This window comes from Nocardioides sp. zg-1308 (assembly GCF_013155375.1).
GTDB classification, from domain to species: domain Bacteria; phylum Actinomycetota; class Actinomycetes; order Propionibacteriales; family Nocardioidaceae; genus Nocardioides; species Nocardioides renjunii.
In genome coordinates this window covers 1580083-1635088 of sequence record NZ_JABJQY010000002.1, presented here as the reverse complement: position 1 = coordinate 1635088, position 55006 = coordinate 1580083, and the positions used below count along the sequence as shown (strand labels likewise).

Here is a 55006-nt window from a genome sequence, read left to right as displayed (position 1 = left end):
GGTCCTCGCCCTCGGGCGAGGCGGCGTGCTGGAGGAGCTCGAGGACCGTCGCGGTGGACACCCGGTTGCGCCGCGAGAGCCCGCTGCCGTCGTACACCTCGTCGCCGCGGCTCTCGATGCCCCGCCAGGCGAGCGCCTCGAGCACGCCGGTGGCGCCGGCCTCGAAGGAGCCCGTCTCCAGCATCGCGATCCCGACGTGGTGGGCCACGACCTCGGCGCCCTCGTTGTCGCTGACGTCGATGATCCGCTCGCCGATCTGCGACAGCGGTGCGCTCTCGACCGCGGCGAGCTCCTCCGCGCCCGGGGGTACGACGACCCGCCGCGGCTGGCCGGTCACCCGGAGCCCGGCGGCGCGCAGGCCCTCGGCGAAGGCCCGGGCGGCGGCCAGGGAGGGGTCGTCGGAGCGGGACTGGCCGTCGGGCTCGACGCCGCTGTCGACCATGAGCGCGGTGATGGGGCTGACGATGTCGTCGGGGACGTAGTCGCGCCGCCAGGCCGGGTTGTCGGTGGGGCCGGCGAAGAGGCTGTCGTCGAAGCGGACCCGAACCGGCGCCTTCCCGCCGAGCGCCTCGGCCGCCTCGAGGGCGAGCGTGGTGACGTCGGCGCGGGCGGGATAGGTGGTGGCCGCCTCGGTGAGCGAGAGCGGCTGGCTGGCCAGCAGCGGGTCTCCCCCGCCGACCAGCACCACGTCGCGCGGGCGGTCGCCGCGCACCACGCGGGTCGTGAAGCGGCGGTCCGCGCCGATCACCGCCAGGGCGGCGCCGACGGTCAGCAGCTTGGTGGTGGAGGCGGGCAGGTAGCGCTGCTCCTCCGTGCTCCACCCCGCGGGGCCCGGCGTCAGCGACGTGACGGCTGCGACGACGTGCCGGCCCAGGTCGGGGTCGGCGAGGTCGGGCGCGAGGGCGGCCGCGACCGCTTCGGGATCGATGGCCGCCGAGGTGTCGACGGGGTCCGCGCCGGCGGACGCCGGTGCCCAGTCCGGCAGCTCGAGCCCGGCCGGCGGGAGCACCTGCTCGGGCTCGGTGGCCGGGTCGGCGGCGAGGCCGGGCAGGTAGCGCTGGCCCCACTCGAAGCGGTACGCCCCCACGGCCGCCGCCAGCAGCGCGAGCACCAGCAGCGTCGGCACCCACGTCGACACCCACGCCCACACCGGGTGGCGTACGTCACGTCGGCTCCGGGACCCTCTCGCTTCGCGCATCGGGGCCATTGTGCGCGAGACTGCGTGCACAAGCGTCCGCCGGGCTTCCGGCCGGCGCAGCTGAGTGCGAGTGGACCGGCCCGACGACGTGCCGGAGAGGGCGAGGAAGACGTGCTGACGTTCGACGTGCTGGTGGAGATCCCCAAGGGGGAGCGCAACAAGTACGAGGTCGACCACGAGACCGGGCGCATCCGCCTGGACCGCATGCTCTTCACCTCGACGGCCTACCCGGCCGACTACGGCTTCATCGAGAACACCCTCGGCCAGGACGGCGACCCGCTCGACGCGCTCGTGATCCTGCAGCAGCCCACGTTCCCCGGCTGCCTGATCGAGTGCCGTGCCATCGGCATGTTCCGGATGACCGACGAGGCCGGCGGCGACGACAAGGTGCTGTGCGTGCCCGCGCACGACCCGCGCCTCGAGCACCTGCGCGACATCAACCACGTCTCCAAGTACGACCGCCTCGAGATCCAGCACTTCTTCGAGGTCTACAAGGACCTCGAGCCCGGCAAGTCCGTCGAGGGGGCCGACTGGGTCGGCCGCGTCGAGGCCGAGGAGGAGGTCCACGCCTCCTTCGAGCGCTTCAAGACCGAGGGCCACGGCAACGACCTCGACAACATCGCCGACGACAGCCTCGGCGAGGACGCCTGACCCAGGACCGAGCGGTCCCGGGTCGGGCGACCCGGCGTCAGACGACCCGGCGTCAGGCTGCGGTGCTCGCGCCGTACGCCGTCCCGGCCGCGTCGCGGGCCGGCTCGAGCGCCTCGGCGAGGATCTCCGTGACCCGCCCGACCGGGCGCACGTCGAGCGCGCTGAGCAGCTCGGCCGGCACGTCGTCGAGGTCGGCGCGGTTGCGCTCGGGCACGTAGACCGTCGTCAGGCCGGCCCGCTGGGCGGCGAGCAGCTTCTGCTTCACGCCGCCGATCGGCAGCACACGTCCCGAGAGCGTCACCTCACCGGTCATGCCCACCTCGGACCGCACGGGGCGGCCGGTCAGCAGCGACACCAGCGCGGTCACCATCGTGACGCCCGCGGACGGGCCGTCCTTGGGGATCGCGCCCGCCGGGAAGTGGACGTGGATGTCCCGCTCGAGGGCGGCCGGCTCGATGCCGAGCTCCACCGCGTGGGCGCGCACCCACGACAGCGCGATCGACGCCGACTCCTTCATCACGTCACCGAGCTGGCCGGTCACGGTCAGGCCCGCCTTGCCCTCGGCGACCGACGTCTCGACGTAGAGCACGTCACCGCCCAGGCCGGTCACGGCCAGCCCGGTCGCGACGCCGGGCACGTCCGTGCGCTCGTGGCTGTCCGGCATGAAGCGCGGCCGGCCGACCAGGCCGGCGAGGGCGTCGCGGTCGACGTCGACCCGGTCCACCTCCCCCGTCGCCAGTCGCGTCGCCGCCTTGCGGAACGCCTTGGCCAGCAGCCGCTCGAGCTGGCGGACACCGGCCTCGCGGGTGTAGTTGGCGGCGAGCTCGCCGAGGGCGTCGTCCGACACGGTGACCTCGTCGGCCGTGAGCGCGGCCCGCTCCAGCTGCCGGGGCACGAGGAAGTCGCGCGCGATGGCGATCTTGTCGTCCTCGGTGTAGCCGTCGAGGGTGACCAGCTCCATCCGGTCCAGCAGCGCCGACGGGATCTGCTCCACGACGTTGGCGGTGGCCACGAAGAGCACGTCGGACAGGTCGAGGTCGAGCTCGAGGTAGTGGTCGCGGAACGTGTGGTTCTGCGCCGGGTCGAGCACCTCGAGCAGGGCGGCGGCCGGGTCGCCGCGGTGGTCAGCGCCGACCTTGTCGACCTCGTCGAGGAGGACGACCGGGTTCATCGAGCCGGCCTCCTTCATGGCGCGCACGATGCGGCCCGGGAGCGCGCCGACGTACGTGCGCCGGTGCCCGCGGACCTCCGCCTCGTCGCGGACGCCGCCGAGCGCGACGCGGACGAACTTCCGGCCCAGGGCGCGGGCGACCGACTCTCCCAGCGAGGTCTTGCCGACCCCGGGAGGGCCGGCGAGGAGGATCACCGCGCCGGAGCCGCGGCCGCCGACGACCTCCAGGCCGCGCTCGGCCCGGCGGGCGCGCACGGCGAGGTACTCGGTGATGCGCTCCTTGACCTCGTCGAGGCCGTGGTGGTCGGCGTCGAGCACCGCGCGGGCGGCGACGACGTCGTGGGAGTCCTCGGTGCGCACGGCCCAGGGCAGCTCCAGGACGGTGTCGAGCCAGGTGCGGATCCACCCGGCCTCGGGGTTCTGCTCGCTCGCGCGCTCCAGCTTGTCGACCTCGCGCAGCGCCGCCTCGCGGACGTGCTCGGGCAGGTCGGCGGCCTCGACGCGGGCGCGGTAGTCGTCGGAGCCGTCCGGCTCCCCCTCGCCGAGCTCCTTGCGGATGGCCGCGAGCTGCTGGCGCAGCAGGAACTCGCGCTGGTTCTGCTCGAGCCCCTCGCGGACGTCCTGGCTGATCTTGTCGTTGACCTCGTCCTCCGCGTCGTACGCGCGGGTCCACTCGACCAGCGTGCGCAGCCGCTCCCCCACGTCGGGGGTCTCGAGCACCTGGCGCTTCTGGTCCTCGGAGAGGTACGGCGCGTAGCCGGAGGTGTCGGCGAGCGCGTCGGGGTCGCTGATGCGGCGGACGTTGTCGATGACCTGCCACGCCTCGCGGCGCTCGAGGATCGACACGACGAGCGTGCGGTAGTCCTCGGCGAGCTCGCGGAGCTCGTCGGTGACGGGGGTCGCCGGGACCGCCTCGGCCTCGACCCACAGCGCCGCGCCCGGACCGGTGACTCCGGCACCGATGGCGACGCGGCGCTCCGCACGCAGCACCGCGGCGGGCCGGCCGCCGGCGAACCGGCCGACCCGGTCGACGACGGCGACGACGCCGTGCGTGGCGTAGCGGTCCTCGAGGCGGGGGGCGACCAGCACCCGGGTCGGCTCGGAGTCCGTGTCGGAGTCCGTGTCGGATCCGGTCTGGGAGTGGGCCAGGCGGGCGGCGTCGATCGCGGCGCGCGCGGAGTCGTCGAGCTCGATGGGCACGACCATGCCGGGCAGCACGACCGTGTCGTGGAGGAACACCACAGGGAGGGACAGGTTCTGCGTCATGTGGGTGGAACGTCCGCCACGGCGACGCCGATTCCGGTCGGGGTTCCGCTCAGCGCGAACGCCCGGGCGAGGTCACTGCCGGGCGAGGTCGACCTCCTCGAGCACCGACCCGAGCTTGTCGGGGTTGCGCACCAGGAACAGCCGCGTCACCACGCCGTCCTCGACGAGCATCGTCCCCACGCCGTCGCGGTGCCCGGCGATGACGAACTGGATGGCCGGCGAGCCGTTGAGCCACACCGGCACCAGCTCGAGCGTCTCCGGCGTCACGGCGGTCAGGAAGCGCAGCACCTTGTCGCGCCCGAAGATCGGGTTGAGCGCGGCCTGCACCTTGCCGCCGCCGTCGGTCATCAGCACCACGTCGGGCGCCAGCACGTCCATGAGCGACTGGAGGTCGCCGGTCTCGGTGGCGGCCCGGAACCGCTCGATCACCGCGTCGCGCTCGGCCGCGGTGACCGACGCCCGCGGCCGGCGCTCGGCCACGTGCGCGCGGGCGCGGCTGGCGATCTGGCGCACCGCCGGCTCCGACTTCTCGACGGCCTCGGCGATCTCGGCGTACGGCACGTCGAAGACCTCACGCAGCACGAACACCGCGCGCTCGGTCGGCGGGAGGGTCTCCAGCACCAGCAGCATCGCGGTCGAGACGCTGTCGGCGAGCTCGACGTCCTGGGCGACGTCGGGGGTGGTGAGCACCGGCTCGGGCAGCCACGTCCCGACGTAGTCCTCGCGGCGCCGCGACAGCGTGCGCAGCCGGTTGAGGGAGAGCCGGGTGGTCATCCGCACGAGGTAGGCGCGCGGCTCGCGCACCTCCTCGACGGCCACGTCGGCCCACCGCAGCCAGACCTCCTGGAGCACGTCCTCGGCGTCGGCGGCGGAGCCGAGCATCTCGTAGGAGACGGTGAAGAGGAGGTTGCGGTGCCGGGCCCAGTGCCCGAGGGGATCGCTCGTGCTCACGTGGCGATCGTGCCAGCCTGGGCGAGCGGCAGCTCGCAGACGTCGCTGAAGCCCTGCGACGCGAGCCCCATCGCCGAGTTGAACCGCGACCGCTCGTTCTCGACGGCGACCATCATGGTCAGCTCGACGACCGCGGCGTGGCCCAGCCGGTCGTCGAGGGCGGCCACCATCTCGTCGGTGACCTCCGGCGGCGTCACGGTCATCGCCTCGGCGTAGGCCATCACGTCGCGCTCGAGGTCGGTGAAGACCTCCGACTCCCGCCAGCGCGGCACCTCGCGGACCTTGGCCTCGTCGAGGCCCTTGGTGTGCGAGATGAAGTAGCCGAAGTCGAGGCACCACGAGCAGCCGATCACGGCAGCGCTGGCCATCTCCGCGTACGCCTTGAGGTGCGGGTCGAGCGCCGTCCACTTCCCGATCTTCTGCTCGAAGCCGAAGACCGCCTTCATCACCGGCTTGTTGTGCCACAGGACGTAGGCGTTGTCGGGGACCTGGCCCCACATCCGCTTCGCGACGCGGGTCATCAGGGCGCCGTAGGCCCCGTCGATCGTGGCCCGGGGGATCCGGAACTGGCTGGGCATGTCATCACTCCATCTGCGACGTGGTGGGTCGGACGACATGGAGACACCGGCCGGCTCCGGGTTGTGACAGGTCGGAGGCGGCAGACTGGGGAGGTGGACGTACGGGTCGGGTTGTGCGGCTGGACGGTGTCGCAGGCGTCGTACGCACGCCGCTTCCCCGTGGTGGAGGTCCAGCACACGTTCTACGAGCCACCGGCGGACGCCGTGCTGCACCGGTGGCGCGCGCAGGTGCCTCCCGGGTTCGAGTTCACCCTCAAGGCGTGGCAGGTCGTCACGCACGAGTCCGGCAGCCCGACCTACCGGCGCCTGAAGCGACCGCTCCCGGAGAGCGCCCGCGGGCAGGTCGGTGCGTTCCGGACCACTCCTCCGGTCCTCGCCGGCTGGCAGCGGACGCTCGAGTGCGCCCGGCTGCTGCGCGCGACCGCGGTGCTGCTGCAGTGCCCGCGGAGCTTCCGCCCGACGGTCGACAACGTCCGCCGGCTGCGTGCGTTCGTGTCGCAGGTGGACCGCCCGGCCGGTCGGCTGCTGTGGGAGCCGCGCGGCGAGTGGCCCACCGAGCTGCTCGTCGAGCTGTGCACCGAGCTGGACCTGGTCCACGTCGTCGATCCGATGCAGGCCGAGACGGTGACGCCGGAGCAGACCTACTACCGGCTGCACGGCACCACGGGCGCGCGGCACGTCCACACCGACGACGAGCTGCGCCGCGTGAGGGACCTGGTCGACGGGCGGCCGATGCCCTACGTCATGTTCAACAACATGCCGCGTGTCGGCGACGCCGAGCGCTTCCTCACCCTCCTCGGTCACTGACCCCGCTGGTCGAGGCGGCCCCTCAGGTCGCGCGCAGGAAGGCGTCCACCGCGCGGGCCACCTCGAGGTGGACCTCGGCGGTGCGGACCGCGTCGGGGGTGCCCATGCCGTGGTCGGCGTCGATCACCTCGAGCACGTGACAGCCGGCGTCGGCGAGCTCGCGAGCCACCGCGGCGTCCCAGAGCTCGTCGGCCGGTCCCCCGACGAGGAGCTGGCGTCCGGCGTTCGCAGCGATGCCCTCGGCCACCACGGGCTCGACGAGGAGCGGCGTGAACCAGATCGCGTCGAGCCCGCGCTCGGCGGCGTACGACGCGGCGCGGGTGCCGAGCGACTTGCCGACCACCAGCACCTGGTCGGCGTCCTCCGCGGCGTGCGCGGCCTCGACGTGCCGGCGCACCCACGCGTCGGGGTCCTCGTCGCCGCGGCTCGTGGAGTCCCACCAGATCTGCTGGACGGTGAACCCGTGCTGCAGCAGGGCGATGCGGGCGAAGTCGAGGAGCGGCGCGCTGGGCGGGTAGGCCCGGCCGGGCGCGACCAGCGCGACCCCGCGGCTCCGCTCCGGCGGCTCCCACCGGGTCGGGAGGCCCCGAAGGTCATGCCGGGCCGGCCTTCACGGCCCGGAAGTAGCCGAGCGCGCCGTGGAGCGCGAGCTCGACCTGGGCGCACCCGGCCTCGCGCAGCCACGTGCGGGCCTCGTCGGAGGTGCACATGGGGCCGAGGATCCCGGCGCGGCCGGCCACGCGGCGCAGCGGCTCGTAGCGCGCGCCGGTGTCGGTGAAGATCGAGCTGCCGGTGATCACCCCGCCGGGTGCCAGGACCCGCACCATCTCGACGACCGCGCGGTGCGGGTCGGGGAAGCAGTGCAGGCCGGTGAAGGTCGCGACCAGGTCGAAGGTGGCGTCGGCGAACGGGAGGTCTCCCACGTCCGCCAGGGTCGTCCGCACCTGGTCGGCGACGCCGAGGCGGTCGGCGGTGTCGCTCGCCCGCCGGAGCATGGTGGCGGAGATGTCGGCCGCCACGACGTCGAGGCCCTGGCCGGGCCGGACGCCGCGCAGCGCCACCCCGGAGCCGGTGGGGACGTCGAGCACCCGCGAGCCCGCGGGCAGGTTGCCGAGCTCGGCCGCCGCGTCGTGCAGCAGCGCGAGGTCGCTGCCGGTGCCGGCCCGCCAGGCGGCGCCGCCGACGCGCTCGTGCTCGACGAGCCAGGGGTAGACGTAGGACCACAGCGGGTCCTCGCTCCAGCCGCCCAGCCCGGGGAGCCTCACGCCAGCAGCTCCTCGGACCGGAGGACCTGCTCGGGCACCCCGAACGCGTCGACCAGGTCGACGGCGAGCGGCCGGAGCTTGCGGCAGAGGGCGTTGACCTCGCGGCTGATCGCCTTGGACCGGGTGCTGGACAGGCGGCCGTGCTCCATGAACCAGGCGCGGTCGGCCTCGATGGTGCTCAGCGCGTGGAGGTCGCAGAGCAGGTTGAGGGCCACCTTGAGGTCGCCGTCGGGGAGGGCCGCGGTCCTCGCCACGAAGGCCTCGAGCACCAGCCGCTCGGTGTGGGCGCGGGCGGCGGCGATGACGTGGTCCTGCACGCGGGAGAACACCGCGCCCGGGTCGGCGCCCTGGTCGACGCCGCGCTTGAGCCGCCGGGCGACGCCGCCGATCATGTGCTCCTCGCGGAAGCGCAGCATGGCGAGCTGGTAGTTGGGGTCGAGGAGCCCCGCCTCCTGGTCCCACGTGTCGCCGCCGGGCAGCAGGTCGCGGACCGACTGGACGAGCTTGTGCACCGCGGTCCGCTCGACGACGGTGTCCACCGCGAGGCCGGCCACGAACCGGGCCATCCCGAGCTGGTCCATGTCCTCGAACTCACCGGCGTAGTCGGTGAGCAGGCCCTTGGCGACGAGCTGCAGCAGCACGTGGTTGTCGCCCTCGAAGGTGGTGAAGACGTCGGTGTCGGCCTTGAGGGCCGCGAAGCGGTTCTTGCTGATGTAGCCGGCCCCACCGCAGGCCTCGCGACACTCCTGGATGGTGCGGGTCGCGTGCCACGTCCCGAGCGCCTTGGTGCCCGCGGCGCGGGACTCCAGCATCCGGCGGGCGTGCTCGTCACTGCCCGGCTCGATCGGACCGGGGCCGGAGAACACGTCGTGCAGCTGCCCGGCGACGACCTCCTGCGCGAAGTGGAGGGCGTACGTCCGGGCGAGGAGCGGCAGGAGGCGCCGCTGGTGCATGCCGTAGTCGAGGAGGACCTGCTCCTCACCGGAGGCGGTGGTCTCGAACTGGCGACGGCGCACGGCGTAGCGGGTGGCGATGGTCAGCGCGACCTTGGCCGCGTTGATGCCGGCGCCGCCGACGCAGACGCGGCCCTGCACGAGGGTGCCGAGCATGGTGAAGAACCGCTTGTTGGCGTTGTCGATCGGTGAGAGGTAGCGACCCTCCGGCGTGACCTCGGCGAACTGGTTGAGCAGGGCGGTGCGCGGCACGCGCACGTGGTCGAACCAGAGGCGGCCGTTGTCGACGCCGTTGAGCCCCATCTTGGGTCCGCAGTCCTCGACGCGCACGCCGTCGAGGACCCGACCGTCCTCGCGGATCGGGACCACGAAGGCGTGCACGCCGTGCCGCTCGCCGCCGACCTCGAGCTGGGCGAAGACGACGGCGAGCTCGGCGTGGGCGCCGGCGTTGCCGATGTAGTCCTTGCGGCTCTCGTCGTCGGGGGTGGTGATGACGAACTCCTCGGCCTCGACGTCGTACGTCGCGACGGTGCCGAGGGCCTGGACGTTGGAGCCGTGCCCGGTCTCGGTCATCGCGAAGCAGCCCATCGTGCGGCCGCTGACGAGGTCGGCGAGGTGGGCGTCGTGGTGCGCCCTGGTGCCGAGCTGGAGGATCGCGCCGCCGAAGAGGCCGAACTGCACGCCGACCTTCACCAGCACCGACAGGTCGCCGTAGGCGAGGGTCTCGAAGGCCGCGACCGACGCGCCGATGTCGCCGCCGCCGCCGTACTCCTCGGGGAAGCCCATGCCGGTCTGGCCGGTGCCGGCCATGGTCACCACCACGTCCCTGACGCGCTCGCGGAAGTCGGCGGTGCACAGCTGCTCCTCGTCGAGCAGGATCTGCGCGTGCTCGACCAGGTTGGCCCGCACCAGGTCGCGGACCTCGCGGTAGCGGCCGTCGAGCACCGCCCGCAGCGCGTCGACGTCGACCTCCGGCTGGCGGTAGCCCCTGTCGGTGGCGTGGACGGCGTCGTCCTCCACCCGCTCGATCGCGGGCGCCTCCGGCTCGACGGCGGGCATCTCGTCGGGGACCTGGTCGGTGGCCGTCTCGGCAGGCATGGCTCCCAAGGTAGCCATGCCGGTAGGTTCACCGCGATGAACGTGTCGGATGCCACCCCTCCGGGCGACGACCCGGGGACGATGGCCTACAACTTCGCGGTCGTCGGCGTGCAGAAGGGCGGCACGTCGACACTCGCGGTCACCCTCAACCAGCACCGGCTGGTGTGCCAGGCGCCTGACAAGGAGCGGCACTACTTCGACGACGAGACCGTCGACTGGTCGGCGCCGGACTACGCCCGCGACTACACCGCGCCGCGGCGCGCGCCGGTCCATCGCCTGCTCGGTGACGCCAGCCCCACCTACCTCTACTGGCCGCGCGCGCTCGAACGGATGCGCGCCTACAAGCCGGACATGCCGCTGGTCGCGGTGTTCCGCGACCCGCTCGAGCGGCTGTTCTCGCACTGGGTGATGCTGCGCTCGCGCAACCTCGCCTGGCCCGACTGGCCCGACTTCCTCACCGAGTGGCCGCACACCTCGCTGCCCGACGCGGTGCCCGACGACGTCCGCACCATGCGGTGGCGGCACATGACCGGCCTCGCGCGGGGGTTCTACGGCGAGCAGCTGCAGCGCGGCTTCGAGCTCTTCGACCGCCAGCAGTGGCTGCTGCTCGAGCTGCGCGAGATGCTCGGCGACTTCGAGGCGACCATCCACCGCACCACCGACTTCCTCGACCTGCCGCGCTTCGAGCGCGTGCCGCCGCTGAAGAACTGGCACGCCGGGGCCGAGCAGGTCCCCGGCACGGCCCCGACCGCCGACGACCTCGCCCGGGTCGCGGAGGTCTACGCCAAGGACCTCGCCCTCTTCGAGGAGCTCTCCGGGATCGACACCTCGGCCTGGCCGACCCGGCTGGTGCTGGACGGGGAGCTGGACCCCGCCGAGCTGGCGGTGCGGTTCGGGCGGAAGGTGCGCTGAGCCGGAGGTGGGTCTGGGGGGCTTGCCTGCTTGCCTGCTCCCTCGGCGGTCCCCGGATATCCGGTGACCACCGTGCTCACAGGTAGAGATCTCGACCTATAAGCACGGAACTCGGGTGCACAGTGCCCGCTACGGGCGGGCGAAGAAGTTGGGCGCGCGCCAGTAGTACATCGACTCCTGGCTGACGTTGCGACCGGTGCGCGGCGCGTGGATGATCTGGCCGTCGCCGATGTAGATCGCCACGTGGTAGATCGAGCTCGGGTTGCTCGACGAGCCCCAGAACACGAGGTCGCCCGGCGCGAGCTGGCTGGCGGCGATGCGGGTCGACTGGGTGTACTGCGCGACCGAGTAGTGCGGCAGCGTCTTGCCCGCGCGGGCCCACGCCGCGGAGGTGAGGCCCGAGCAGTCCCAGGAGTCGGGACCCGCGGCGCCGTAGCGGTACGGCTTGCCGATCTGCGACCGCGCGAAGGCGATCGCCGCGGACGCGTCACCCGCGGCCGGGACCGGGGTGGCCGTCGGCGTCGGCGTGGGGACCGGCGCCGGTGTCGCGGTGGGCGTCGGCGTCGCGGTGGGCGTCGGGGTCGGCGTCGCGGTCGGCGTGGGCGTCGGGGTCGGCGTCGCGGTCGGCGTGGGCGTCGCGCTCGGTGTCGGAGTGGGGGTCGGGGTCGGCGCTTGCGTCGGGGTCGGAGTGACCGTCGGGACGGGCGTCGGAATGGGGGTCGGCGTCGCGCTAGGCGTCGGCGTCGGCGTCGGCGTCGGGTTCACCGCCGGAGTAGGCGTCGGCGTGACCGTGGGCGTCGGCTGCTCCTCCTGCTCCTGCTGCGCGGCCAGCGCTTCGGCCTCGGCCTGCGCCGCCTCGGCGGCGGCCTCGGCGGCGGCCTCCTCGAGCGCGGACTGCCGGCGCTCGGCCAGGCGTACGCTGACGCCCTGCAGCTCGGCCAGCTCGGCGATGAGCGCGGTCTTGGTGGCGGCGATCGACTCGGCCTGCGCACCGGCATCGGCTTCGGCCGCGGCGGCGGCTGCGTTGGCCTGCTCGGCCTCGAGCTCTGCGGCCGCGGCGCGCTCGGCGGCCCGTGTCGCCGTCGCGGAGGTGACCTCGGCGACGGCCGAGGCGGCGATGAAGGCGTCGTACTGGTCGTCGAGAGCGTCGGAGGTGTTGCCCATCGTGACCGTCGTGTCGATGAGCGACTCAATGCCGTCGGCCTCGACCATCGCAGCGAGGCCTTGGACCTGCGAGGCCTCCTCGTAGGAGCGCACGACCGTGTCGGCGTACAGCTCGCGCTGGGCGTCCACGTCCTCGCGGGCCGACGTCGCCGCCGCGTCCGCAGCGCGGGCGTCCTGCCGTGCCTGCTCGGCCCGCCAGCGGGCGCCGTTGTAGGCCTCGGCGGCCTGGGCGGCGGCGTCGCCGGCCGACTCGAGCGAGAGGTTGGCGCGGATCAGGTCGGCCTGCACGTCCGCCACGTCGCGGCCCTTGTCGGCGGCGTCCTGCTCGGCGGCGTCGACGTCGGAGCGGCTGGGCGCGGCGTCCTCGGACGTGTTCTCGGCGAAGGCGACGCCGTGGCCGCCGAGCGCGAGTCCGACGACCAGCACGCCCGCGGTCGCCCAGCGTGACGTCGTACGACGCGGCGCAGGCGTCGGGTCGAGCGGTGCGAACGGCACGGGTTCCCCTCAAGGGTCTCGGGACCGTGCGGCTTCCCCACCGCACGGGCAACTTCCGGCACGCTAGTCAACTTTCGTCACACTGGGAACTCTTTCCCCAACTATTTCACCTTCGTGCGGCGTGTCCGCTTGACGAATGACATCACTGCGATTTTGAACCACACCGATGTCATTCCGGTGGGCGGTCACCGGATATCCGGTGACCGCCGGGGTTACAGGTGGAGATCTCGACCTCGAAGCACGGAACTCGGGCGCAAAGCTCGGGCCGACCGAGGCCGAGCCCGCGTTGTCCACAGATCTCTCCGAGGCTGCGTAGCCGGCTCCGGCGACGGGCAGTCACCCCTGGTGATGAGACCACCGACCCCGCCTCCGACCGCCCGTGACCTGACCGGGCTCGTCCACCTCCGCCGCGACCTCCTCGCGAGCGGGATGAGCGACACCCACATCGACTGCCTCGTCCGCACGAAGGTCCTCCGCCGCATCCGGTACGGCGCCTACGTGACCGCCGACGTCTGGGAGTCCTGCTCTTCCGAGGACCGGCACCGCCTCCTGGCAAGGGCCGTCCTGGCGCGTGCGCACGAGGCGACTGTCCTGACGCACGCCACGTCGGTCGTCGAGCGCGGCGTGCCCGTGTGGGGGTTCCCGCTCGACGTCGTGCACACCACTCGTGAGCACCCGGAGCGGGCCGGCAGGCGCCAGCAGGACTGGGTGCCGCACCGCGGCGTCCTGACGCCGGACGACGTCGAGGTGGTCAACGGCGTGCTGGTGAGCAGCGCTGCGCGGTCGGCGTTCGAGGTCACCACGGTCGCCGGCGTGGAGGCCGCGCTGGTCGTCGTGAACCGGCTGCTGCACGCCGGAGCGATGAGCCTCGAGGACTTCGCAGCGCAGGTCGAGGAGCACCGGTCGTGGCCGGGGAGCCTCACCGCCCACGTGGTCCTGCGCCTGGCCGACGGGCGGCTGGAGTCGGTGGGCGAGGACCGGTTCAGCCATGTCGCCTACCTCTACGGCCTGCCGCGGCCCGAGCCGCAGGTCGTGGTGCGCGACGAATGGGGCAACGTCGTGGCGCGCCTCGACTTCGCCTGGCCGGAGCTCGAGGTGTTCCTCGAGTTCGACGGCCGCGCCAAGTACGAGCGGCACCGGCTCCCGGGTGAGTCGCTCGACGAGTTCCTCATGCGCGAGAAGAAGCGCCAGGAGCTGGTCTGCCTGCTGACCGGGTGGGTGTGCCTGCGGGTCACGTGGGCCGACCTCGACCGGCCGGAGCTCCTGGCGACGCGCATCCGCAGGGTGCTGGCGGGCCGGGGCCTCAAGAGGGGCTGACCCGGGAGCTTCGCACCCGAGTTGCGTACTTCGAGGTGGAGATCTCTACCTGTAGGCGCGGTGGTCCCCGGATATCCGGGGACTCCAGACCCAAGAAGACCAACAGACCCCCGACCACCTACTCCACGTCGACCGGCACCTGGCTCGTCGTCGAGGTGGGATGGGAGGCCAAGCCCCGTCTGTCGAACTTCTGCCCGCTGGCGAGCCCCCCGAGCCAGAAGGCGAAGAGGGCGATGACGACCCCGGCGAGGTCGTCGGCGATGTAGTGCCAGCCGAAGTAGAGGGTCGCGACGACCGTGATCGCGAAGTTGGCCCAGAAGATGATGTGGAGGACCCGGTTGCGCAACGTGTACTGCACCATCAGCGCCACCAGCAGGGTGATCGCGACGTGCAGGGACGCGAAGCCGGCGACCGACTGCACGGCACCCTCCGCGCCGTCGCGGATCACGCCCTTGCGCCCGTAGAACAACGACTCCATCAGCGCGCTCGAGCCGGTGGCCGGCAGGTCGACGTAGAGGTAGGAGTACTGGAAGCCGGGGCCGAGGGTCGGCAGCGCGTAGTAGGACGCGGTGCCGAGCGACCACGCCAGGCACTGCGAGGTGGCGAACCAGTAGCCGAAGGTGATGTTGCGCGACCACACCAGCCAGGCGGCGAGCGCCAGCGGGACGAGCGGCAGGAACCACAGGTAGATCGTGGAGAGGAAGTGCGCCGAGATGCCGGTGCCGAAGATCGTGTGGAGGATCGTCGCGGGCTCGTGGCCGAACATCAGCGCCCGGTCCACCAGGTGCAGCTCACGGTCGTACTTGTCCTCGCCCATGATGAAGGGCAGGAAGGACTTGAGGTTCCGGTAGCAGACGTAGGTGATGTAGAAGCAGACCAGGCCGAGGACGACCAGCACGATCCGCTCGCGGTCCCAGTGGGTGCGGATCCGCTCGCGCACGATGTCGGGCATCAGCGCGGGCTTCATCTTCGAGGCGTAGAGCGTCCGCGGGAGCAGGTCGAGCAGGAAGGCGCCGAAGACCAGCAGCGGCAGCCGCAGCCACGACGGACCGAGGAACCCCTCCGGGTCGACGAGGGGCCGGTCGAGCACCAGCGCAGCGGTCACCGCCAGCACACCCATGGTGGCGGCGACTCCCACGAGCAGGGCATAGGCCGGTCTGTACACGGGCGTCAGTCTAGGGACGGGTCAACCCCCGTCCCGGTCGGCAGGACGGCGAGCCGTGTCACGTCCACGCCCAGCCGGACCCGGTCCCCCGGCGCGGCGCGGCTGCCCAGGGGCGCCACGGCGTCCACGGTGCCCACGCCGTCGGCGACCACGACGAGGCGCACCTGCTCCGGGGTCACCCGCGCCGACTCGACGGTCGCCTCCACGGGACCGGACGGGTCGAGCACGAGGGAGGAGCGGCGTACGGCGACCGCGGGCGCCGCCGGGAGCCCGCCCGCTGCCAGCACGCGGGCGGCCGCGTCGCCGCGCAGGACGCGGGCGTAGCCGAGGAAGAGGGCCGTCTCCTCGTCGACCGGCGCACGCCAGACCTCGTCGATCGCCCCGCCCTGCACGACCCGGCCGTCGCGCATCACCGCGAGCCGGTCGGCCAGCGCGAAGGCCTCCTCGTGGTCGTGGGTGACGAGGAGCGCGGTGGTGCCGGCGCTGCGGAGGATCTCGCGCAGGTCGCCCGCCAGCCGCTCGCGCAGCGTCTTGTCGAGCGCGGACAGCGGCTCGTCGAGCAGGATCAGGCGCGGCTCCACCGCCAGCGCGCGGGCGAGGGCGACCCGCTGGCGCTCCCCGCCGGAGAGGGTGCCGGGCAGCCGGTCGTCGTAGCCCGCGAGCCCGACCAGCGCCAGCAGCTCGCGCACCCGGGCCGCGACGCGCGCTGAGGGCGTACGTCGCAGCCGGAGGGCGTAGGCGACGTTGCGGGCGACGGTGAGGTGCGCGAAGAGCTGGCCGTCCTGGAACATCAGGGCGAAGCCGCGCTTGTGGGTCGGCGTGCCGCCGAGGTCCTCCCCCGCCCACGACATCGAGCCCGACGAGAGCGGCTCGAGCCCCGCGACCGCGCGCAGGAGCGTGGACTTGCCGCACCCCGACGGGCCGAGGACCGCCAGCACCTGGCCGGCGGCCAGGTCGAGCGAGACCCCGTCGACGGCGACGGTGTCGCCGTAGCGGACCGACACGTCGCGCAGCGAGAGCGCCATCAGAACGCCCCCACTCCGGGCACGCGCAGCCGCTCGACGGCGACCATCACCGCGGCGGTGGCGGCGGCCAGCACGACGGACGCCGCGAGCGCCATGCCGTAGTTCATCTCGCCGGGGTGCCCGATCAGCCGGAAGATCACGACCGGCAGGGTCGGTTCGTCGTCGCGGGCCAGGAACGACGTCGCGCCGAACTCGCCCAGCGACGCGGCGAAGGCGAAGCCGCTGGCCGCGAGCATCGGCTTCCAGACCACCGGCAGGTCCACGGTCAGCAGGGTGCGCCACGCGGACGCCCCCAGCGACGCGGCCGCCTGCCGCTGGCGGTCGTCGATGCCGCCGAGCACCGGCGTCAGGGTCCGGACGACGAGCGGCAGCGCGACCAGCGCCTGCGCCATCGGCACCAGCAGCGCGGAGTCGCGCAGGTCGAGCGGCGGCTGGTCGAGGGTGATGAGGAAGCCGAACCCCAGCGTCACGGCGCTGACCCCGAGCGGCAGCATGAAGAAGCCGTCGAGGGTGGAGCGGACGCGGCGCTCGGCGACCGAGTGCGAGCGGCGGGTGACGACGAGCGAGACGACGACGCCGACCAGCAGCGCCATCCACGTCGCGTCGACCGCGGTGCGGAGGCTGGTCACCAGCGCCGAGGTCACCGGCACCAGCAGCGCCTGGTTGTCGCCCGCGGTCGTCAGGGCGCGGTAGTTGTCGAGCCCCCAGCCGTCGCCGACGGTGAGCGACCCGGCCACCAGGGTGAGGATCGGCAGCAGCATCGCGCCGAGCACCAGCAGCGTCGCGACCACGACCGGGGCGTCACCGCGGCGTACGGCGCGTGCGGGGGTGGCCGTGCGGTGGGCCGTCGGGTCGGGCGTGGCGCGCAGCCGCGCGGCGAGGGCCAGGAGCCCGACCACGACGACGATCTGCAGCACCGACAGCGCCGCGGCGGCCTGGAGGTCGAAGATCGTCGTGGTCAGCAGGTAGATCTCGGTCTCGACCGTGGCGTAGCGGACGCCGCCGAGGGTCAGCACGATGCCGAACGCCGTCGCGCAGAAGAGGAAGACGATGCTCGCGGCGCCGACGATGGCCGGCCGCAGCGCCGGCAGCGTCACGGTGCGCAGCACCTGCCACGGCGAGGCGCCGAGGGCGGCCGCCGCCTGCCCCGGCCGGGGGTCGAGCGACTCCCACGCGACGCCGATCGTGCGCACGACCACCGCGACGTTGAAGAACACCAGCCCGCACACGATGGCAACCGGCGTCCCGTCGAGGTCGAGGAACCCCAGCGGTCCCCCCTCCCCCAGCAGCTGGCGGAACGCAACGCCCACCACGACCGTGGGCAGCACGAACGGGACGAGGAAGGCGGCCCGGACCGCGGCCCGTCCCGGCAGCGCGAGGCGGTGCAGGGCGTACGCCGCCGGGAGCCCGAGCACGACGGAGAAGAGGGTCGCGGCGCCCGACGTCCACACGGTGAACCACGCGACGCGGTGCACGCGCGGTCGCGCCAGGACCTCGAGCACGGCGCCCGGGGCGAAGCGTCCGTCGACGAAGAAGCCCTCGGCGACCATGCCGGTGACCGGGAGGACGAAGAGCACGCCGAGCACGAGCACCGGCCCGGCGGCGAGCAGCAGGAGACCGGCGATGCGTCTCATGGGGTGCGGTTCATCGGGAGACGACGTCGGTCCACTCGGTCAGCCACTGCTCGCGGTTGGCCGCGATCTCCTCCGGGGAGACCTCGTAGGGCTCGGTGGGCTGGGGCGCGAACCGGGCCCAGTCGTCGGGGACCGTCGCCCCCGGCATGACCGGGAAGACGTACATCGACTCCGGCAGCGCGCTCTGCACCTCGTCGGAGAGCATCCAGTCGACCAGCGCCGCGGCGCCGTCGGGGTTGTCCGCACCGGCCAGCACGCCGGCGTACTCCACCTGCCGGAAGCAGGTGTCGAGCAGCGCCTCGGTGGTGGTCCGGCCACCCTCGACGGTGAAGGCCGGCGAGGAGTCGTAGGACACCACGACGGGGCGGGTGCCGGTCTCGGACGCGGCGGTGAAGTCGCCGTAGTAGGCGTCCTCCCAGCCGTCGACCACCTTGGCGCCGTTGGCGAGCAGGTCGGTCCAGTAGTCGCGCCAGCCGTCGCCGTGCTCGGCGACCGTGGCCAGGAAGAAAGCCATGCCGGGGCTGCTCGTGGAGGCGCCCGGCGTCACGAACAGGTCGGCGTAGGCCGGGTCGGTGAGGTCGGCCAGCGTGCGCGGCGGCTCGATGCCCTCCCGCTCGAACCAGGCGGTGTCGACGTTGACGCACACGCTCGCCGAGTCGACCGGCACCAGGCGGTCGCCGCCCTCGGCGAGGGCGTACTCCTCGGGCGGGGTGGTCGTCGTGGTGACCTCGGCGAACGCACCCTCGCCGAGCGGACGAGACGCGAAGGTGTTGTCGATGCCGAACGCCGCGTCGGCGATCGGGTTGTCGGCCGTGAGGCTCAGCTTGGTGGCGAGCGTGCCCGCGTCGCCGGCTGCCCGCACCTCCAGCGAGTAGCCCGTCTCCTCCTCGAAGGCCCGCACCAGCTTCTGGGGGAGGGCGAACGACTCGTGCGTGGCGAGGACGACGGTGCCGCCCGCCTGCGTGGCGCCGGAGGACGCCGACTCGGTGGCGCTCGGGGCCTCGTCCCCCCCACCGCCGGCGAGGCTGCAGGCCGTGAGGGCGGACGCGGTCAGGGCCGTCACGAGGGCAGCGCGGACTCGTACGTGCAACATGGTGGACTCCCTATCGCCGGTGCTAACCGGATCAGGTTCGTAGGGTCTGCGGCTGTCCCGCACTCTCAGCACGCCCGCGCGTGCTCCCCTGTCTTGTGGCACCACCCTAGCCGCGGCCACCCACACCCCCGCCCGCCCCTCCGCCCGCACCGCGGCCCGCCACCTACGCTGCCTCCATGCCGAGCACCCGACACGACCTGCTGGCCCGCGCCATCCCGCGCCTGCGCCGCGCCGGCGACCTCGACACCGAGCCCGCCGAGCGGGCCCGCGTCGAGGCGCGGCACCGCACCCAGGACCGGTCGCTGCCGGTCCGGGCCACCCCGGGCTTCGCGAAGCGGTGGGAGGTGTCCGTGGAGGACCTCGGGTTCCCCTCCTACGTCCTCACGCCGCGCGACCGGCCCGTGCGCCGCACGCTGCACTACCTCCACGGCGGCGCCTTCATGGCACCGATCGACGCCTTCCACGTCCGCTACGCCACCCGGCTCGCCGACGCGATCGGGGCCAGGGTCGTGCTCCCCGACTATCCGCTCGCTCCCGAGCACACGTGGGCCGACTCCCACGACGCCCTGGTCGCGGACGCCGCGCGCTGGAGCGGCCAGGAGGGCGGTGCGGTGCTGGCCGGGGACTCCGCGGGCGGCGGGCTCGCCCTCGCCGTCGCGATGTCGGTGCGCGACCGGGGCCTGCCGGCCGCGAGCCACCTGGTCCTGCACGCACCCTGGGTCGACCTCACCACCTCCACGCCGGAGACGCGCGAGGCGGACCTCGTCGACCCGTGGCTCTTCTACACCAAGCTCGAGGCGTACGCCGGCTGGTGGGCGGGCTCGGCCGAGGACCTCGGCCGCCCGGAGGTCTCGCCGGCGCTCGGGGACCTGTCGGGGCTGCCGAGGGCCCTGATGCTCTACGGCACCCGCGACCTCCTGCACCCCGGCTGCCGGCTGCTCGCCAAGCGGGCCGCCGACGCCGGCTGGGACCTGACCTCGATCGAGGAGCCGGACCTCATCCACGTCTACGGGCTGCTGCCGCTCATCCCCGAGTCGCGGCGCGCGTTCGACCAGGTCGTGGAGTTCCTGCGATGAGCACCCGGGTGCTCACCACGACCGTCGACGAGCTCCCCGCGCGGACGGCGTACGACGTGTGGCGGCTGCGGCAGCAGGTGTTCGTGGTCGAGCAGGACTGCCCCTACCCCGACCTCGACGGGCGCGACCTCGAGCCGACGACCCGCCACGTCGTCCTGCTGGAGGACGACGAGGTGGTCGGCACGCTGCGCGTGCTCGACGACGGCGACGCGATGCGGATCGGTCGCGTGGTGGTGGCACCGGCGGCGCGCGGGCGCGGGCTGGCGGCACTGCTGATGGACGAGGCGATGCGCCTGTGCGGCGACCGCGCGGTGCGGCTGGACGCCCAGACCGGGCTGACCGCCTTCTACGCGGGCTACGGCTTCGAGGTGACCGGGCCCGAGTTCGACGAGGACGGCATCATGCACGTGCCGATGAGTCGGGCACGACCATGAGCACCGGGCCGAGCACCTCCTCGCGCACCAGCCGCGAGCCCGGCTCCACCCCGCCGATGACGGTCGGCGCGACCCACCAGCCGCCGTCGCGGTCGAGGACGTGGCCGCCGAGCGCCACGTCGGCGCCCTCGGACCTGGCCAGCGCGACGTAGCGCAGCACCCGGTCGCGGGCCACCGGCGAGCGGAGCGGCCCGCAGCGGGTGGCCGGGTCGGTCGGGTCACCGACCGCGACCTCCTCCATGGCCCCGAGCGCCGCGCGGAGCGCGTCGGTGTAGCGGTGGGTGGGCACGACGACGCTCGCCGGGAGCCGGCAGCCCTGCCCGGCGTTGGCCACCAGCTCGACGGCGGCGGCCCGCACCACGGCGTCGAGGTCGTCGTCGTCCGCGACCCGGACCGACCGTGCCCCACCGACGTCGAGTCGTACGCGCTTGCCGGCGCCACCGGCCGTCGCCCCGACCCGCTCGCCGACGACCGCCGACCCGGTGAAGGACACCTCGTCGACCCGGCGGTCGCGGGTGAGGGCGATCGCCACGTCGACGTCGCGGGTGGTGACCACGTTGAGGACGCCGCGCGGCACGACGTCCAGCGCGATGCGGCCGAGCTCGAGAGCCGCGGAGGCCGCCTCGGGCGCGGGCTTGAGCACGACGGTGCCGCCGGCGAGCAGCACGCGGCCGACCTCCTCGATCGCCACTGCCAGCGGCGACGTGGCCGGGGTGAGCACGAGCGTCACGCCTGCGTCCTGCTCGGGGTCCGGCACCACCTCGTGGCCCATCGCGGCGATCGGCGCGTCGACGTGCGCCTCCCGCAGGGCGACCGGGACGCCGGTCTCGGCGGCGAGCAGCAGGGCGAGGTCGTCGGCCCGTGCGGCCAGCGCCTCGCGCAGCTCGGTGACGGCGTCCACGCGCAGCGCGGTGTCGGTGCTCCACGTCGTCGCGTGCCGGGCCCGCCACGCCGCCTCGGCCGCGGCGTGCGCGTCGGTGACGCCGGCGTCGGGGACGTCCCAGAGCCGCTCGCCGGTCGCGGGGTCGCGGGCAGGGAAGCTCCACCCGTCGGCGGTGGCCCGCTCCGCGCCGTCGACCGGCAGCCCCGACGACCGGGCGTGCTTGCTCATGGGACAACTCCATCACGCCGGGCTCGGCGCGCCGAGCACCCCTCCGGTGTCCTAGGTTCGACCCGTGCGCGACGACCTGGGAGCTGATGTCCCGCTCGGCGCGCCCGCGAGCCGCGTCGTCTCGCTCGTCCCGTCGCTGACCGAGGCGCTGGCCGCCTCGGCGCCCGACCGGCTGGTCGGCGCCACCGAGTGGTGCACCCACCCGGCGGACCTCGAGGTGGCGCGGGTGCGCGGCACCAAGAACCCCGACCTCGCCGCCGTCCGCGCCCTCTCCCCCGACCTCGTCGTGGCCAACATGGAGGAGAACCGCGAGCTCGACGTACGCCGCCTGCGCGACGCCGGCGTCGCCGTGCGGGTCACCCGGATCGAGACCGTCGAGGACGCGCTGGGCTCGATGTCGCGCCTGTTCGCCGAGGCCCTCGACCTCGCGGATCCCGGCTGGCTCGTCGAGGCGCGCGACCTCTGGTCCTCCCCGGCGCCGGCGCGGCTGCGGGTCGCGGTGCCGATCTGGCGTGACCCGTGGATGGTCGTGGGGTCGCCGACCTACACCGACGACCTGCTCACCCGGGCCGGGCTGGTCAACGTGCTGGCCGGCCGCGACGGGCGCTATCCGCCGGTCACGCCGGCGGACATCGACGGCGCCGGCGCGGACGTCGTGCTGCTGCCGGACGAGCCGTACGTCTTCACCGCCGACGACGGTCCGGAGGCGCTGGCCACCCCGACCCGGCTCGTCTCGGGGCGGCTGCTGACCTGGTACGGCCCGGCGATGGTCGAGGCGCACGCGGTGCTCACCGCGCTGCACCGGTGACGCCGGCCCATCGCTAACCTCCAGCCATGACCCGCGACCCGATCGGCGAGGCCCACCGCCAGTGGGTCGCCCACGGCTGGCGCGACGCCGCCGACGGGATGGCGATGGTGACCTCGGTCGTGCGGGCCCAGCAGCTGCTGATGGAGCGGATCGACGCGGTGCTCCGCCCGCGCGGGCTGACCTTCGCCCGCTACGAGGTGCTGCGGCTGCTGTCCTTCGCCCGTGGCACGGCCATGCCGATGTCGCGCCTGGGGTCGCTGCTGCAGGTCCACCCGACCAGCGTCACCAGCGCCGTGGACCGGCTGGTGGCGCAGGGCTACGTCGAGCGCGTGCGCAGCGACGAGGACAAGCGCGTCGTACGCGCCGTGCTCACCGAGGCCGGCCGGCAGGCCGTCGAGGACGCGACCGCCGCCCTCAACGGCGAGGTCTTCGAGCGGCCCGGGCTGCCCGGGGGCGACGTGCGGGAGCTGACCGACCGGCTGACCTCGCTCCGGACGGGGCTCGGCGACCTCTGAGGGGGTCGGGGTGGGCTGCGGCGGCCAGCTCGGCGGTCCCCGGATATCCGGGGACCACCGGCCTTACAGGTAGAGATCTCCACCTCGAAGCACGCAACTCGGGTGCAAAGCACCCCCGCCCTTGTGACTTCCGAGTAATAGTTGGATGTCCTAGCATCGGACCATGGCCGACCTGCACACCCCGCGCAACCCGATCCGCCTCGTCACCGCGTCCGCGCTCTTCGACGGCCACGACGCCTCGATCAACATCATGCGGCGCATCCTCATGAGCCAGGGCTGCGAGGTCATCCACCTCGGCCACAACCGCTCGGTGCAGGAGGTCGTGGACGCGGCGCTGGAGGAGGACGTCCAGGGGGTCGCGGTGTCGTCCTACCAGGGCGGACACGTGGAGTACTTCGAGTACCTCGTCGAGTCGCTGCGCGCCGCGGGGGCCGGCCACGTCCGGGTCGTCGGCGGCGGCGGGGGCGTGATCGTGCCCTCCGAGATCACCCGGCTGCGCGAGTCCGGCGTCACCATCTTCTCCCCCGAGGACGGCCAGAGGATGGGCCTCGTCGGGATGATCAACTCGGTCGTCGCCGACTGCGACGTCGACCTCTGGCAGGACGCGCAGGTCACCGTCGAGCAGGTGCTCACCGGCGACCGGTTCGCCGTCGCGCGGGCCATCACCGGCGCCGAGGGCGGACGCCTCGACGAGGCGACCCTCGCCGAGATCCGCGCCGCGGCCACGCGCCGCGTCGTACCCGTGCTCGGCATCACCGGCACCGGCGGGTCGGGCAAGTCCTCGCTCACCGACGAGGTGGTCCGCCGGTTCCGCACCGACCAGCAGGACAAGCTGCGGATCGCCGTCGTCGCGGTCGACCCGACCCGGCGCAAGGGCGGTGGCGCGCTGCTCGGCGACCGGATCCGCGCCAACTCCCTCGACGGCGACCGGGTGTTCTTCCGCTCGCTCGCCACCCGCGGCGCCCACGAGGTGCCCGACCACCTCGCCGACGTCATCGCCGTGCTCCAGGCCGCCGGCAACGACCTGGTGATCGTGGAGACGCCCGGCATCGGCCAGGGCGACGCCGGCATCGTGCCGCTCGTCGACCACTCCCTCTACGTCATGACGCCCGAGTTCGGCGCCGCCTCCCAGCTCGAGAAGATCGACATGCTCGACTTCGCCGACACCGTGGCCATCAACAAGTTCGAGCGCCGTGGCGCCAAGGACGCGCTGCGCGACGTCGGGCGCCAGCTGGTCCGCAACCGCGAGGCCTTCGGCAAGCAGCCGCACGACATGCCGGTCTTCGGCACGAGCGCGGCGACGTTCAACGACGACGGCGTCACCGCGCTCTACCAGCACCTGCGCGCCGAGCTCGCCGAGGCCGGCCTGGCGATCAGCGAGGGCACGCTCCCGCGCGTCGACGTACGCCACTCCTCCGGCATCCGGCAGGTCGTGCCGGCCGACCGGGTGCGCTACCTCTCCGAGATCACCGAGACCGTCCGTGGCTACCACGCGCGTACGTCCGAGCTGGCCGAGGCGGCGCGCACCCTCCAGCGCGTCCAGTACGTCGCCGACCAGCTCGGCGACGGCGACGCGGGCGGCGTCCCCGCGCTGCTCGAGGCGGCGCGCAAGGCCGTCCCCCACGAGGTCGTCGACCAGATCGAGCGCTGGCAGGCGGTCGTGGAGTCCTACTCCGGCGACGAGCAGGTCGTGAAGGTCCGCGACCGGGAGATCACCACCCGGCTCACGAAGGAGTCACTCAGCGGCAACAAGATCCCCCGGGTCGCGCTGCCGCGCTTCGCCGACCACGGCGAGCTCGTGCGGTTCTGGCGCAACGAGAACCTGCCGGGCTACTTCCCCTTCACCGCAGGCGTCTTCCCGTTCAAGCGCGACAACGAGGACCCGGCGCGGATGTTCGCCGGCGAGGGCGACCCGGCCCGCACCAACCGCCGGTTCAAGATCCTCTCCGAGGGCAATCCCGCCACCCGGCTCTCGACCGCCTTCGACTCCGTGACGCTCTACGGCCGCGACCCTGACCCGCGCCCCGACGTCTACGGCAAGGTCGGCACGTCCGGCGTCTCGGTGGCCACCCTCGACGACATGAAGGAGCTCTTCGACGGCTTCGACCTCGTCGCGCCGACGACGTCGGTGTCCCTGACGATCAACGGCCCCGCGCCGACCGTGCTGGCGTTCTTCCTCAACACCGCGATCGACCAGCAGGTCGAGGCCTTCCGCGAGCGTGAGTCGCGCGAGCCGAGCGACGAGGAGCACGCCCAGCTCGCGGCGTACGCCCTCGCCAACGTCCGCGGCACGGTGCAGGCCGACATCCTCAAGGAGGACCAGGGCCAGAACACGGCGCTGTTCTCGACGGAGTTCTGCCTGCGGATGATGGCCGACATCCAGGAGTGGTTCATCGAGCAGCAGGTGCGCAACTTCTACTCCGTGTCGATCTCCGGCTACCACATCGCCGAGGCCGGGGCGAACCCCATCAGCCAGCTCGCGTTCACCCTCGCCAACGGCTTCACCTACGTCGAGGCCTACCTCGCGCGCGGGATGGACATCGACGACTTCGCCCCCAACCTGTCGTTCTTCTTCTCCAACGGCATGGACCCCGAGTACACCGTCCTCGGCCGCGTCGCGCGCCGCATCTGGGCGGTGACGATGAAGGAGAAGTACGGCGCCTCCGAGCGGTCGCAGAAGCTGAAGTACCACGTCCAGACGAGCGGCCGGTCGCTCCACGCGCAGGAGATGGACTTCAACGACATCCGCACGACGCTGCAGGCGCTCATCGCGATCTACGACAACGCCAACAGCCTGCACACCAACGCCTACGACGAGGCGGTCACGACGCCGACGGAGGAGTCCGTACGCCGCGCGCTGGCGATCCAGCTGATCATCAACCGCGAGTGGGGCCTGGCGATGAACGAGAACCCGCTCCAGGGCTCGTTCGTCATCGACGACCTCACCGACCTCGTCGAGGCGGCGGTGCTCGAGGAGTTCGACCGCATCAACGAGCGCGGCGGCGTGCTCGGCGCGATGGAGACGGGCTACCAGCGGGGTCGGATCCAGGACGAGTCGATGCTCTACGAGCACCGCAAGCACGACGGCTCGCTGCCGATCATCGGGGTCAACACCTTCCTCAAGGAGTCGGCCGCCGACGCGCAGCCGCAGGAGATCGAGCTGGCCCGCGCCACCGAGACCGAGAAGGAGTCCCAGCTGTCCCGGGTGCGCGCCTTCCAGGCCGCGCACGGCGCCGAGGCGCAGCAGGCGCTCGCCCGGCTCAAGGACGCCGCGATCTCCGGCGAGAACGTCTTCGCGGTCCTCATGGACGCCGCGCGGGTGTGCTCGCTCCAGCAGGTGACCGAGGCGTTCTTCGAGGTGGGTGGGCAGTACCGCCGCAACGTGTGAGCACTGGCGGGGGTCCTGGCTGCGGATCTCCGGCTGCGGCTGGAGTCACCGGATATCCGGTGACCGCCGTGCTTGCAGGTAGAGATCTCCACCTCGAAGCACGGAACTCGGGTGCAAAGGTCGACAGAGCGGACCGGACTCCTACTCCGGCGACGACACCCGCGACGACTCCGGCACCCGCCGGGCCTCGGCCTGCGAGCCGCGAAGCTCCTCGCGCTCCGGATCCGCCGCCCGGGGAGCCACCCCCGACGACGAGGACCCCGACGACGAGGCCCCCGACGCCGAGGCTCCCGAGGAAGCCGACCCCGACGCCGCGGGCAGGTCGAAGCGGAACACCGACCCCGTCCCGGGGGCCGTGGGCAGGCACTCGATGGTCCCGCCGTGGCGGTGGACGATCGTCTGGCAGATCGACAGGCCCATCCCGGTCCCGCGGAAGTTCGCCCGCACCGCGCCGCTGCGGTGGAACCGCTGGAAGATCAGCGAGCGGTCGTGGTCCACCACGCCCACCCCGGCGTCCTCGACCTCGACGACGACGCGCGAGCCCTGCTGCTGGGCGCGGACCCGGACGTACGCCGGCTCGCCGGGCTTGGCGTACTTCACGGCGTTGCCGACGAGGTTGCCGAACAGCTGCCGCACGGCCACCGGGTCGGCGTGGACGGGCGGGAGGTCGTCGGCCACCTCGAGCACGTCGTCGGGACCGAGGAGCCCGACCAGGGGGGCCAGCACGCCGTGCTCCCCCGCGAGCTCGACGTCCTGGGCGACGAGCTCGCCGGACTCCGCCATCGCGTGCTCGAGCAGGTCGTCGATGAGCTGGCCCATGTGGCTCGTGGCGCGCTCGGCACGGCGCAGCGGCGCGAGCACCTCGGCCCCCGGCTCGAGGTCCTCGATGGCCAGCGAGAGCCAGGACCGGATGGCGGTGAGCGGCCCGCGGAGGTCGTGGGCCGCGGTCGCGGCGAAGCCGGCCAGCGGCTTGAGGCCGGAGCGGTGCTCGGTGACGTCCCGCAGCACGAGCAGCACCCCGGCGCCGCCGTCGTCCGCGAGCCGGCGGGTGAGGACGGTGCGGGAGACGGCGAGGACGGCCTCCTCGCCGTTGGCGAGCGGGACGACGACGTCGCCGACCCCCAGCTCGGCGCGCGCCGCGTCGGTGTTGTCGGCGGCCGGGTGCAGCACGAGCGCGACCAGCGCGGCCAGCGCGTCGGCGTCGCGCGCCCCGGGCCGGACCCGGTGGGCGAGCCGCCGGCTGGCGCCGTTGCTGCGCTCGACGCGCCCGTCGCGGTCGAGCACGACCAGGCCCTCGCCCATGCTCTCGGTCATCTCCGCCAGGAGCTCGGCCTGCTCGGCCGCCTCGCGCTGGGCCTGGGTCACCGTCGCGAAGAGCTCGTCGATACGGTCGCTCAGCGCACCGACGAACAGGCCGGCGAGCAGCACCGCGACCAGGAACACCTGCGAGACCAGCGCCTCGGCGAGCGGGTCCGACAGGCGGGCGAAGGAGCCGTGGTCGAGCAGGCTGAGCCACAGCCCGATCGACCCCAGCGTCAGGGCGTGGAGGGCGGCGGGGAACGTGCGGAAGCGCGCGGCCGACCACACGGTCAGTGCGATGACGAGGAACGCGAGCGGGTAGGGCTGCAGGAACAGCACGACGGTGATGACGACGGAGCCGACCCACAGCAGCACGAGCTCCGTGGTCGAGCCGCCGTGCGCCCGCGCGGGGACCTGCTGCGTACGCCACTCCCAGGCGAGGTGGCCGACCCCACCCACGGCGAGGATGCCCGTCAGGTGGCGCGCGAACCACGCCACGGCCGTCGACGCGTCCGTCGGTTCACCGTCGACCCACAGGCCCGTCGTGCCGATCGCCGCCCCGACGGTGCACGCGAGGACGGCCGCCACGCCCGCGAGCACCAGGGTGCGCGGCATGCGCAGGCTCGCGGTCCCGCCGGCGCCCAGCAGGCTCGGGCACCAGCGCCGCAGCAGGTGGCAGAGGAGCCACGTCTGCACCGCGACGGACACCGAGCCGAAGAGCGTGACCGTCAGGGACGCGCCGGTGCCCCACACGACCCCTCCGTGCACGAGCGCGAGGGGCACGAGCACGCGCCACTGGTGGCGCGGCGACTCGGCCAGCATCCACAGCGCCGCCACGCCCGCCGCGGGCCACACGAGGCTGACGGTCGCACCGTCCACCACCGTCGTCCTCCCCAGCAGCGCGAGGACGGCGTAGGCGCCGGCGAACGCGAGCACCGTCGGCACCGGCAGGGGGCGCTGCGCCCGGCTCACGTGCGGGCCTCCAGGCGCTCGAGGGCGTCGACCAGGTCGGAGGCGCGCGCGAGCGCCTCGGCCTCGGGCGAGCCGGAGGCCGCCGCGGGCGCCAGCAGCGCCACCTCGTCGCGGAGCGCGACGGCGCGGTGCAGCACGGTCGTACGGTCGCGTGCCGCCCGCTGGTCGCCCACGGCCACCCAGCGGTAGCCCATCCCGGACTCGCCACGGATGACCTGCGGGTCCTGGCCCCCGTCGCGCAGCTTGCGGCGCAACGAGGCGATGTGGACCCGGAGCGTCGGGTAGACCTCCTTGCGGGCCCGGGGTCCCCACACGGTCGCCGCCAGCCTCTGGTGGGTCACCACGGCGCCGGCGCGGGCGGTGAGCGCGTCGAGGAGGCGCCACTCGGTCTCGGTCAGCCGGATCTCGCGACCGCTGCGCGACAGGGTGCGCGCCTCGACGTCCACCTCGATGTCGCCGTACGTCCGGCGCGGGTCGTCGGCGAGGCCGCGCGAGCGGCGCCGGGTCACGGCGTGCAGACGCGCGCGGAGCTCGCTGACGTCGAACGGCTTCTCGATGAAGTCGTCGGCGCCCGCGTCGAGCGCGTCGGCCTTGCGGCGGCGGCGGTGGGTGCCCGAGACGACGAGGACCGGCAGGTCGGACACCTCGCGCATCTCCTTGATCACCTCGATCCCGTCGAGGTCCGGCAGTCCGAGGTCGAGCACCATCAGGTCGGGGCCGGACGTCGTCACCAGCTCGAGGGCCTCGCGCCCCGACGCAGCCTCGACGGCGTCGTAGCCCACGACCCGCAGCACGTCGACCAGCGCCTCCCGAGTGGGGGCGTGGTCCTCTACGACGAGGACCCTCAGCATGGGAGAACAGTAGGGCCACCGGGCCCCGCTGAGGAGGAGCGAGGGCCCGCGGTCTTCACAACCTCTTTAGATGTCGTGACCGGGCGCGAGCCCCGGAGTGACTTCCCGCGGGCACACTCGTTGCATGTCCATGACAAGTCTCGTCGCCGACGACGACCCGGACATCCGCGACTTCATCTGCTTCGTGCTGCAACGCGCCGGGCACGACGTGGCGGTCGCAGCCGACGGGTTCGAGGCCTGGACCAGCGCCTGCGAGAGCGAGTTCGACCTCATCGTCCTCGACCACCACATGCCCCGGATGACCGGGCTCGAGGTGGCCGAGCGCCTGCGGATCACCCGCCCCGACGCGCGGGTGCTGCTCATGTCGGGCGACCAGGACGTCGCCTACCGGCACCCGCACTTCCTGTCCAAGCCGTTCAACCGCCTCGAGCTGACCGACGCGGTGGCCGCGCTGATGGGCCACCCGGCGCAGGGCTGAGGCGTCGGGGTCAGAGGTTGACCGTGATGTCGGCGTCCTCGCGGAGGCCGTCGACGAGCTCCTGCGCGATCCGGCCGGTCTCCTCGGCCTTCGCCTGCTCGGCGATCTGGTCGCGCACCTCGGCGAAGGGCGGGATCTCCTGCCCGGTCTGCGCCTGCTTGGCCTGCGCGTAGATCTCCCGGAGCTCCTTGCCGGTCGGCTCCGCGGGACCACCCTCGTCGGCGACGAGCTGCTCGATCATCACCTGGGTGCCGACCTGGGTGCGGGCCTGCTCCTGGCTCATGCCCTGCTCCTCGATCGCCTTCAGCAGCTCCTCGCCGGAGGCCATCTGGTTCTGCTGCGCGAGCTGCTCGAGCTCGGCGTCCACGTCCTCGTCGGTGATGGACAGGCCGCGCTCGTCCGCCTCCTGGGCGAGCAGCTCGGTGTCGACCAGGTCGTCGACGGTCTGCTTCCTGAGCGCCTCCTCGTCGGGCGCCTCGCCGCTCATCTGCGCCTCCATGGTCGCCCGCTGGAAGGCCGCCTCGTAGAGCGGTGCGAACTCCTCCTTGGTGACCTCCTCGCCGTTGACCTCGGCCACCACGTCGGGGATGCCCTCGAGGTCGGGGCCGGCGGCGGCCGTGTCGTCCGCGGACGCACTGGGCGACTCGCTCGAGGAAGGAGCGGCGTCGGGCTCGTCGCGCGAGTCGTTCTCGCTGCCGCACGCGGACAGGGACAACAGGGCGGCGGCCGCGAGGCCGACGAGGGCGGTGCGGGTCCGCGAGGTGCGCATCATGGCGATCGTCTTCGAAGTCGTGGAAGTCATCGCCATCGACGGTACGCACCGAACCTGAGCGTCCTCCTCAGGATCCCGGGGGTCGCGTCAGAGGGAGTCCGGCACGACGAGCGCGTCGGGGTCCTGGCGCACGGGCAGCTGCGCGAGCGCCGTACGCACGAGCGTGAGGCGCGCGGCCACCGCCACCTTCTGGCGGAGCCGGCCGACGCCGGTCTCGCCGAGGGTCTGCTGGACCGCGGTGCCGATCTGGTCGTCGGTGAACGTCGGCCGGGTGCCGGCCGGGACCTCGACGTCGGGCAGGGCGAGCAGGACGGGCAGCACCTGGCTGCCGACGGCCTCGAGGAGGTGGTAGCGCTCGAGCTTGCTCATCGCCTCCCACGCCGCCTCGCCCTTGGCCCTCCTGCCGACCTTGCCCCCGGCCACGACCTTGGCCGCGGCGGTCACGGCGACCGTCAGCTCGTGCTCGGTGAAACGCATGGCTCCAGCATGCCCGACCCCCGGCCGCGGGGCGTACGACCGTCCGCCGGGTCGGCTGCTGGCAGGATCGACGGGTGGCAGCCCACCCGACCGCCTACGAGCGGCACGCCCCCTCCGCCGCGCTGGTCGAGCGCGCGCTCGCCCCGAGCGTGCAGGCCGTCCACTGGCTCGACGAGGCCGGTCCACAGGCCCGCCACCCTGAGCTCCTCGCGCCCCTCCGGACGGACCTCACGGTCGTGGGCGGCGGCTACCTCGGCCTGTGGGCGGCGGTGCACGCCAAGCGGCGCGACCCCGGTCGCAGGGTGGTCCTCCTCGAGGCCCGCACCGTCGGCTGGGCGGCGTCGGGCCGCAACGGCGGCTTCTGCGAGGCGTCCCTGACCCACGGCGAGGACAACGCGCGCCACCGCTGGCCGGAGGAGCAGGAGGCCCTGGCCCGGCTCGGCCGCGAGAACCTCGACGGCTTCGAGGCCGAGGTGCGCGAGCTCGGCCTCGACTGCCAGTGGGAGCGCACCGGCACCCTTGCGGTCGCGGTCGAGGAGCACCAGGTCGACTGGCTGCGCGACCGGCCCCACTTCCTCGACGCGGCGCGGACGCGCGCGGAGATCGACAGCCCGCTCTTCCTGGCCGGCGCGCTCGAGCCCGACGAGACCGCCCTCGTGCACCCCGCACGGCTGGCGCTCGAGCTGGCCCGCGTGGCGACGGAGCTCGGCGTCGAGGTGCACGAGCACTCCGCGGCCACCGCGCTGCGGCGTACGCCGTCCGGTGCCGTGGAGGTGCACACCGATCGGGCCGTGGTCACCTCCGACCACGTGGTCCTCGCGACCAACGCCTTCCCGTCGCTGCTGCGGCGCAACCGGTGGATGACGGTCCCGGTCTACGACTACGTGCTGATGACGGAGCCGCTCACCGCCGACCAGCGGGCCTCGATCGGCTGGCAGGGACGGCAGGGACTGGCCGACCTGGCCAACCAGTTCCACTACGCCCGGTTGACGAGCGACGACCGGATCCTGTGGGGCGGGTACGACGCCGTCTACCCCGCCGGCGGGAAGGTGGCCGCCCGCCACGAGGACCGGCGCGCGAGCCACGCGCGGCTGGCGTCGCACTTCCTGGCGACCTTCCCGCAGCTGGAGGAGGTCCGGTTCAGCCACCGCTGGGCGGGTGCCATCGACACGTGCACGCAGTTCACCGCGTTCTACGGCCTGTCGCACCGTGGGCGGGTGGCCCACGCGGCCGGGTTCACCGGCCTCGGCGTGGGTGCCACCCGCTTCGCGGCGGACGTGCTGCTCGACCTGCTCGCGGGAGAGCCGACGGAGCGCACCGAGCTGCGCATGGTGCGCGAGCGCCCGCTGCCCTTCCCGCCGGAGCCGCTGTCCTCGATCGGCATCAACCTCACGAGGTGGTCGCTCGACCGGGCCGACCACCGGCAGGGTCGGCGCAACGCCTTCCTGCAGGTGCTCGACCGGGTCGGGCTGGGGTTCGACTCCTGACGGGGTCGACCCCGGTGTGGTGCGGGGTCAGGCGGCGGGGCGGGACTCGCCCAGGTCGGCCCGGAGGTCGGCCAGGATGCGGGTGAGCACCCGCGAGACCTGCGCCTGCGTGAGACCGACGGCGTCGGCGATCTCCTGCTGGGTGCGCTCGTCGTAGAAGCGCATCCGGACGATGCGCCGGTCGCGTGCGGAGAGCCGCCGGATGACCGGGTCCAGCACGATGCGGGCCTCGGCCGACCGCATCGCGCGGTCCTCGTGGCCGATCAGGTCGCCCAGGCTCGACGTGCCGTCACCGACGGTGGCGTCGAGCGAGGTCGGCGTGAAGCACCCGTCCGCGGCGAGGGCCTCGACCACGTCGTCGAGCTGCTCGCCGAGGTGCGCCGCGACCTCCGTCGGACGGGGCGAGCGGCCGAGCTGGGCCTCGAGCTCCTCATGGGCCGACGCGACCCGCGCCTGCATGTCCTGCACGCGGCGCGGCGGCCGGATCATCCAGCCCGAGTCGCGGAAGTGCCGGCGGAGCTCGCCGCGCACCGTGGGGACCGCGAACGACAGGAAGTCGTGCCCGGCGGAGGGATCGAATCGCTGCGCGGCCTTGGTGAGGCCGAGGAGTGCCACCTGCTCGAGGTCGTCGAGGTCGATGCCGCGGTTGCGGTAGCGGGCGGCCATCGAGCGGGCGACGGCGATGTTGGTCTCGATGAGCTGACGGGTCAGCTGGTGGTGCTCGGAGTCCGGACCCGAGTCGGGCCCCGCGGACCGGAGGCCGGAGACGATGTCGTCGGTGCGCCGCGCTCGCTCCGGACCGTCAGGGGCACGGAAGGACCGGCGGACGGGCGAGGGGACGGACGACAGGGTGGTCGTCGCGGGGGTGGAGCTGACAGGAACGATCGAGGTGGTGACCACGGCTCGTGTCCTTTCGGCAGAAGATGACGCTTGCCGTGGTCTCCAGCAAGTTTCTTCCTCGACCGTGCCACGGTCCAGACCAGTGCACCAGCCGAAAAGCGAAACGTTGCGCTACCGTCCGATGTCGGGTAGGGGTCAGCCGCCCGCGCGGTGGAGCGTCTCGCTCGGGTTCTCCTCGAAGACATGGCGGTACTCGGTGGCGAACCGACCGGGGTTGTAGAAGCCGAAGCGCGCTGCGCCGTCGCTGACCGTCAGCGCCGAGCCGTCTCGCAACGACTGCCGCACCAGGTCGAGCCGCACCCGGCGTACGTAGGCCATCGGCGTGCACCCGAGGTGCCGGCGGAAGGCGTACTGCAGGGCGCGGGGGGTGACCCGGCACGCCCGCGCGATGACCGCCAGGCTCAGGTCCTGGTCGGGGCAGGACTCGATGAAGCGCTGGGCTCGGAGCACCGCCGAGGGCGTCGCGTCCCGCGCGTCGCGCTGCAGCTCGCGCCCGGGCGTCCCGTCCAGGACGTTGTTGGGGAACGTCTGCAGGAGCGTGTGCCCGAGCAGGCGCGATGCCTCCCCGTGGGCGAGGGGAGCGTCAAGGCCGGGGAAGCTGGCGCTCATCTGGTCCACCGTGGCGCGCCAGCGCGCGCCGGCCTCGGGCGTGCGAGGGACGAAGCTGGTGAAGGAGATGTGCTCCCACGGGTAGTCGGGGACGACGTCCTCCACGGCCGCGGTCAGCACCTCGGCGGTGATGGTCGTGTTGCGCACCTCGTAGCCCTCACCGCGGCCGGCGAAGGGCATGTCCCAGCCGGCGGCGAGGACCGTGCCGCCGTCGTGCCGGCGGTCGGTGACGTCGCCGCGGGAGTACTCGATGGCGCCGTGCAGCACGTCGACCACCACCAGGAACGGCATCGCGTCGGAGTCGAAGTCGACGGGCGAGTCGATCCGGAGCTGGTCGAACGCCACGCCGCCGTGGTCGCGGCGGTGATGGCTGACGGCGCCCATCCGGCCGGTCAGCCGGAGGGTGGTGCCGTAGGCGGTGTCCAGCCAGTGGCGCGCCTCGTCACCGCCGCCCTCGAAGTCGAGGTCGACGGCGGGGGGTGAACCGCGCCGGGCCATGAGCTCTGACATGCGTGTGCCTCCCCGAACGGAGAGCGAAGGACCCATGGGCTCGAGTCACCTCGACTCTAGCCCACATCCGGTCACCAGCCCACCGTGAGCCGATGCTCGACACCAGTTGTAGGGTCGGCGACGCACTTGTTGGAGATCCGCCCTGTGTCCGCGGACCTGCGTCATGAAGAGGTGACGGATGTCTGCCCCACCCTGCCCTCCTGCGGGCGAACCGGCCCCGGCCGCTCCGGCCGAGGCGCTGCGTGACGAGGTCTCCCAGCTCCACGAGGCCGTGCGCTCCCAGCGCGACATCGGCATGGCCATCGGCCTGGTCTCCGCGAGCTACCACTGCAGCACGGAGCAGGCGTGGCGCACGCTGCTCCGGGTCTCGCAGGACAGCAACACCAAGGTCCGCACCGTGGCCGCGGTCCTCGTGGCCACCCACGACGGGACCGCGGACGCCGACGACGTCGCGGCGCTGGGCCGCCTCACCGACCACCTGCCCGCCTCCGGTTGGCCAGCGTCGGCGCGGACGGGGGAGGATCCCGCTCCATGAGCATCGACGACGCGGCCCTCGCCGAGAGCCTCCGCCGGCTCAGCCGGTCCCCCGGCGACGACGGCAGCGTCATCCCGGTGCTGGAGCAGGTCGTCGCGGCGTGCGTCGACCTCTTCGGCGTGGGCGGTGCCGGCCTGCTCATCGCCGACGAGCAGAACGTGCTGTCCTACGTCGCCGCGAGCGACGGTCCGGGCCGGATCCTGGAGAAGGTCGAGACGGAGTCGGGGCAGGGTCCGTGCACGGAGGCGTTCGTGACGGCCACCGTCGTCACCACGCGTGACGTGACGGCGGAGGGCGAGCGGTGGCCCGTGCTCGCCGCGGCGATGGCCGACCAGCCCGTACGCGCGGTGCTCGGCACGCCGGTGCGCCTGGGCGGGGTCCCGGTCGGCACCCTCGACGTCTACCGCGAGCAGCCCCACGAGTGGGACGCGAGCGAGGTCGCGGCCCTGGCCCGCTACGCGGATGTCGTGTCCAGCACCCTGTCCGCCGCCCTCCGGGCCCACACCGCCGGTGAGCTGTCCCGACAGCTCCAGCACGCCCTCGACTACCGCGTGGTGATCGAGCGGGCGGTCGGCTTCCTGATGGCCAAGGAGTCGCTCGACTCCGTCACCGCCTTCAACGCGCTGCGGCTCGCGGCGCGCAGCCGCCGGACGAAGATCGGCGCCGTCGCCGAGCACGTCCTCGGCGAGGGCGGCCTGCCGGCCTGATTCAGTCGTCGACGCTCTCCGACGCGCGCTCGTGCGGGACGACGCGCGTCTCCACGATCTGCGCCGCCACGTCGCGGAGCTTGACGTTGGTCGTGGAGGAGAGCCGGCGCAGCAGCTCGAAGCTCTGCTGCTGGTCGATGCCGTAGCGCTCCATGGCGATGCCCTGGGCCATCCCGATGACGTGGCGTGAGCTGACGGCCGCCTGCAGCGCTTCCGCCCTGTGGGCGGACGACAGCGCCGTCGTGGCGTGGGCCGCGTAGGCGAGGGCGAGGTCCACCACGTCGCGCTCGGCGAACGCCCCGCCCGTGCCGCTGTAGAGGTTGAGGGCGCCCAGCGGCCCGTCCCGGTCCGTGATCTCGACGGCCAGCAGCGAGCGCACACCCAGGCTCGCGGCCCGGGGACCCCAGGCCGGCCAGCGGGCGTCCGCGCCGACGTCGCCGCTGCGCAGCCAACCGCCCGCATCGGCGACCTCGAGGCACGGCCCCTCGTCGAGGGCGTACTGGAGCGCGTCGGCCTCGGCGGCGAGCGGCGCAGTGACGGCAAGCGTCTCGTGGCGCCCACGGGACGTCCGGACGATGAGGCTGACCTGGTCGGCATCGGGGACGAGCTCGCGCATCCGGAGGACGACAGCGAGCGAGGTGAGGGCCTCGTCAGGCTCCTGCTGCAGGTCGGCAGCGAGGGCCGCGAACACGGCCACGGAGTCGTGGAACGACAAAGAAGATCCTTGAGGACATCGCTTCTGCGACCCGTGTTCTGGAGTCGGGCGTGAATTTATCCTTCCCCCTGAGCGCTGTTCAACGCGACACCTCCCTCGGGATGGTGATCTGCCGGGTCGCACGCGCATACGAGACGCTCGAGTGGGTACCCGTGCGCGTGACCATGTCCGACGCGATCGCGGCTGCGCCGCCTGTCCCGAGGCGGTCGAGCGACCGCGAGGTCGTCGTCGCCTCGGTCCCCGCGTCGCACGTCTACGTCCGCCACCTGGCCCCGGAGGACGGCTCCGGCCCGCGCCGGCTCCCCGACCCCGTGCCCGAGGGCGCTGCGGACACCCAGCGGTGGTGGCCGCCGGTGATGCTCGACGCCTCGTGGGTGGAGAGCCACGACTTCGACGTCTTCCACCTCCACTTCGGCTTCGACGCGCGGAGCGTGGAAGACCTGGAGGAGCTGGTGGCCGCCCTGCGACGCCGCGGCAAGCCGTTCGTCTTCACGGTGCACGACCTGCGCAACCCCCACCACGCCGACCGCACCGCCCACGACCAGCAGCTCGACGTCCTCGTGCCGGCGGCCGACGCCGTCATCACCCTCACCCGCGGTGCCGCCGACGAGATCCGGTCCCGGTGGGGCCGCGAGGCGTTCGTGGTGCCGCACCCGCACGTCGTCCCCCTGGACGTGATGCGCCGGGCCGCCGCCATGCGCGACGTACGCCGCCGCGGGCTGCGCGAGCGCGAGTTCCGCGTCGGGGTGCACGTCAAGAGCCTGCGCGCCGGGATGCACCCGCACCCCCTCGTGCCCGTCCTCGTCGACGCGCTGCGCGACCTTCCCGGAGCGGTCCTGCAGGTCAACGGCCACCGCGACGTGCTGACGCCCGGTGGTCCCCGCTACGACGCCGAGCTGGCCGGGATGCTCCTCGAGCACTCCGCACGGGGTGAGGTCGACCTGCGGATCCACGACTTCCTCGACGACGACGGCCTCTGGGACTACCTCGCCTCGCTCGACGTCTCCGTCCTCCCCTATCGCTTCGGCACCCACAGCGGGTGGCTCGAGGCCTGCCGCGACCTCGGCACGGCCGTCGTCGCCCCGTCGTGCGGCTACTTCGCCGACCAGGCACCGGTGCTGACCTACGGACACGACGAGCGGCACCTCGACGTCGAGAGCCTCGCCGACGCGGTCCGGACGGCGTACGCCGCGGCCCCGCGCCCGGCCAGTGTCGAGATGCGTCGGCGACAACGGGCACAGGTCGCCGCCGCGCACGCACGCATCTACGAGTCCGTGCTCGACCCCGAGAGGTGAGGATCTGCCTCGTCGCCTCCAGCCGCTTCCCGATCCGCGAACCCTTCGCGGGCGGACTCGAGGCCATGACGCACACGATGGCGCGGGGGCTCGCGGCGCGGGGACATGAGGTCACGCTCTTCGCCGGTCCGGGCTCGGACGGCTCGCTGCCGGTCCGTCTCCGTGAGCTCGACACCTTCGAGCCGAGCGCCGAGGCGCTCGCCGACCGCTTCGCGCCCGGTCCGGCCTGGCTGGCCGAGCACCACGCCTACCTGGGCCTGATGCTCGACCTGGCCCGCTCCGGGCCGGACGACTACGACCTCATCCACAACAACAGCCTCCACCACCTGCCGATCGCCATGTCACCGGCCGTCGACGTGCCGATGGTGACGACGCTGCACACGCCTCCGCTGCCGTTCCTCGAGTCGGCGCTGGCCCTGGAGGCCACCGCGTCCTCCTTCGTCGCGGTGAGCGAGTGGACCTCGCGGTCGTGGCGCCACGTCGTCCCCAGCACCGTCATCCACAACGGCCTGGACCTCGCGGCCTGGCCCGTCGGCCAGGGCGGCGGACCCGTCGTGTGGTCCGGACGCCTGGTGCCGGAGAAGGGCGCGCACGACGCCATCGAGGCGTGCCGCCTCGCCGGGCTCCCCCTCGTGCTCGTCGGCCCCCGCCAGGACCCTCGCTACTTCCGCGAGGTGATCGAGCCCCAGCTCGGCGACGGCGTGACCTATGCCGACCACCTGCACCAGCGCCACCTCGCGCGGCTCATCGGATCGGCGTCGGCCGCCGTGGTGACGCCCCTGTGGGACGAGCCGTACGGCCTCGTCGCCGCCGAGGCGCTCGCCTGCGGCACCCCCGTCGCGGGCTACGCCCGAGGCGGGCTGACCGAGGTCGTCGACCCGGACGTCGGCGTGCTCGTCACGCCGGGCGACACCGCTGCCCTGGCCGACGCGATCCACCGCGCCTCGCGGCTGGACCGGCGGGCGGTGCGGGCGTACGCCGAGGCCACGTGCAGCGCCGACGCCATGCTTGACGGCTACCTCGCGATCTACGACGAGGTCTGCCGGCGGGACGACGCGGCGTGACGCGCCCGCGCGGGACCGTCGGCTACTACGTCCACCACGTCGGCAGCGGTCACCGGCACCGCGCCGAGGTGCTCGCGGCACGGCTCGGCGCCGAGGGCGTGGCCGTCACCGGGCTGTCCTCGCTCCCCCGTCCTGCCGGCTGGACCGGGGAGTGGCTGCGGCTGCCCGCCGACGACGACGGCGCCACCCGCGAGGTCACCGCCCGCGGCCACCTGCACTGGGCGCCGCTGCACCACGACGGCACGCGCGAGCGGGCCGCCGCCCTGTCCGCCTGGCTCCACGCCGCACGGCCGGACCTGCTCGTCGTCGACGTGTCGGTCGAGGTGCTCCTGCTGGCGCGGCTGCACGGCGTCCCCGCCGTGTCCGTGGTCCTGCCCGGGCGACGCGACGACCCCGCCCACCTCCTGGGGATGGGGGTCGCCGAGGCGCTGGTCGGGTTCTGGCCCGAGGAGGCGACCGGCATGACGCCCGGCCTCCCGGAGGACCTGCGCAGCCGGCTGGTGCCCGTCGGGGCGCTGTCGCGCCACCCGGTGCGCCCGGCACCGACCGCCACCGGCGCACCCGGCGCACCCGGCGCACCCGGCGCACGGACCGTCGCGCTCCTGCTCGGGTCGGGCGGGCACGACATCTCCGGCGCCGACGTGGACGCGGCCCGCCGAGCCACGCCCGACTGGGAGTGGCGGATCCTCGGCGCGGACCGGAGCACGTGGGTCGACGACCCCTCGTCGGTCCTGGCCGAGGCCGGCGTGGTCGTCACCCATGCCGGGCAGAACGCGCTCGCCGAGACCGCGGCCGCACGGACGCCGGCGGTCGTCGTGCCGCAGGACCGGCCCCACCGCGAGCAGCGCACCACCGGCGACGTGCTGGCCACCGGCTGGCCCGCCGTCGTGTGCCCCGCCTGGCCGGGGGACGAGTGGCCAGAGGTCCTCGAGCGAGCCGCCGCCCTCGACGCGCGCCGCTGGGCGGACTGGTGCGACGGGGACGCGGCCGACCGCTTCGCCGACGTCGTGATGGCGACCCGCGCCCGTGTCGTCGCGGGGGACGCCGGATGAGCGGGGTCGCCGTGGTGACCATCGCCCACGGACGTCACGACCACCTCGCCGCCCAGCACCGCGCGCTGGCGCGCGGGACCCACCTGCCCGACCACTACGTCGTCGTGGCGATGGACGACCCCGCGATCGTGGACCGCCGCGACGGCGACCTCGCCTCGCGGGTCGTCCGGACGGGTCGGGGGCCCGCCGGGGCGCTCCCACTGGCCGCCGCCCGCAACCTCGGCGTCCGCACCGCGCTCGACGCCGGGGCGGACGTCGTCGTGCTGCTCGACGTCGACTGCCTCGCCGGCGCCGGGCTCGTGGCGGCGTACGCCGACGTGGTGCGGGCCCACCCCGGTTCGGTCTGGTCGGGCCCGGTGACCTACCTCCCTCCCGCTCCCGCGACCGGCTATCCCGACGACCCGTCGGCCCTCGCGGCCTGGGACGACCCGCACCCCGCGCGGCCGCACCCCGCCCCCGGCGAGCTCCTCGAGTCCGCGGACCCCGACCTGTTCTGGTCGCTGTCCTTCGCCCTCGCCGCCGGGACCTGGCAGCGCACCGGCGGCTTCTGCGAGGACTACGTCGGCTACGGCGGCGAGGACACCGACTTCGCGCGCACGGTGCTCGCCGCGGGCGTCGGACTCGGCTGGGTCGGCGGTGCCCGCGCCTACCACCAGCACCACCCCGTCAGCAGCCCTCCCGTCGAGCACGTCGACGACATCCTGCGCAACGGACGGATCTTTCGGGCCCGGTGGGGGCACTGGCCGATGGAGGGATGGTTGGCTGCGTTCGAGGAGCGTGGCCTGGTCCGTCGACACCACGACGACTGGGTCCGCACGGCAGCCCCGTCCGACGCCCGAGCGAAGGAGACAGCATGAGCACGACGAGCCGTTCGATCGCGGCGACGCCCGACCGGGTGTGGGAGGTCCTGGCCGACGGCTGGCTCTACCCGCTCTTCGTCGTCGGGGCGTCCCGGATGCGAGACGTCGACGAGACGTGGCCGGCGGTGGGCTCGCGACTGCACCACAGCGTCGGCACGTGGCCGCTCCTCATCGACGACACCACCTCGGTCCTCGAGGTGGAGGAGCAGAGCCACCTGCTGCTGCTGGCGCGCGGCTGGCCGGCCGGGCAGGCCAACGTGGACATCTCGCTCCAGCCCGACGGGGCATCGACCACGGTGACCATCGTCGAGGACGCCAGCGCCGGGCCGGGCCTCCTCGTCCCCAAGCCGCTCCGCGACCTCCAGCTGCACCACCGCAACATCGAGACCTTGCGGCGGCTGGCCTTCGTGGTGGAGGGACGGACCAAGTGACCGGCCGCGCGCCGGGGACCTACGACGCCGTCGTCGTCGGCGCCGGCCCCAACGGCCTCGTCGCGGCCAACCTGCTCGCCGACGCCGGCTGGGAGGTGCTGGTCCTCGAGGCCCAGCCGACGCCCGGCGGCGCGGTCCGCAGCGACCGCGAGCTGCACCCCGACTTCGTGCACGACACCTTCAGCGCGTTCTACCCCCTGGCGCTCGCCTCGCGCACCATCCGGTCGCTCCACCTCGAGGACCACGGCCTGGCGTGGGAGCACGCGCCCGCAGTGCTCGGCCACCCCTTCGGCGACGACAGGTGGGCGATCCTCCACCGCGACCGACACGACACCGCCGCCGGCCTCGAGGCGCTGCAGCCCGGCGACGGCGACACGTGGCTCGAGCTGTGCAGCACGTGGGACCGCATCGGTCCCGCGATGGTCGACGCCCTGATCTCGCCCTTCCCGCCGGTGCGCGCCGGCGCCCGCCTGCTGCCCGCGGTGGCGCGGACCGGCGGGCTCGACACCGTGCGGATGCTGGCCACCCCGGTGGCCTCGCTCGGCCGCGAGCTGTTCGAGGGGCCGGCGGCGGCCCTGCTGCTCGCCGGCAACGCCGGCCACGCCGACTTCCCGCTCGCCTCACCCGGCTCCGGGGTCTTCGGCGTGCTGATGACCATGCTCGGGCAGACCGTCGGCTTCCCCGTCCCGCGCGGCGGGGCGCAGTCGCTCACCGACGCGCTCGTCAGCCGCTTCACCAGCCTCGGCGGCCGGCTGGAGACCGGCACCGAGGTGACGGCCGTCGACGTGCGCGACGGCCGCGTGACCGGCGTACGCACCCGCGACGGGGAGGCGTACGCCGCCCGCGCGGTGCTCGCCGACGTCTCCGCGGCGCACCTCTTCGGCGGGCTCGTCCCCGACGAGGACCTGCCCCCGCGGCTGGTGCGCGGGATGCGCGACTTCGAGCTCGACCCCGGCACCGTCAAGGTGGACTGGGCGCTGTCGGGCCCCATCCCGTGGCGCAACCGGCCCGACAAGGTCCCCGGCACGGTGCACGTCGCGGACTCCGTCGAGGAGATGACCGAGACGCTCGCGAAGGTGTCGTCGGGCGTCGTGCCCGACCGGCCCTTCCTCCTCACCGGGCAGATGACCGCCAGCGACCCCACCCGGTCCCCCGCCGGGACCGAGTCGTTCTGGGCCTACACCCACGTGCCGCAGCCCGGGATGACCCGCCACGACGCCGGTCCCGACGGCATCACGGGCCGGTGGGACCACGACGAGACGGAGCGCTTCGCCGACCGCATGCAGGCGCGCATCGAGGCCGTGGCGCCGGGCTTCGGCGACCTCGTCCAGGCGCGTCGGGTGATGGGGCCCCACGAGCTCGAGGCGCGCAACGCCAACCTCATCGGCGGGGCGGTCAACGGCGGCACGTCCCAGCTGCACCAGGAGCTGGTGTTCCGGCCGGTGCCCGCGATGCGGGGCCGGGCGTCGACGGGCGTCCCCGGGCTGTTCCTCGCCTCCGCCTCGGCCCACCCCGGCGGTGGCGTCCACGGCGCGGCCGGGGCCAATGCCGCCCGCGCCGCGATCTGGCAGGAGCGCACCGGTCGCCTGCGACCCGCCGCCCTCCTGTCCCGGCTGAACCGAGGAGCGTCCACGTGACGGAGCAGATGACCTTCGGCACCCTGACCATCGCGTTCGACGAGCGCGTCCTGCGCCCGCGCGAGTGGACGTCGGCCCAGTCCGACTGGGCGGCCGACCTGTCCCTGGAGGCCCCGGCCGGCCCCGTGCTCGAGCTGTGCTCGGGTGCCGGCCACATCGGCCTGCTGTCCGTGGCGCTCTCGGGTCGCAGCCTCGTCTGCGTCGACGCGAGCGCGGTGGCCTGCGACTTCGCCCGCGCCAACGCCGTCGCCGCCGGGCTGGCCGACCGGGTCGAGGTCCGCGAGGGCCGGCTCGAGGACGCACTCGCCCCGGGCGAGCTCTTCCCCGTCGTCATCGCCGACCCGCCGTGGGTGCCGCGCCAGGAGACGGGCCGCTACCCCGAGGACCCGCTCACCGCGATCGACGGCGGCGACGACGGCCTCGACGTCGCCCGGGCGTGCCTCGCCGTCATTGACGCCCACCTCGCCCCAGGCGGGTCCGCGGTCCTCCAGGTGGGGACCACCGGACAGACCGACATCCTCCGCGACGAGCCCTGCTTCGCCGAAGGCCGGCTGGAGATGGTGGAGGTGCGCCAGGAGGTGCGTGGCGTCCTGGCGCGGATCGACCGCGCGGGCTGACGTACGACGCGCGACCTGAGCGGTGTCATCTGCCGCGGGCGGTGCCATCTGCCGCGGAGCGGTGCGTGAGGCAGGTTCTGCACGCCGAGAACCTGCGTCACTCACCGCTCGAGCGGCGGAGCGGTGTCATCTGCCGCGGAGCGGTGAGTGAGGCAAGTTCTGCACGCCGAGAACCTGCGTCACTCACCGCTCGAGCGGCGGAGGCGGAGGCGGAGCACCTACCCCCGCGGGATCACCTTGTGGGTCCCGTCGCACCACGGCAGCCGGCTGGACTTCTCGCACCGGCACAGCGCGACGACGGGGCGCTCGACCGGGTGGATCGTCCCGTCGGCGGCTTGCACCGACGTGGCGTTGCGGAGCAGCAGCGGGCCGTCGGGGCACAGCACCACGTCGGGGTGGTCGAAGTCGCGGTCGGCGGCCATCAGACGTCCCACGACGCGAGCAGGGCGGTGGCGAACCGCGCCTCGATGTCCAGGCAGGTGTAGGCCCCGAAGAGGATCTCCGTCGCCTGGTCGGGCTCGTCCTCCGCGAGCGTGCCGCAGATGTCGCGGGTCGCGAGGTGCTCGTGGATGGCGTCGGCCTCGACGTGCTCGTCGTAGTACGCCGCCATCGGCCCGCCCAGATCGAGGCGGTCCAGCCCCTGCACCATCTTGCGCGAGGGCAGCGAGCTGGTCATCTCGAACGCGGCGAGGTGGCCCATCGCCGCGCCGCGCAGGCGGCGGTGCAGGCCGAGGAGCGACCCGGCGTTGTTCATCTCGAGGGTCTCGGGGAGGGCGTCGTCGACGTAGGCGCCGTACTCCGAGCGCAGCCCGATCGCGTCCAGGCCTCGCGCGAACAGGTGGGCGTGCAGCCGGTTGGGGTCGCCGTCGCCGTACTCGTCGTACTGCAGCTCCATCAGTGCGGCCTTGGCGCGCACCGGGAGCCGCGGCACGACGAACGCGGAGGGGTCGGACTCCTTGAGGTGGTAGATCGAGCGCTGCCGCAGCAGCTCGAGCACCTGCTCGCGGTCGGCGCGCCGGCGTACGTGGTCGGCAAGGGACGGTCCGTCGTCCGCGGCGACCAGCGACTCGAGGGCGGTGGGCACCTGGGCGGGGTCGTCGACCTCGACCGCGCCGGACTCCTGCCAGCGCGCCCGCAGCCGCTCCTCGAGCGCGGTCTCGAGCTCGTGGCGGACGACGAGCAGGTCCGGCGCCCACTCGGCGCGGTCGTCGGCGTCCTCGAAGCCGCGGTACGACAGCTCGTGCAGGGTCCAGAGCGCGATGCACTCGTCGTCCCAGGAGCCGGCGGCCGGGGCCGCTGCCGCCGAGGTGGTGCCGTCGGTCAGCCGGGCGACGACCCACTCGCTGAGCGGCCCGCGGGGCTTGGGCAGCCTCACGGCTTGAACACGACCTTGACCATGCCGTCCTCCTTGTCGCGGAACTTCCGGTAGGCCTCGGGCGCCTGCGACAGCGGCAGGTGGTGGGTGGCGAAGGAGTCCACGCCGAGGTGGTCCTGGTCCTCCTTCAGCAGCGCGAGGATGTCGTCGCTCCACCGGCGCACGTTGGCCTGGCCCATGCGCAGCTGGACCTGCTTGTCGAAGAGCTCGAACATCGGCAGCGGGTCGGTGGGGGCGCCGTAGACGCCGGAGATGCTGATCGTGCCGCCGCGGCGCACGGAGTCGATCGCGCTCAGGAGGGCGGCGAGGCGGTCGGAGCCGGCGGTCAGCATGACCTTCTCCTGCACCTTCTTGGGCAGCAGGCCGAGGGCCTTCTGCGCGGTCTCGGCGATCGGCGACCCGTGGGCCTCCATGCCGACGGCGTCGATGACCGCGTCGGCGCCGCGACCGTCGGTCAGCTCGCGCACGGCGTCGCCGACCCCGTCGACCTCGGTGTGGTCGATGGTCTCGGCGCCGCGGCCGTGGACCCGGGCCAGGCGCTCACGGACGGAGTCGACCACGATGACGCGCAGGCCGCGGTGCATGGCGATCCGGGAGGCCATGTCGCCGATCGGGCCGGCGCCGACGACCAGCAGCGTGCCGCCGTCCTCGACGTCGGCGTACTCGACGGCCTGCCACGCGGTGGGCAGCACGTCGGAGAGGTAGAGGAAGCGGTCGTCCGGCGGGCCCTCGGGCACCTTGATCGGGAGCGTGTCGCCGAACGGGACGCGCAGCAGCTCGGCCTGGCCGCCGGGGACCTGGCCGTAGAGCTTGCTGTAGCCGAAGAGGCTGGCGCCGGTGCCGGTGTCGCGGTTCTGGGTGGTCTCGCACTGGCTGTAGAGCCCGCGGCTGCACATCCAGCAGGTGCCGCAGCTGATGTTGAACGGCACGACGACCCGGTCCCCCACGGAGAGGGTCGTGACGGCCGAGCCGACCGCCTGGACGATGCCCATGGGCTCGTGCCCGACCACGTCGCCGGCCGTCATGAAGGGGGACAGCGGGTCGTAGAGGTGGAGGTCCGAGCCGCACAGGCCCGTCGAGGTGATCTGCACGATCACGTCGGTCGGCTCCTCGATGACGGGGTCCGGCACCTCGATGACCTGCATGTCCTGCTTGCCCTGCCAGGTGACTGCCTTCATGAACTGGAGACCTCCTCGGTCTGCTCCGCCGCGGGCGTCGCGGCTGCTGGGTCGGGCACCGTGGTCGCGCGTGTCGCGCGCGCCGACTCCGTGCCGGCTCTGTCCAAGGTGCTCACGAGAGCCAGTGCCCCGGTGCGCCGCCGAGCATGCGCACGCGCGCGACGTACGTCCGGTGGGGACGCATGCCGTCCGGGGGGTCGGGGAACCCTGCCGGGGACCTGTGCGCGACGCTGCTGTCTGGAGTCCCCGGATATCCGGTGACCGCCGGGAGATCGCGGAAGATCCGAGCCACCACGTGACCTCGATCTTCCACGTTGTCCCGAGGGGCGCCCCCGCACCGGACGGCGGCCGCCCGCCGGCCGGCGGCCGTGGTAGGACTCGTCCATGACCCAACCCCGGATCCGCGAGCGCGACGCCGTCTCGTGCGCCGCCGGCCTGGCGGTCACCGCCCTCGCCTCGACGGTCGCGCGCCGGCACCCGGCCCCGGACCGTTGGCTGTTCGCCCTGGTCAACGACCACGGCGAGGCGCGGCCCTTCCGCGTGCTCCAGCAGCTCGGTACGCCGTGGGTCCTCCCGGGCACCGCCGTGGTGGCCGCGCTCGCCGGACGTCGGCGACTGGCGCTGGCGTCGGCGCTCGCCCTGCCGCTGGAGAAGGCCCTCGAGGTGAGCATCAAGAAGGTACGCCCGGCGCCGCGGCCGCTCTACGTCCAACCGACGGTGCTCCGCGACGACGCGCCCGTCGAGGGTGGCTCGTTCCCGTCCGGGCACGCGGCCATCGCGTTCGCGGCCGCCGCACTCGTGGCGCCCGACCTCCCGTCCCGCGCACGGCCCGCGGTGCTCGGCGCGGCGGCCGCCGCTGCCGTGGTCCGGATCGGCCAGGGCGCCCACCACCCGGTCGACGCCGTCGGCGGTGCGGCCCTCGGGGTGGCCGTCGCGGCGGGCCTGCGCTCGCTGGTGGGCCGCTGACCGTCACCCCTTGCGGTGCAGGACGAGCAGTGCGACGGTGAAGGGCTCGTCATGCGGGCGCCCCTTCCGACATGGCGACGCGGGTCAGCGACCCAGGCAGGGATGTGGACATGGACGCGCTCTTCGACCAGCAGCTGTCCGACGCGGTGCGCTCGCTCAACGCGCAGTCCGACCCCATCCACACCCTCCAGCGACTCGTCGACCTCGCTCCCGACTTCTTCGAGGAGTGCGACCACGTCGGGGTGTCGCTCGTCGAGCGCCACGCCATCCGCACCCCCGCGGCCAGCTCCGAGCGGTTGCGGATGCTCGACGAGGCGCAGTACGCCCTCCGCGAGGGCCCGTGCCGCGAGGCCATCCGCTCGGAGTCGACCGTCATCGTGGGCGACCTGGCGACCGACCCCCGCTGGCCCCGGTGGGGCAGCGCGATGGTGCGCGAGCTGGGGGTGCGCGCGAGCCTGAGCTTCCGATTGTTCACCAGCGCGGACCACACGTGGGGCGCGCTCAACCTCTACTCCCGCACGCCGCGTGCCTTCGATGCGGACGACGTCGCGCACGGGCAGGCGATCGCGGCCGTGGCGGCCGTGGTGCTCGCCCGCACGATCGAGGACGAGCACCTGCTGCGGGCGCTGGGCACCCGCGCGGAGATCGGGCAGGCGACGGGCATGCTGATGGAGCGGTTCGACCTCTCCGGCGAGGCGGCGTTCGAGGTGCTCCGACGCATCTCGTCGCACGAGAACACCAAGGTCCGCGACGTCGCCTCCGAGATCGTCCGGACCAAGCGGGTCCCCGTGCGCGACCCCGGCGCGCGGAGGGGGCAGGGCCCGAGACGCGACGAGGGACCGGACGCCGACCCGCGCTGACAATGTGCTGACACGCGCCGATTGCCGGCCCCATCCCGCCCGAAGTGGGGTGGTCGTGACTCCGCGCCGGGTGTGAGGCTTCACAACGTGAGTGACGAACGCGACGCAGCGCACCAGCGACCCTCCGGCGTGACCGACGAGACCATCGAGGCCCTCGGCAAGCTGTCGGCCGCCCTCGACCACGTCGAGGACGCCCGCGGCCACCTCTACGCCTTCCACCGGCTGATGGGCAGCGGGGAGAGCACGCTCGAGGAGGCTCACGCGCTGCTCGAGGAGGCAGGGCACGAGGACCTCGCCGACTCGCTCGACCGCGACGTGCTCGGCGGCGACCCGCTCCCCGGCATGTGGTCGTTCCAGATGGTCGAGGCCTTCGACGACGGCTACTACGCCCGCGCCAAGGGCCTCCACCAGCGCGCGCTCGACGAGCTCGTCGAGGGGCGGCGCCACGTCTTCGAGGCCGAGATGAAGGAGCTGCGCCGCACGCACGGGCGCGAGGGTCACGAGGCCAAGCCGTCGGACGTCGACGACTACCAGCGCTGAGCCCCTCAGCGGTTGGTGCTCAGCCCCGGCGGCGGAGCTCGGGGAGCACGTCGGAGCCGTAGGCCGCGATCATCTCGGCGTAGTGCGGGCCCATGTTGGCGACGTACACCTCGTCGAAGCCGGCCTCCACGAAGGGCGTGAACACCTCGACGTGCTCGGCGACGTCGGGGCCGAACGCGCCGTTGGCGGCGATCGCGTCACGGGTCACCAGCTCGCTGGCCTGCTCGAAGTGCTGGGGGCTGGGCAGCACCTGGCTGAGCTCGCCGGGCAGGCCCGCGTTGGGCCACAGCTCGTACGCCGCGTCGATCGCGTCGTCGCGCGTCGATGCCCAGGCGACCTTGAGGCCGGCCTGGGTGGGCGCGTCGGGGCCCTTCGCCTCCCGGAACATCCTCACGCCCTCGGCATCGGGCTGGGTGGTGACGAAGCCGTCGGCGATCCGGGAGGCCACCTCGAGGGCCTTGGGGCCGAAGGCGCTCATGTAGATCGGCGGCGGCTCGTCCGGCGGCGTGTAGATGCGCGCGGTGTCGACGTCGTAGTGGCGGCCCTCGTGCGAGACGACCTCACCGGTCCAGAGCCGCCGGATGACCTCGACGGCCTCCTCGAGCATCTCGAGCCGTACGTCGGTGCGGGGCCACGCGTCACCGAGGACGTGCTCGTTGAGCGCCTCGCCGGTGCCCACCCCGAGCCGGAAGCGGCCCTCGCCGAGCAGCACCGCCGACGTGGCGGCGGCCTGCGCGACGATCGCCGGGTGCACCCGCACCGTGGGGCAGGTGACGGCGGTGGTGACGGGGAGGTCGCAGACCTGCGCGATCGCGCCGATCATCGACCAGACGAAGGGCGACTGGCCCTGCGCGTTGTTCCACGGGTGGAAGTGGTCGCTGATCCACAGCGCGTCGAAGCCCGCCTCCTCGGCCAGCCTGGCCTGCTCGACCAGCTGCGCCGGGCGTACTCCTCGCAGGAGAGGAAGTAGCCGAAACGGGTCACGACCGCGCGTGGGCCACCGGGCGGGCCGGAGCGGCGGAGCGCGCGGCGTCGGCGCCGTCCGACATCAGCAGCCCGTGCTGGATCGCCCAGAGGACGGCCTGCGAGCGCGAGGTGACCTCGATCTTGGAGTAGGCGCCGCGGATGTAGGACTTCACGGAGTTGATGCTGAGGTTGGTCTCCTCGGCGATCTCCTTGTTGGCGCGTCCGGCGGCGATCATCGAGAGGACCTCGGTCTCACGCTGGGTGAGGGGCCACTTCTGCGCTGCGGGGCGGCTCGCCTCCGGCTGGCCGGTCCACGCGTCGACGACGACACGACCGTCGGCGATCTGGAGGAGGTTCCAGATGAGTCGGCGGGCGGGGAGCCACTTGCTGACGAAGCCGGCGGCACCGCGCGACATCTCGGTCGACACGGCCTCCGGGCTGCAGTCCCAGCCGTAGGCGACCATCCGGGTGGGGAAGCGCTGCGGCATCGCGCGCGTCCCCATCGACCGGCCGTGGGCGGAGGGCTCGTAGAGGGTGAGGTCACAGAGGGGCGACGGCTCCTCGGACCGGTGCGGCACGACGGTGACGAGGGCCGAGTGCGGCTCCAGCATCGCGCGGATGCCGTGCACCACGAGCTCGCTCTCGTCGACGACGGCGACCTTGATGTGCCGGGTGGCGGGTGCTGGGTGTCGCTCCATGGGCGATAGGTACCCCGAAGGGCGGGGAGCATGCGCTGCCCGCCAGGGTCCGCGCCCCCTCAGGCGAGCAGCGTCCGCGCCACGTCGGCCGCCTGCGTCTCGGAGATGCCCGCCCGTTCGGCCGCCTCGCGCAGCAGCGCTAGAGCGTCCTCGGTGGTCACGCCGAGGTGGGCGGCCAGCAGGCCCACCGCCACGTCGAAGAGGCGCTGCTCGCGGAGGCGCTCGGGAGCGGCCTCGGCACGGCGGAGGGTGTCGAAACCCAGGTCGGCGTTGGTGACAGCACCGGCCTGCCACACGCCCAGGGCGTCGACGAGCCCGTCGATGCGACCGTGGAACGCCTGCGCCGTCGAGGCGTAGAGGTCGATGTTGAGCACGGCCCGTCCGTGCTCGACGACCGGCAGCGAGATCGTGCTCGCGATCCCGGCGAAGGCCCGCTCCCGGGCCATCTCGGCCCAGCCGCCCTCGTCGAGCGCATGGGCCTCCTCGGGTGGCGGCGCGGGTGGCGCACCCGGGGCGCCCGCGCCCGGCACCGTCGCCAGCGGGCGCGCGGCGGGGTCGACGAGCGTGAAGGTCAGGTCCTCGTCCAGCAGCGTGACGCTCAGCGCGACACACTCCGGCACGGCCCGGACGGCCCAGCCCTCGATCACGCGCAGAAGGCTCTCGACGTCATCGATCGACGGCGCGACGTACTCGTCCAGTGCTTCCCTGCTCTGTGGCAGGAGCTCCATGGCGGTCCCCCTCGACGTCCCAGTGGTCCTGCCCATCGATGGTGCTCCTGCCCGGCGGGGAACGCCACACCCGCCCGGGGGGGCGACGCATGCCACCCCTCCCTGCGGGTACCGGCCGCCATGGTTGCCGAGCTCACCTCCCCGGTCGTCGTCCTCGACCTCGACGGCACCCTCGTCGACTCCGTCTACCAGCACGTCGTCGCGTGGAAGGCCGCGCTCAACGACGTCGGCCTGCGCGTGTCAGGCGTCCGGATCCACGAGGCGATCGGCATGGGCGGGGACCGGCTCGTCGCCCACGTCGCCGGTGACGCCGCCGAGGACGCCGTCGGCGACGACGTACGGGCGCTCCACGACAAGTACTTCAAGGCCACCCTGCGCACCGTCTGTGCCCTCGACGGGGCGTCCGAGCTGGCCGCCGCCCTGGCCACCCGCGGCCACCGCGTCGTGCTGGCGAGCTCGTCGGAGGCCGACATCGTCGACGACCTGCTCGAGCTGGTGGACGTGCGCCGGCACCTCGACGCCGTGCTGACCGGGTCTGACGGCGTGCCGAGCAAGCCGGCGCCCGACATCGTCGACGAGGCGGTCGCCCGCGTCGGCGGGGGTCCGGCCGTCGTCGTCGGCGACGCCGTGTGGGACGCCCTCTCCGCCGAGTCGGCCGGTGCCGCGTTCGTCGGGCTGCGCAGCGGCGGCGTGGCCGCCGAGCGGCTGCTCGCCGCCGGGGCCTCCCGGGTCCACGACGGCCCCCGCGACCTGCTCGACCACCTCGACGAGGGGCCGTTGCGCGGACGGTGAGGGGTCGGGGTCCGTGGGTCTGGTCCCTATAGGTCTCTCGGGTCTGGAGTCACCGGATATCCGGTGACCGCCGGGACAACGCGGAAGATCCGAGCCACCAGGTGACTCGGATCCTCCACGATCATCGCCGCGCGATCAGCCGGCCGGGTACGGCGACTCCGCCAGCAGCCTTGCGAGGTGGGTGGCGTTGCGGGCGAGGACCTGGGTGGTCTGCGCGGTCTTCTCGGGCGTGGGCGACATGTCCTTGTAGTCAACGGCCTGCATCGCCTCGCCGACCCAGTACGTCGTCGCCTGGGCGGGGATCGTGAAGCCGACGTCGTCGAGGGCCTGGGCGAGGTCGGCCGTCACGTGGTGCGCGCCGTCCTCGTTCCCCACGACGCCGATGCCGGCGACCTTGCCGAACATCGACGGGCGGCCGTCGTCGTCGGTCTCGCCGAGCTCGGCGTCGAGCCGCTCGAGGACCATCTTGCACACCGAGGAGGGCTGACCGAGCCAGATGGGCGTGACCATGACGAGGATCTGGCTGGCGAGGAGCTTCTCGCGCAGCGTCGGCCACTGGTCGCCGTCCCCCTCGTCGGTGGTCACGCCGAAGCGGACGTCGTGGTCGACGACGCGCACCATCGAGCCGGCCACCCCGAGCTCCTCGAACGCCTCGAGGACCTGCGAGCCGAGCAGCTCCGCGCTGGAGTCGGCCGGCGAGGGCTTGAGCGTGCAGTTCAGGACGAGGCAGCTGAGGTCGGGCATGGACGCCCGTACCCCGCCCCCCGAGCCGCATGCACCGCGCGAGGCCAACGAGCCCCGCCGGTCCCCCCTCGCACGGCGTACGGGAGGTGAGGGCCGGCGGGTCCCGCGGCTGGTGCCGGGGCCATGACGGCAGGCCCGCGACGAAACTCGCTGTACCCCTGGGGGGCACATGCATACACCCCCGCCGGCGGCCTTTTTGACTACTCCTCCTCGAGCGGGGTACAAGCGAGGCACGAGTCGACGAGGAGGAGCAGCAGATGAGCGCATCCGGTGACGCGACGACGGGGCCCTGGACGGACCCGCAGACCCACCTCGACACCGACCCGGTGAACGCGGAGCCGTCGCCCGGCCGTCGCGACGACGAGGACCGCGCGGAGGACGCAGAGCACGCGGCGCATGCCGCGGGCGCCGAGGCGGACGGGGACGCCGGACCGGTCGAGCCCTCGTGAGCGCCGCGCCTCGCTGAGAGCGGGTTGCGCCGCGCCAGGGCGCCGTCAGCGGTGGGCGCAGACCAGCTCGGCCTTGAGGGAGTCCTCGGCGCTCAGCTCGACGTCCGGCCCGCAGACCAGCTCGAGCGGGTCGGCGGCCGCCTCGACGGCGGCGAGGGCCTCGTCGAACGCCGGTACGACGTCCCCGCACGCGTGCTCGAGGCCGACGCGAGTGAGCCCGGAGGTGGCCACGTCGCCACTGAGGGCCAGCTCGACGGTCCACGCCGAGGAGTCCGTGCGGAGGCAGTCGACGGCCGCGTCCTGCTGGATGCTGGCGAAGTCGAAGGAGTCCGACCCAAGCTCGGCCTCGACCGCGGAGCGCCACTCGGCCAGGGCCTGGTCCTCCTCGTGCGCCACGGCCGACGCGGCGCCGGACGGGTCCTCGTCGCCGCCGGAGCAGGCGGCGAGGGCGGGGACAATCAGGGCCAGGGCGAGGGCGAGAGCACGCATGGCGGCAGGCTAGGAGGCCCGCGACGACGACGTACGGCGTTTGTTACCGCTCAGTACGTGATGCTCGACTCACTGCGTACGCGGGTGGTGAGCAGCCGCGCGGCGATGACCCCGCCGACCGCGCCGAAGAGGTGCCCCTGCCACGAGACGCCGGTCTGGCCGGGCAGCACGCCGAGCAGGGCGCTGCTGTAGAGCAGGAAGACGACGACGCCGATGAGGATCTCGGTCGTGTTGCGGTTGAGGAAGCCGCGCACCACGAGGTAGACGATCCACCCGAAGACCAGGACCGAGGCGCCGGCGTGGACGCTGCCCGGCTGCGCGAAGACCCACACCCCCAGTCCGCCGACGACCCAGATGATCGCGGTGGCGAACAGCCCGCGCGCGATCCCGGTGGCCAGGGTCAGGAAGCCGAGGACGACGACCGGCACGGTGTTGCTGACCAGGTGCCCGAAGCCGAAGTGCAGCAGCGGCGCGAACGCGATGCCGACCAGGCCGTCCTCGCTGCGCGGCTGGACGCCGTACGCGTCGAGCGCGTTGCCCGATGCGGCGTCGAGGATCTCGAGCAGCCAGAGCACGACGACGAAGCCGCCGGTGAGCAGCGCGGCACCCTTCCACACGGGCTCGCGGACGGTGCTGGGCATGCCGCCATGGTGACAGCCGGGGCGAAACAGACGTTGACCCACCTGGTTCAGTGTGCGATGGTGAACCTCATGGTTCAGCAAGCCGACCTCGACCGCACCTTCGCGGCGCTGGCCGACCCCACCCGGCGCACGATGCTCGAGCGGCTCGGTCGGGGGTCGGCCACCGTCAGCGAGCTCGCCGAGCCGCTCGGCATCTCCCTCACCGGCGTCAAGAAGCACCTCCACGTCCTCGAGGAGGCCGGGCTGGTGTCGACCGAGAAGGTCGGGCGCTCGCGCCACTGCCGCCTCGGCACCGAGCGACTGGACGACGCGATGGCCTGGATCGGCTTCTACCAACGCCTCTGGGAGCGACGCCTCGACGGCCTCGACACCTGGTTCACCCTGCAGAAAGGCACGGACCGATGACCGACACGACCGACAACCTCGACCTCCGCACGTCGCGGCACCTGCCCGCCACGCCGGAGGAGGTGTTCGACGCCTACACCGACGCGGAGAAGCAGAAGGCTTGGTTCACGATCCTCGACGACGAGCCCGGCTACGTCGACATCTCGGTCGACCTGCGCGTCGGCGGCCAGCAGGTCGCGGCGTGGGGTCCCAGCGAGGACGTCGTGTTCCGCGAGACCCAGACCTTCGTCGAGATCGACCGCCCCCACCGCCTCGTCACCGACTCCGTCGGGCGCACGCCGGAGGGCGAGGAGATGGCGACCCGCATCACCGTCACCTTCGAGCCCGACGGCGACGGCACCCTGATGTCGGTGCACCAGGCCGGGTTCCCCGTGCCCGAGGTGCGCGACTTCTTTGGCGCCGAGGTGTGGAACGGCGCCTTCGCCCGCATCGCGGCCTACCTCGACCGCACCGGGAGCCCGACGTGAGGCGCGCCGGCGTCGTGCTGGCCGCCGTCCTCACCGCGGTCGTCGTCAACCTCGCGGCGTACGCCCTGGGGCGGCTCGCCGGCGGCGACTTCACCTTCACGCGCGAGGGCGAGGCGATGACGGTCGACGCCGTCACGGTCGCCGGCTTCTCCGCGGTCCCGCTCGGCCTCGGGCTGACGGTCGTCGCGCTGCTCGTGGGACGGGTCCCGCGGATCGCGACCGTCGCGTCCGTCGTCGCGGCGGCGCTCGCCGTGGCCACGATCGGGCTGATGACGCTCCCGGTCGACCTCGACGCCGTCAGCACCGTCGCCCTTGCGGCATGCCACCTGACGCTCGTGCCCATCAGCCTGCTCGCGATCCGGCGG

The 55006-nt window shown here is 73.5% G+C and carries 57 protein-coding genes and 1 riboswitch (2 of these 58 running past the window's edge); of the genes, 28 read left to right on the top strand and 29 right to left on the bottom strand.

All coding sequences use genetic code 11. From position 1 onward, the window contains the following. Window positions 1-1198 carry the 5' portion of a D-alanyl-D-alanine carboxypeptidase/D-alanyl-D-alanine-endopeptidase gene (dacB, locus tag HN031_RS09600; protein ID WP_172269369.1) on the bottom strand. It extends 278 nt beyond the left edge of the window, so the window shows 1198 of its 1476 coding nt (coding positions 1-1198); its start codon is at window positions 1196-1198; its stop codon lies off the left edge, out of view. A gap of 114 nt (window positions 1199-1312) precedes the next feature. Between dacB and HN031_RS09595 the strand changes: the two genes are divergently transcribed. Next, window positions 1313-1849, top strand: coding sequence for an inorganic diphosphatase (locus HN031_RS09595; RefSeq protein ID WP_172271541.1), 537 nt, complete (start codon window positions 1313-1315; stop codon window positions 1847-1849). A 52-nt stretch (window positions 1850-1901) separates the two neighbouring features. On the opposite strand, the gene lon is transcribed toward HN031_RS09595, so the two are convergent. The 3 genes from lon to HN031_RS09580 form a co-directional block, all read right to left on the bottom strand. Continuing rightward, window positions 1902-4286: an endopeptidase La gene (gene lon, locus HN031_RS09590; RefSeq protein ID WP_172269367.1), complete on the bottom strand. Its 2385-nt coding sequence runs from the start codon at window positions 4284-4286 to the stop codon at window positions 1902-1904. A 72-nt stretch (window positions 4287-4358) separates the two neighbouring features. Beyond that, the gene (locus HN031_RS09585) at window positions 4359-5237 is read right to left on the bottom strand and encodes an RNA polymerase sigma-70 factor (protein ID WP_367650713.1); all 879 of its coding nucleotides are present in this window, start codon (window positions 5235-5237) and stop codon (window positions 4359-4361) included. Further along, complete coding sequence (locus HN031_RS09580; RefSeq protein WP_172269365.1) at window positions 5234-5815, bottom strand: carboxymuconolactone decarboxylase family protein; 582 nt, start codon at window positions 5813-5815, stop codon at window positions 5234-5236. The genes HN031_RS09585 and HN031_RS09580 overlap by 4 nt, the downstream gene beginning before the upstream one ends. A gap of 93 nt (window positions 5816-5908) precedes the next feature. On the opposite strand from HN031_RS09580, the gene HN031_RS09575 reads away from it, so the two are divergent. Continuing rightward, window positions 5909-6622 (top strand): DUF72 domain-containing protein, encoded by a 714-nt coding sequence (locus tag HN031_RS09575; RefSeq protein ID WP_216652096.1) that lies wholly within the window; start codon window positions 5909-5911, stop codon window positions 6620-6622. A gap of 22 nt (window positions 6623-6644) precedes the next feature. Here HN031_RS09575 and HN031_RS09570 read toward each other — a convergent pair whose 3' ends face one another. The 3 genes from HN031_RS09570 to HN031_RS09560 all read right to left on the bottom strand — a co-directional run bounded on the left by HN031_RS09570 (window position 6645) and on the right by HN031_RS09560 (window position 9938). Beyond that, the gene (locus tag HN031_RS09570) at window positions 6645-7019 is read right to left on the bottom strand and encodes an alpha/beta hydrolase (RefSeq protein WP_172269363.1); all 375 of its coding nucleotides are present in this window, start codon (window positions 7017-7019) and stop codon (window positions 6645-6647) included. A gap of 196 nt (window positions 7020-7215) precedes the next feature. Continuing rightward, complete coding sequence (locus tag HN031_RS09565) at window positions 7216-7887, bottom strand: methyltransferase domain-containing protein (RefSeq protein WP_172269361.1); 672 nt, start codon at window positions 7885-7887, stop codon at window positions 7216-7218. Then, window positions 7884-9938 carry an acyl-CoA dehydrogenase gene (locus tag HN031_RS09560; RefSeq protein WP_253943045.1) on the bottom strand — a complete coding sequence of 685 codons (2055 nt, stop codon included), beginning with the start codon at window positions 9936-9938 and terminating at the stop codon, window positions 7884-7886. The genes HN031_RS09565 and HN031_RS09560 overlap by 4 nt, the downstream gene beginning before the upstream one ends. Window positions 9939-9974: 36 nt before the next feature. Between HN031_RS09560 and HN031_RS09555 the strand changes: the two genes are divergently transcribed. After that, window positions 9975-10850 carry a sulfotransferase domain-containing protein gene (locus tag HN031_RS09555; protein WP_172269359.1) on the top strand — a complete coding sequence of 292 codons (876 nt, stop codon included), beginning with the start codon at window positions 9975-9977 and terminating at the stop codon, window positions 10848-10850. Window positions 10851-10979: 129 nt separating this feature from the next. Here HN031_RS09555 and HN031_RS21490 read toward each other — a convergent pair whose 3' ends face one another. Then, the gene (locus HN031_RS21490) at window positions 10980-12509 is read right to left on the bottom strand and encodes a C40 family peptidase (RefSeq protein WP_172269357.1); all 1530 of its coding nucleotides are present in this window, start codon (window positions 12507-12509) and stop codon (window positions 10980-10982) included. Between the two features lie 345 nt (window positions 12510-12854). Here HN031_RS21490 and HN031_RS09545 point away from each other — a divergent pair, with 345 nt between their 5' ends. Beyond that, complete coding sequence (locus HN031_RS09545; protein ID WP_172269355.1) at window positions 12855-13826, top strand: hypothetical protein; 972 nt, start codon at window positions 12855-12857, stop codon at window positions 13824-13826. A 118-nt stretch (window positions 13827-13944) separates the two neighbouring features. On the opposite strand, the gene HN031_RS09540 is transcribed toward HN031_RS09545, so the two are convergent. The 4 genes from HN031_RS09540 to HN031_RS09525 form a co-directional block, all read right to left on the bottom strand. Next, window positions 13945-14991, bottom strand: coding sequence for a phosphatase PAP2 family protein (locus HN031_RS09540; protein WP_322425120.1), 1047 nt, complete (start codon window positions 14989-14991; stop codon window positions 13945-13947). Window positions 14992-14996: 5 nt separating this feature from the next. Next, the gene (locus HN031_RS09535; RefSeq protein WP_172269353.1) at window positions 14997-16016 is read right to left on the bottom strand and encodes an ABC transporter ATP-binding protein; all 1020 of its coding nucleotides are present in this window, start codon (window positions 16014-16016) and stop codon (window positions 14997-14999) included. Then, a complete protein-coding gene (locus HN031_RS09530) occupies window positions 16016-17650 on the bottom strand; it encodes an iron ABC transporter permease (RefSeq protein WP_172269351.1) in 1635 nt (544 codons plus the stop codon). The genes HN031_RS09535 and HN031_RS09530 overlap by 1 nt, the downstream gene beginning before the upstream one ends. A 10-nt stretch (window positions 17651-17660) precedes the next feature. Further along, a complete protein-coding gene (locus tag HN031_RS09525) occupies window positions 17661-18743 on the bottom strand; it encodes a thiamine ABC transporter substrate binding subunit (protein WP_172269349.1) in 1083 nt (360 codons plus the stop codon). After that, window positions 18734-18843, bottom strand: a riboswitch (TPP riboswitch). (Overlaps the previous gene by 10 nt.) A 76-nt stretch (window positions 18844-18919) precedes the next feature. Here HN031_RS09525 and HN031_RS09520 point away from each other — a divergent pair. Both HN031_RS09520 and HN031_RS09515 read left to right on the top strand, forming a co-directional pair. Continuing rightward, the gene (locus tag HN031_RS09520) at window positions 18920-19819 is read left to right on the top strand and encodes an alpha/beta hydrolase (RefSeq protein WP_172269347.1); all 900 of its coding nucleotides are present in this window, start codon (window positions 18920-18922) and stop codon (window positions 19817-19819) included. Next, a complete protein-coding gene (locus HN031_RS09515) occupies window positions 19816-20253 on the top strand; it encodes a GNAT family N-acetyltransferase (protein WP_172269345.1) in 438 nt (145 codons plus the stop codon). Before HN031_RS09520 ends, HN031_RS09515 begins: the two co-directional genes overlap by 4 nt. Here the strand turns inward: HN031_RS09515 and HN031_RS09510 are convergent. After that, on the bottom strand, window positions 20219-21364 hold the full coding sequence (locus HN031_RS09510; RefSeq protein WP_172269343.1) for an aldehyde dehydrogenase family protein: 1146 nt from the start codon (window positions 21362-21364) through the stop codon (window positions 20219-20221). The genes HN031_RS09515 and HN031_RS09510 overlap by 35 nt on opposite strands. A 64-nt stretch (window positions 21365-21428) precedes the next feature. Here HN031_RS09510 and HN031_RS09505 point away from each other — a divergent pair, with 64 nt between their 5' ends. From HN031_RS09505 to icmF, 3 genes are all read left to right on the top strand, one after another. Then, a complete protein-coding gene (locus HN031_RS09505) occupies window positions 21429-22172 on the top strand; it encodes a helical backbone metal receptor (protein WP_172269341.1) in 744 nt (247 codons plus the stop codon). Between the two features lie 26 nt (window positions 22173-22198). Next, window positions 22199-22687 carry a MarR family winged helix-turn-helix transcriptional regulator gene (locus HN031_RS09500; RefSeq protein WP_172269339.1) on the top strand — a complete coding sequence of 163 codons (489 nt, stop codon included), beginning with the start codon at window positions 22199-22201 and terminating at the stop codon, window positions 22685-22687. 163 nt (window positions 22688-22850) lie between these two features. Continuing rightward, window positions 22851-26075: a fused isobutyryl-CoA mutase/GTPase IcmF gene (gene icmF, locus HN031_RS09495; RefSeq protein WP_172269337.1), complete on the top strand. Its 3225-nt coding sequence runs from the start codon at window positions 22851-22853 to the stop codon at window positions 26073-26075. Between the two features lie 141 nt (window positions 26076-26216). On the opposite strand, the gene HN031_RS09490 is transcribed toward icmF, so the two are convergent. Continuing rightward, window positions 26217-28346, bottom strand: coding sequence for an ATP-binding protein (locus tag HN031_RS09490; RefSeq protein WP_172269335.1), 2130 nt, complete (start codon window positions 28344-28346; stop codon window positions 26217-26219). Next, window positions 28343-29197, bottom strand: a complete 855-nt coding sequence (locus tag HN031_RS09485; protein ID WP_172269334.1) for a response regulator transcription factor — start codon at window positions 29195-29197, stop codon at window positions 28343-28345. Before HN031_RS09485 ends, HN031_RS09490 begins: the two co-directional genes overlap by 4 nt. Before the next feature lie 124 nt (window positions 29198-29321). Here HN031_RS09485 and HN031_RS09480 point away from each other — a divergent pair, with 124 nt between their 5' ends. After that, the gene (locus HN031_RS09480) at window positions 29322-29675 is read left to right on the top strand and encodes a response regulator (protein WP_172269333.1); all 354 of its coding nucleotides are present in this window, start codon (window positions 29322-29324) and stop codon (window positions 29673-29675) included. Between the two features lie 10 nt (window positions 29676-29685). Here the strand turns inward: HN031_RS09480 and HN031_RS09475 are convergent, their stop codons facing one another. Both HN031_RS09475 and HN031_RS09470 read right to left on the bottom strand, forming a co-directional pair. Then, window positions 29686-30477, bottom strand: a complete 792-nt coding sequence (locus HN031_RS09475) for a SurA N-terminal domain-containing protein (RefSeq protein WP_172269332.1) — start codon at window positions 30475-30477, stop codon at window positions 29686-29688. Between the two features lie 57 nt (window positions 30478-30534). Further along, window positions 30535-30924: a hypothetical protein gene (locus HN031_RS09470; protein ID WP_172269331.1), complete on the bottom strand. Its 390-nt coding sequence runs from the start codon at window positions 30922-30924 to the stop codon at window positions 30535-30537. A gap of 74 nt (window positions 30925-30998) precedes the next feature. Here HN031_RS09470 and HN031_RS09465 point away from each other — a divergent pair, with 74 nt between their 5' ends. After that, window positions 30999-32411: an FAD-dependent oxidoreductase gene (locus HN031_RS09465; protein ID WP_172269330.1), complete on the top strand. Its 1413-nt coding sequence runs from the start codon at window positions 30999-31001 to the stop codon at window positions 32409-32411. A 27-nt stretch (window positions 32412-32438) separates the two neighbouring features. Here HN031_RS09465 and HN031_RS09460 read toward each other — a convergent pair whose 3' ends face one another. Beyond that, on the bottom strand, window positions 32439-33311 hold the full coding sequence (locus HN031_RS09460; RefSeq protein ID WP_172269329.1) for a sigma-70 family RNA polymerase sigma factor: 873 nt from the start codon (window positions 33309-33311) through the stop codon (window positions 32439-32441). 135 nt (window positions 33312-33446) lie between these two features. Then, window positions 33447-34430, bottom strand: coding sequence for a helix-turn-helix domain-containing protein (locus HN031_RS09455; protein ID WP_172269328.1), 984 nt, complete (start codon window positions 34428-34430; stop codon window positions 33447-33449). 178 nt (window positions 34431-34608) lie between these two features. Between HN031_RS09455 and HN031_RS09450 the strand changes: the two genes are divergently transcribed. After that, window positions 34609-34965, top strand: a complete 357-nt coding sequence (locus tag HN031_RS09450) for an ANTAR domain-containing protein (RefSeq protein ID WP_172269327.1) — start codon at window positions 34609-34611, stop codon at window positions 34963-34965. Beyond that, window positions 34962-35672, top strand: coding sequence for a GAF and ANTAR domain-containing protein (locus HN031_RS09445; protein WP_172269326.1), 711 nt, complete (start codon window positions 34962-34964; stop codon window positions 35670-35672). Before HN031_RS09450 ends, HN031_RS09445 begins: the two co-directional genes overlap by 4 nt. A gap of 1 nt (window position 35673) precedes the next feature. On the opposite strand, the gene HN031_RS09440 is transcribed toward HN031_RS09445, so the two are convergent. Further along, the gene (locus HN031_RS09440; RefSeq protein ID WP_172269324.1) at window positions 35674-36387 is read right to left on the bottom strand and encodes a GAF and ANTAR domain-containing protein; all 714 of its coding nucleotides are present in this window, start codon (window positions 36385-36387) and stop codon (window positions 35674-35676) included. A 164-nt stretch (window positions 36388-36551) separates the two neighbouring features. Between HN031_RS09440 and HN031_RS09435 the strand changes: the two genes are divergently transcribed. Genes HN031_RS09435 through HN031_RS09405 form a run of 7 tightly spaced genes read left to right on the top strand, consistent with a single transcriptional unit; the run spans window position 36552 to window position 43343 of the window. Beyond that, window positions 36552-37682, top strand: a complete 1131-nt coding sequence (locus HN031_RS09435) for a glycosyltransferase (RefSeq protein WP_172271530.1) — start codon at window positions 36552-36554, stop codon at window positions 37680-37682. Then, entirely contained in the window at window positions 37679-38746 is a 1068-nt protein-coding gene (locus tag HN031_RS22295; protein WP_322920931.1) for a glycosyltransferase family 4 protein, read from the top strand. Before HN031_RS09435 ends, HN031_RS22295 begins: the two co-directional genes overlap by 4 nt. Further along, entirely contained in the window at window positions 38743-39798 is a 1056-nt protein-coding gene (locus HN031_RS22290) for a glycosyltransferase (RefSeq protein ID WP_172269320.1), read from the top strand. Before HN031_RS22295 ends, HN031_RS22290 begins: the two co-directional genes overlap by 4 nt. Continuing rightward, the gene (locus HN031_RS09420; RefSeq protein ID WP_172269318.1) at window positions 39795-40655 is read left to right on the top strand and encodes a glycosyltransferase family 2 protein; all 861 of its coding nucleotides are present in this window, start codon (window positions 39795-39797) and stop codon (window positions 40653-40655) included. Before HN031_RS22290 ends, HN031_RS09420 begins: the two co-directional genes overlap by 4 nt. Further along, window positions 40652-41089 (top strand): SRPBCC family protein, encoded by a 438-nt coding sequence (locus tag HN031_RS09415; RefSeq protein ID WP_172269316.1) that lies wholly within the window; start codon window positions 40652-40654, stop codon window positions 41087-41089. The genes HN031_RS09420 and HN031_RS09415 overlap by 4 nt, the downstream gene beginning before the upstream one ends. Beyond that, window positions 41086-42726, top strand: a complete 1641-nt coding sequence (locus tag HN031_RS22285; RefSeq protein WP_172269314.1) for an NAD(P)/FAD-dependent oxidoreductase — start codon at window positions 41086-41088, stop codon at window positions 42724-42726. Before HN031_RS09415 ends, HN031_RS22285 begins: the two co-directional genes overlap by 4 nt. Beyond that, window positions 42723-43343 carry a methyltransferase gene (locus HN031_RS09405; protein WP_367650712.1) on the top strand — a complete coding sequence of 207 codons (621 nt, stop codon included), beginning with the start codon at window positions 42723-42725 and terminating at the stop codon, window positions 43341-43343. The genes HN031_RS22285 and HN031_RS09405 overlap by 4 nt, the downstream gene beginning before the upstream one ends. A 218-nt stretch (window positions 43344-43561) precedes the next feature. Here the strand turns inward: HN031_RS09405 and HN031_RS09400 are convergent, their stop codons facing one another. The 3 genes from HN031_RS09400 to HN031_RS09390 are packed head-to-tail and all read right to left on the bottom strand — an operon-like array spanning window position 43562 to window position 45896. After that, a complete protein-coding gene (locus tag HN031_RS09400; protein ID WP_172269312.1) occupies window positions 43562-43765 on the bottom strand; it encodes a CDGSH iron-sulfur domain-containing protein in 204 nt (67 codons plus the stop codon). Beyond that, on the bottom strand, window positions 43765-44718 hold the full coding sequence (locus tag HN031_RS09395) for an iron-containing redox enzyme family protein (RefSeq protein ID WP_172269310.1): 954 nt from the start codon (window positions 44716-44718) through the stop codon (window positions 43765-43767). Before HN031_RS09395 ends, HN031_RS09400 begins: the two co-directional genes overlap by 1 nt. Next, window positions 44715-45896, bottom strand: coding sequence for a zinc-dependent alcohol dehydrogenase (locus tag HN031_RS09390; protein WP_172269308.1), 1182 nt, complete (start codon window positions 45894-45896; stop codon window positions 44715-44717). The genes HN031_RS09395 and HN031_RS09390 overlap by 4 nt, the downstream gene beginning before the upstream one ends. Window positions 45897-46280: 384 nt before the next feature. On the opposite strand from HN031_RS09390, the gene HN031_RS09385 reads away from it, so the two are divergent. The 3 genes from HN031_RS09385 to HN031_RS09375 all read left to right on the top strand — a co-directional run bounded on the left by HN031_RS09385 (window position 46281) and on the right by HN031_RS09375 (window position 48262). Further along, window positions 46281-46862 carry a phosphatase PAP2 family protein gene (locus HN031_RS09385; protein WP_172269306.1) on the top strand — a complete coding sequence of 194 codons (582 nt, stop codon included), beginning with the start codon at window positions 46281-46283 and terminating at the stop codon, window positions 46860-46862. Window positions 46863-46972: 110 nt separating this feature from the next. Then, window positions 46973-47722: a GAF and ANTAR domain-containing protein gene (locus tag HN031_RS09380; protein ID WP_172269304.1), complete on the top strand. Its 750-nt coding sequence runs from the start codon at window positions 46973-46975 to the stop codon at window positions 47720-47722. Between the two features lie 87 nt (window positions 47723-47809). Continuing rightward, window positions 47810-48262: a hypothetical protein gene (locus HN031_RS09375; protein WP_172269302.1), complete on the top strand. Its 453-nt coding sequence runs from the start codon at window positions 47810-47812 to the stop codon at window positions 48260-48262. A 19-nt stretch (window positions 48263-48281) separates the two neighbouring features. On the opposite strand, the gene HN031_RS09370 is transcribed toward HN031_RS09375, so the two are convergent. The 3 genes from HN031_RS09370 to HN031_RS09360 form a co-directional block, all read right to left on the bottom strand. Beyond that, a complete protein-coding gene (locus HN031_RS09370; protein WP_253943319.1) occupies window positions 48282-49151 on the bottom strand; it encodes a TIGR03557 family F420-dependent LLM class oxidoreductase in 870 nt (289 codons plus the stop codon). Between the two features lie 91 nt (window positions 49152-49242). Beyond that, the gene (locus tag HN031_RS09365) at window positions 49243-49926 is read right to left on the bottom strand and encodes a response regulator transcription factor (RefSeq protein ID WP_172269300.1); all 684 of its coding nucleotides are present in this window, start codon (window positions 49924-49926) and stop codon (window positions 49243-49245) included. A 59-nt stretch (window positions 49927-49985) separates the two neighbouring features. Beyond that, window positions 49986-50654 carry an ANTAR domain-containing protein gene (locus tag HN031_RS09360; RefSeq protein WP_172269298.1) on the bottom strand — a complete coding sequence of 223 codons (669 nt, stop codon included), beginning with the start codon at window positions 50652-50654 and terminating at the stop codon, window positions 49986-49988. 120 nt (window positions 50655-50774) lie between these two features. On the opposite strand from HN031_RS09360, the gene HN031_RS09355 reads away from it, so the two are divergent. Beyond that, entirely contained in the window at window positions 50775-51446 is a 672-nt protein-coding gene (locus tag HN031_RS09355) for an HAD family hydrolase (RefSeq protein ID WP_172269296.1), read from the top strand. A 135-nt stretch (window positions 51447-51581) separates the two neighbouring features. On the opposite strand, the gene HN031_RS09350 is transcribed toward HN031_RS09355, so the two are convergent. After that, a complete protein-coding gene (locus tag HN031_RS09350; RefSeq protein WP_172269293.1) occupies window positions 51582-52190 on the bottom strand; it encodes a flavodoxin family protein in 609 nt (202 codons plus the stop codon). Window positions 52191-52447: 257 nt separating this feature from the next. Between HN031_RS09350 and HN031_RS09345 the strand changes: the two genes are divergently transcribed. Then, window positions 52448-52639: a hypothetical protein gene (locus tag HN031_RS09345; RefSeq protein ID WP_172269290.1), complete on the top strand. Its 192-nt coding sequence runs from the start codon at window positions 52448-52450 to the stop codon at window positions 52637-52639. A gap of 45 nt (window positions 52640-52684) precedes the next feature. Here HN031_RS09345 and HN031_RS09340 read toward each other — a convergent pair whose 3' ends face one another. Next, window positions 52685-53128 (bottom strand): hypothetical protein, encoded by a 444-nt coding sequence (locus tag HN031_RS09340; protein ID WP_172269287.1) that lies wholly within the window; start codon window positions 53126-53128, stop codon window positions 52685-52687. Window positions 53129-53178: 50 nt separating this feature from the next. Next, window positions 53179-53769, bottom strand: coding sequence for a rhomboid family intramembrane serine protease (locus tag HN031_RS09335; RefSeq protein ID WP_172269284.1), 591 nt, complete (start codon window positions 53767-53769; stop codon window positions 53179-53181). A 69-nt stretch (window positions 53770-53838) separates the two neighbouring features. On the opposite strand from HN031_RS09335, the gene HN031_RS09330 reads away from it, so the two are divergent. The 3 genes in view from HN031_RS09330 to HN031_RS09320 are tightly spaced (each overlapping or abutting the next) and all read left to right on the top strand, a layout consistent with a single transcriptional unit that may run on beyond the window. Next, window positions 53839-54174 (top strand): metalloregulator ArsR/SmtB family transcription factor, encoded by a 336-nt coding sequence (locus tag HN031_RS09330; RefSeq protein ID WP_172269280.1) that lies wholly within the window; start codon window positions 53839-53841, stop codon window positions 54172-54174. Then, window positions 54171-54641 (top strand): SRPBCC domain-containing protein, encoded by a 471-nt coding sequence (locus HN031_RS09325; RefSeq protein ID WP_172269277.1) that lies wholly within the window; start codon window positions 54171-54173, stop codon window positions 54639-54641. The genes HN031_RS09330 and HN031_RS09325 overlap by 4 nt, the downstream gene beginning before the upstream one ends. Then, window positions 54638-55006, top strand: the 5' portion of a protein-coding gene (locus HN031_RS09320; RefSeq protein ID WP_216652095.1) for a DUF6069 family protein. 75 nt of this gene lie beyond the right edge of the window; 369 of the gene's 444 nt are visible here — the first part of the coding sequence; it begins with the start codon at window positions 54638-54640; its stop codon lies beyond the right edge, outside the window. Before HN031_RS09325 ends, HN031_RS09320 begins: the two co-directional genes overlap by 4 nt.

Bases quoted from the DNA above. Each gene is read 5' to 3' on its own strand.
- lon (WP_172269367.1), bottom strand. From the start codon at position 4,286: ATGACGCAGAACCTGTCCCTCCCTGTGGTGTTCCTCCACGACACGGTC.
- HN031_RS09580 (WP_172269365.1), bottom strand. From the start codon at position 5,815: ATGCCCAGCCAGTTCCGGATCCCCCGGGCCACGATCGACGGGGCCTAC.
- HN031_RS09560 (WP_253943045.1), bottom strand. From the start codon at position 9,938: ATGCCTGCCGAGACGGCCACCGACCAGGTCCCCGACGAGATGCCCGCC.
- HN031_RS09555 (WP_172269359.1), top strand. From the start codon at position 9,975: ATGAACGTGTCGGATGCCACCCCTCCGGGCGACGACCCGGGGACGATG.
- HN031_RS09535 (WP_172269353.1), bottom strand. From the start codon at position 16,016: ATGGCGCTCTCGCTGCGCGACGTGTCGGTCCGCTACGGCGACACCGTC.
- HN031_RS09530 (WP_172269351.1), bottom strand. From the start codon at position 17,650: ATGAGACGCATCGCCGGTCTCCTGCTGCTCGCCGCCGGGCCGGTGCTC.
- HN031_RS09525 (WP_172269349.1), bottom strand. From the start codon at position 18,743: ATGTTGCACGTACGAGTCCGCGCTGCCCTCGTGACGGCCCTGACCGCG.
- HN031_RS09520 (WP_172269347.1), top strand. From the start codon at position 18,920: ATGCCGAGCACCCGACACGACCTGCTGGCCCGCGCCATCCCGCGCCTG.
- HN031_RS09515 (WP_172269345.1), top strand. From the start codon at position 19,816: ATGAGCACCCGGGTGCTCACCACGACCGTCGACGAGCTCCCCGCGCGG.
- HN031_RS09510 (WP_172269343.1), bottom strand. From the start codon at position 21,364: ATGAGCAAGCACGCCCGGTCGTCGGGGCTGCCGGTCGACGGCGCGGAG.
- HN031_RS09500 (WP_172269339.1), top strand. From the start codon at position 22,199: ATGACCCGCGACCCGATCGGCGAGGCCCACCGCCAGTGGGTCGCCCAC.
- icmF (WP_172269337.1), top strand. From the start codon at position 22,851: ATGGCCGACCTGCACACCCCGCGCAACCCGATCCGCCTCGTCACCGCG.
- HN031_RS09485 (WP_172269334.1), bottom strand. From the start codon at position 29,197: ATGCTGAGGGTCCTCGTCGTAGAGGACCACGCCCCCACTCGGGAGGCG.
- HN031_RS09480 (WP_172269333.1), top strand. From the start codon at position 29,322: ATGTCCATGACAAGTCTCGTCGCCGACGACGACCCGGACATCCGCGAC.
- HN031_RS09475 (WP_172269332.1), bottom strand. From the start codon at position 30,477: ATGACTTCCACGACTTCGAAGACGATCGCCATGATGCGCACCTCGCGG.
- HN031_RS09470 (WP_172269331.1), bottom strand. From the start codon at position 30,924: ATGCGTTTCACCGAGCACGAGCTGACGGTCGCCGTGACCGCCGCGGCC.
- HN031_RS09455 (WP_172269328.1), bottom strand. From the start codon at position 34,430: ATGTCAGAGCTCATGGCCCGGCGCGGTTCACCCCCCGCCGTCGACCTC.
- HN031_RS09450 (WP_172269327.1), top strand. From the start codon at position 34,609: ATGTCTGCCCCACCCTGCCCTCCTGCGGGCGAACCGGCCCCGGCCGCT.
- HN031_RS09445 (WP_172269326.1), top strand. From the start codon at position 34,962: ATGAGCATCGACGACGCGGCCCTCGCCGAGAGCCTCCGCCGGCTCAGC.
- HN031_RS09435 (WP_172271530.1), top strand. From the start codon at position 36,552: ATGTCCGACGCGATCGCGGCTGCGCCGCCTGTCCCGAGGCGGTCGAGC.
- HN031_RS09420 (WP_172269318.1), top strand. From the start codon at position 39,795: ATGAGCGGGGTCGCCGTGGTGACCATCGCCCACGGACGTCACGACCAC.
- HN031_RS09415 (WP_172269316.1), top strand. From the start codon at position 40,652: ATGAGCACGACGAGCCGTTCGATCGCGGCGACGCCCGACCGGGTGTGG.
- HN031_RS09400 (WP_172269312.1), bottom strand. From the start codon at position 43,765: ATGGCCGCCGACCGCGACTTCGACCACCCCGACGTGGTGCTGTGCCCC.
- HN031_RS09390 (WP_172269308.1), bottom strand. From the start codon at position 45,896: ATGAAGGCAGTCACCTGGCAGGGCAAGCAGGACATGCAGGTCATCGAG.
- HN031_RS09385 (WP_172269306.1), top strand. From the start codon at position 46,281: ATGACCCAACCCCGGATCCGCGAGCGCGACGCCGTCTCGTGCGCCGCC.
- HN031_RS09380 (WP_172269304.1), top strand. From the start codon at position 46,973: ATGGACGCGCTCTTCGACCAGCAGCTGTCCGACGCGGTGCGCTCGCTC.
- HN031_RS09365 (WP_172269300.1), bottom strand. From the start codon at position 49,926: ATGGAGCGACACCCAGCACCCGCCACCCGGCACATCAAGGTCGCCGTC.
- HN031_RS09360 (WP_172269298.1), bottom strand. From the start codon at position 50,654: ATGGAGCTCCTGCCACAGAGCAGGGAAGCACTGGACGAGTACGTCGCG.
- HN031_RS09355 (WP_172269296.1), top strand. From the start codon at position 50,775: ATGGTTGCCGAGCTCACCTCCCCGGTCGTCGTCCTCGACCTCGACGGC.
- HN031_RS09350 (WP_172269293.1), bottom strand. From the start codon at position 52,190: ATGCCCGACCTCAGCTGCCTCGTCCTGAACTGCACGCTCAAGCCCTCG.
- HN031_RS09345 (WP_172269290.1), top strand. From the start codon at position 52,448: ATGAGCGCATCCGGTGACGCGACGACGGGGCCCTGGACGGACCCGCAG.
- HN031_RS09340 (WP_172269287.1), bottom strand. From the start codon at position 53,128: ATGCGTGCTCTCGCCCTCGCCCTGGCCCTGATTGTCCCCGCCCTCGCC.
- HN031_RS09335 (WP_172269284.1), bottom strand. From the start codon at position 53,769: ATGCCCAGCACCGTCCGCGAGCCCGTGTGGAAGGGTGCCGCGCTGCTC.
- HN031_RS09330 (WP_172269280.1), top strand. From the start codon at position 53,839: ATGGTTCAGCAAGCCGACCTCGACCGCACCTTCGCGGCGCTGGCCGAC.
- HN031_RS09325 (WP_172269277.1), top strand. From the start codon at position 54,171: ATGACCGACACGACCGACAACCTCGACCTCCGCACGTCGCGGCACCTG.